Source organism: Microbulbifer rhizosphaerae (genome assembly GCF_014191725.1).
GTDB classification, from domain to species: Bacteria; Pseudomonadota; Gammaproteobacteria; order Pseudomonadales; family Cellvibrionaceae; genus Microbulbifer; species Microbulbifer rhizosphaerae.
In genome coordinates this window covers 1-56750 of sequence record NZ_JACHWZ010000006.1, presented here as the reverse complement: position 1 = coordinate 56750, position 56750 = coordinate 1, and the positions used below count along the sequence as shown (strand labels likewise).

Sequence of the window (56750 nt, the reverse complement as noted above, 5' to 3'; positions counted from 1 at the left end):
GCTGCAGGTGGCCAACTGGGACACCGATCACCGTTTTTGCGGCCGCTGCGGTGTCGTTACCGAATACCACCCCTGCGACCGTGCGCGGGTCTGCCCCCGTTGCCAATTGGCGGTGTACCCCCGAATCTCCCCCTGTGTCATCATGCTGGTTACCCGTGGAGGGGAGTGTCTGCTCGCCCGCCACCGGGGGCACCCCCACGGCCTGCTGACCGCACTGGCGGGTTTTATCGAGCCGGGGGAGAATGCGGAGCAGGCCCTGGCGAGGGAGGTGCGCGAGGAGGTGGGTCTGGAGGTGGGTGCCTGTCACTACATCGGCAGCCAGCCGTGGCCCTTCCCCGGCCAGTTGATGCTGGGGTATATCGCCGAGTGGGCCGGTGGTGAACTGAAACCGGACGGGCTGGAAATTGCTGAGGCGGCGTGGTTTCACCACAGCGAACTGCCCTCAGCCATCCCACCGCCGCAGACCCTTTCCGGGCAGTTGATTCGGCGGTTCGCGGAAGAGGCGGCGTAAGTCCATTAACAAGAGTCCAATAACAATATGTATATCGCGATAACTTTCCTGTTCGCGCTGCTGGCGCTGCTGTTGATTTTTTGGGGCGGCAAGGTACTGTTCGGCGGCAACTGGCTGCTCGGCTTTATTCGCGGCAGTATCGGCATCCTGCTGCTCGGTGGTGCCCTGTTGATCGTGCTGGTGGCGGCGGATATCTACAGCTACAGAAACCTGGCGAAGGAACACAGCGTGGGCACGGTGTCCTTCGAGAAACTCGGCGACCAGCACTTCCGGGCCAAGTTTGCCGACGAGGATGGAATGGCCCAGCACTTCGAGCTGCGCGGCGACCAGTGGCAGCTGGATGCGCGAATGCTAAAGTGGAAAGGCCCGCTGGCGCGCTGGGGCATCCAGCCGGCCTATCGCCTGGACCGTCTCAGTGGCCGCTATCTCACCCTGCAGGACGAGCGTGACAAGCAGCGCTCCGTATATCAGTTGCAGGAGAGCGATTACGGTGTCGACATCTGGCGCACACTGCGGGGCGTCGATAACCAATTGCCGTTTGTGGATGCGGTCTACGGCAGCGCGACTTTTCTGCCCATGGGAGACGGCGCTGTCTACGAGGTGCGGATCAGCCACACCGGCCTGCTGGCGCGACCGCTGAACAAGCAGGCCACTTCGGCACTTGACGAGTGGCAGTGAGTTGGATTTGAACTCCGAAATCAAAGTAATAAATACGAATATGGAGGTTTAGTGGAATTTCTCAGTGAGTATGGCCTGTTCCTGGCCAAGGTGGTGACCATTGTTGCCGCACTGTTGGTGATTATCGGTTTTGCGGTGGCCAATCGGGAGCACCTGAAAGAACGTATGCAGGGGCATATCAGTGTCACTCACCTCAATGACCGCTACGAGGAGATGAAAGAGATACTGCTGGAAGCAGTGTTGGACAAAGGCGAATTCAGCCACCGCAAGAAAGAACTGGCGAAGGAGAAAAAAGCGCGGGAAAAAGCGCTGGCCAAGGCGAGAAAAGAACGGCAAAAAGCAGAAAAGTCCGCAAAGAAAACCGATAGTTCTGCGCTGGAGAGCACCGATACCCCGGTACCGGAGCAGGCGGAAGCGGACGCCGAAGCCGGGGAGCAGCATCCCGCTGCAGTATCTGCGGCGCCTGAGAGAAAAGGTCGCCGGCGTATTTTCGTGATGCACTTCGACGGCGACATCAAGGCCAGTGCGCTGTCCCAGTTGCGCGAGGAAATTACCGCAATCCTGCAGGTGGCGGAGCGCGGCGATGAAGTGGTGGTGTGCCTGGAGAGCCCCGGCGGTATGGTGGCCAACTACGGGCTCGCCGCCAGCCAGCTCGCGCGGGTGCGCGGCGCCGGTGTGCGGCTCACGATTGCCGTGGACAAGGTGGCGGCCAGCGGCGGCTACATGATGGCCTGCGTGGCGGATCGCATACTGGCCGCGCCCTTCGCCATGCTGGGGTCCATCGGTGTGCTGGCGCAATTGCCCAACTTCAACCGCCTGCTCAAGCGCCACGATGTGGACTTCGAGCTGTTCACCGCCGGGGAGTACAAGCGCACCGTGACCATGTTCGGAGAGAACACCCGGGAAGGGCGCGAGAAATTCCAGAGCGACCTCGAGGATATCCACCAGCTGTTCCAGCACTTTATCGCCGAGTACCGGCCGAAACTGGATATCGCCAAGGTAGCCACCGGTGAGGTCTGGTTCGGCCAGCGCGCGCTGGACCTGGGTCTGGTGGATGAACTGAAAACCTCGGATGAATATCTCACCCGCTGCGCGCAGGATTCGGAACTCTACCAGGTGGAGTACAAGGAAAAGCGCAATATCGCCCGCAAGATGGGTCTGGCGGCGCAGGCGGGCGTGGAGTCGGCGCTGATGCGGCTGTTTTCCCGTCTGGCGGCCTGGCGCCACCAGGCGCAATAATTTGTATAGTGGCCGGTAATTGGCGAATCAGACGCGGAAGTGGTGGCTGGCCGGGATCGGAACAAACTTTATGGACAAGACCTTTCGCGCAATCTGGGTTGAAGAGGTGGCTCCCGGCAAGTACGACCAGCGGGTGGTGCGGCGCCGGCTGGACGACCTGCCGGACCACCCGCTGTTGCTGGCGGTCTCCCACTCTTCGCTGAACTACAAGGATGCGCTGTCCGCCTTCGGCAATCGCGCCATCACCCGGGAGTATCCGCACACTCCGGGTATCGACGCGGTGGGAGAGGTGCTGGAGGACAGAAGCGACACCTATGCCCCCGGTGAGCGGCTGTTGGTCACCGGCTACGATCTGGGGATGAACACCCCCGGCGGCCTCGCCGAGCGCATCGCCATCCCCCCGGATTGGGCTCTGCCGCTGCCCGAAGGCCTGACTGCGCGCGAATCGATGATCCTGGGCACCGCCGGCCTCACCGCCGGTCTCTGCGTGGACAAGCTGCTGGAGGCCGGAGCCCGTCCGGAAGACGGCGAGGTACTGGTGACCGGCGCCACCGGCGGCGTGGGCTCTATCGCCGTGGCGTTGCTTGCCAAGCTGGGTTTTCGCGTCGCCGCGGTGACCGGCAAGCTGGAATCCTCGGGATTCCTTACCGGTTTGGGGGCCTGGAAGGTGCTCGATCGCGAGTCCCTGGCGCCCTTCGCCAGCAAGGCCATGGCCAAGCCGCTGTGGGCCTGGGCGGTGGATACCGCGGGTGGTGAGACCCTGTTCAATGTCATCAAATCCCTCGCCTACGGCGGCGGTGTGGCCGCCTGCGGCATGGCCTCCGGTGCTCAGTTCCAGGCCAATGTATTCCCGTTTATCCTGCGTGGTATCAGCCTGCTGGGGGTGGACAGCGTGGAACTGCCACTGGAGAAGAAGGCCGCCACCTGGGAAAAACTGGCGGGCGACTGGAATATCGGTGAGAAGCTGCAGAGCATCGCCGAAGACATCTCCCTGGAACAGGCGCCGGAGTTTCTCGCGCGGCTGCACCGTGGGCACGGTATCGGGCGCTATGTGGTGGATATGGCCCTATGATGGGATCATATCGGGACCCGGGAGCGCCGAGCAGGTCCGTTTTACGGCAACCCCGGGGAACTCTGTTGTCCGCAAAGGTCTTACTTTGGCTGAAGTTTATCTCCGCTAGGTATCGGTAAAACAAAATTGTCCTCAAATAACGAATTGCCCAAACTCCCCTACAAATCCAATGCCCTAGTGCTGTCCGGCGGCGGCGCCCGTGCCGCCTACCAGGCGGGGGTGCTCAAGGCGCTGGCGGAACTGGTACCGGAGAGCGAGCCCCATCCCTTCCAGATTATCTGCGGCACTTCCGCCGGGGCGGTGAATGCGCTGTGGCTCGCCTCTCATCCGGGCAGTTTCAGGGAATCGGTGGATCGCCTCTGCGCGCTGTGGATGGATCTTACCGTAGACAATATCTACCGCAGCAGCTGGCGCAGCCTGCTGGGCAATATGCTTTCCATCACCTGCTCGCTGTTCAACCAGGGGGTGGCGCGGCAGAGACCGCTGGCGCTGCTGGACAATACGCCGCTGCGGGAGCTGGTGGATGAGATCATCTACTTCGACAATATCCAGAAGCATATCGATGCCGGCCACCTGCGCGCCGTGTGCGTCAATGCCCTGTCCTATAGCGAGGGGGAGTCGGTCAGCTTCTTCCAGGGTGCCGAGGAACTGGAGGAGTGGCGCCGGTTCCGGCGCTACGGGCTGCGCACACGCCTGACTGCCGACCACCTGCTGGCGTCGGCGGCGATTCCCACCCTGTTTTCCACGGTCAAAATCGGCGACGACTATTATGGCGATGGCGCTGTGCGCCAACTGGCGCCCATCAGCCCGGCGTTGCACCTGGGAGCCAACCGGGTGTTTGTGGTGGGGGTGTCGGACAATCGCTCCCCGGTGCACTGGGGCAAGAAGCGCCACAAGCCGCCGCGGCATTCTCCCTCCATGGCGCAGATTGCCGGACAGTTGTTCAACGCCGCCTTTATCGACAGCCTCGAGGGGGATATCGAGCACCTGGACCGGGTCAACCATTTGCTCGGTTCGGTGTCGGAATCGAAGCTCGGCGACCTAGCGCCGCTGCGCCCGGTGGAATCGGCGGTGATCGAGCCCTCCCAGAGCCTCGACCGCCTGGCGGGGCGCAAGGTCCGCTACCTGCCTCCGGCGGTACGCTGGCTGTTTCGCTCCACCGGTGCGACCACCTCCGGCGGCGGCGCCTCGGCGGCCAGCTACCTGTTGTTTGAAAAGCCTTTTATCGGCGAGTTGATCGAACTGGGCTACCAGGACGCCATGTGGGAACAGGACAAGTTGCGCGCCTTTCTGCAGCCGGAGACCGAGTCGGTGCAGGAAGAGCGCAAGGGCCTGTTTGGAATTCGAGTAAAACCGGCAACGGAAGCAGAAAATGGCAATACGCAATCGTAATTTCGGGATCTCCCTTTCCATCCTGTTGCTGACCGCGGTCGTTTCCGGCTGCAGTGCACCGGGAAGCCGGCAGGAGCCGTCCCGCCTCCGCACCGCGGAGGAGAGCGAGTATCGCCGCCTGCTGGCTGAGGCACAGCAACTGTCCTTCACCCTGGATTTCAACCAGCTGCGCCGCGCCTTCGTGGCGTCGGCGGAATACAACCCCCATGGGGGCGTAAAACTGGCGGGATTGCCGGAGGCCTACGGCGCGGTGGAGAGTGCCGAGTTCGGGGACTGCCTGGAGTATGTGGACCGGGTGCTGGACAGCAACTACATGAGCCTTGAGGCGCATATGATCGGCGTGGTGTGCAGCGGCCAGGCCGGCGACTTCGAGCGGGAGGACCGCCACCGCTATATGGTGGAGGGCCTCATGTCTTCCATTGAAAGCAGCGGCGACGGTAGGACCCAGGACAGCGCCTACCAGACTATCAGTACGTCGGAGCTGCGCGGCTTTGTGCGCCTCAAGGGATTGCAGGTGCTCGACCAGGATATCGTCTACGACAGAGAGGGTATCTACGACAAGATGCGCGTGCGCGATCCGGAGTCCGGAGAGGAGTATCCGCTGTTTTTCGATGTCAGCCGGCAGTTTGCGCGCGAGATGGATAATCGCAAGGAGTAACCCAGTCTGCCAACCTCGTCAGGAGATTATGAACAGGTTCTGAGAGAGGGATGGCGGCATGGGCGGATGGCCGCCCCGCCGCTCCTACATCAGGAACTGCGAGAGTTTTTCCCAGTCGAAGCGCCGCGTCTTCCGGTCGCTGAACAGAATTTCCACCCGTTCCTCCTCCCACTTGACCACCCGCCCGTAACCGAGCTTGCGGTGGCGGATGCCCTCGCCCAGGGCCGGCTTGCGCATGGCCGCGCGCGGGGCCTCGATCTCCGGGTTGTAATCGCAGGCCTCCAGGTAGCGCAATGCCAGCCGGGTGACCGGCACCGGACTGTGCAGCGCCTGCGGGCGCTCGCGCAAGGCTTTATCTACGAGTCGGCACAGCGGCAGCTGCATTTCCTCGAGGAACAGCGAGGGGCACTGCTGCGCCTCGCTGTTTTCCCCCGGCCGGGGATTTTCCGGGGTCAGAAGGTAGAGTTTTTGGCGCGCGCGGGTCACAGCCACATACATGAGCCGCCGCTCGCTTTCCACCGACGCCGGCGTGGAGAAATCCCGCTGTGGCTGGTAGGGCATATGGTGTCGGGTGAGGGAGGGGATGATCACCTGATCCCACTCCAATCCCTTGGCCTGGTGCATGGTGGTGATCTGCACTGCTTCGGCGGCGGTCTGTTCGCCCTCGCGGTGCTGGCGCTGCAGCTCACGCAAGTGCGCCAGCGCCTCGGTGGGAGGGCGGCGCAACTGATCCAGGTACTGGCAGAAGGCCAGCACGGTCTGTTGTTTTTCCTCCCCCTGCTGGCGGGTAAAGCTGTCGTCGCCGATACCGTCGAGGTAGTCCAGTGCCGTCAACTGCCGGCGCAGCAGCTCGCCCGCCTGGCCGCGCCACTGTTCGATCTCAGTGAGCAGTTCGGCGCGTTGGCACAGGCGCCTGGTCTGCGCTTTGCTCAGAGATTCCGGCAGCAGGCGCAGCAGGTTTTTTCCCCAGTCGCTGTCGCAGCGGGCCAGCTCGGCACACAGGGGCTCCAGCTGCGCCCGGGGGATGCGGATATGCGGTGCGGTCAGCCATTCGTAGAGTCCCCGCTGGCGCCGTTCCGCAGGCAGCTCGGCAAAGCGGCCGGCGGCGATATTCAAACTCCAGAACAGCGGGCGCAACTCCCGGCGGGACAGCACTGTGTTGCGATTGCCGGAACGGTAGGGGATATTGCCGGCGAGCAGCGCCAGCTCGATGGGCGCGGCCACGGACCAGAGGCGCACCAGGATGGCGATTCCCTTCAGCGATTCGCCGCGTTTGCGGCAGCCGCGCAAATGGTCCACCAGCCAGCGGCTCTCGTTGCCGGTGGCCACGGTTTCAATCTCTGTCCGCTGTTCGCCGATGGCGGACACGCAGAAAATATCCGCGCGCTCGCGGTTGTTGCCGATAAAGTGGTTGGCGGCCAGGGAAAGTGCGTGGCCGTAGCGGAAGGTGCGGCTCAGGCGGTAGACGTTGGACGGGGGGAAATCCCCGTCGAAAAATTTCAGCAGAAAGCTGGGTTTGGAGCCGCGCCACTCGTAAATGGTCTGGTCCGGGTCGCCGATGGCGATCACATTGCAGCTCTTGTTACTGGGGCGGCCATAGAGCACGCGCAAAAGGAAGTGCTGTACCTCGTTGATATCCTGGTACTCGTCCACCAGGATATCCTCGTAGTAACTGCCGTACTCCTCGGCGATTTCCGGGCACAGGCTCAGCAGTATCGCCGGGTCGTAGATCAGGTCCGCGTAGGTCACCGCGCCCTGGCTGCGCCGCCACTGTTCGAAGCTGCGGAACACTTTCAGGAAATACATGTACTCGTCGCCGAGTTTCAATTCCTGGAAGGCGCTCAGGTCGCCGGTGAGAATGGACTTGGTGTAGTCGATAAAAAATTCCGCGGCCTCGATTTCCGACTGCTTGCGCGCGCGGATGTCCTCCAACTCGTAGGGGGCCGCGCACTTTTCGATGGCTTTCCAGATCTGCAGTTGCACCGTGGGCTGGGGCAGGGGAGTGAGTCTGGCCGGGGCGATATGGCCATTGGCGATCATGCGCTGGTAGAGGCGGTAGCCGAGGCTGTGGAAGGTGTGCACCGCCGGCGCGGGCGTGCAATCCAGCTGCTGCAGGCGCCGCTCGAAATCCTCCCGCGCGTTGCGGTTGTACATCAGCACCAGCATGCGCTCTGCCGCCACGCCGGCCCGCAGGCGGTTCTTGATATAGTGCAGCAGGGCGGTGGTCTTACCGGAGCCGGCCACGGCGATGATCTTCGCGTGGCCGCCGGGATGGTCGGCGACGGCCTGTTGTTCTTCCGTGAGTGGGTGCTGCATGGGAGCTGCCGGTCAAATACTGGATATTCTGCCAGTACTCGCGGAGCGGATACAAGCGGGGAGTTGGGAAAGAATACCGGAATTTAATGCGAAGGCCCTGATGCCGGGGGCTGTTTGCGGGACCGTATGACTCGCGCCATCCCTGGCGCTCGCCCTGCGGGCGCCTTCGGCGTCCAAATCTGCTCCAGCAGATTTGTGAGACAGGGATGTCGATTACGAGCGTACGGGATGTATTCACGGGGGGGCGCCTAGCCCGTGTCCCGCAAACAGCCCCCGGTAGCAGGGCCGCCACGGGATCGGCTACATGCCACCCCGGCTCCGGATACAAGTGCACGACTCTCAACTTAGTGCCTAGTGATCACTCCCCACCGGCCTCCCCCCTGCGCAGCGCCAGCTCGGCGATATAGGAGGACAAGAATACCCGGCCGCTCAGCTCCTCCAGCAGGCGCGAGCGCCCCAGGCGGTCGAGCACCGGACCCTTTACCTCCGACAGGTGCAGGCGGATATTCCGATCCTTCAGGTCCCGGTTCACCTGCTGCAGCCGTTCCAGCGCGGTGCCGTCGATTCGGTTTACCGAAGACAGGATCAGCACCAGCTCGCGCGCCTGTGAATGCCTTTTCAGCTCGCTCAGCAGGCGGTCTTCCACCGCGCTGATATTGTTGAAAAACAGGCTCTCGTCGATACGCAGGAAGAGTATCTCCGGCGACGTCTCCACCGTGTGGCGCAACACGTTGCGGAAATGCTCGGTGCCCGGCAGCCTCCCCATCACCGCGATGTGCGGGCGGCTGCTGTGCCAGATCAGGGAGGCGAAGGAGAAGCCTACACCCAGGCCGATGCCCGCCTCGATCCCGAATAGCATTACGCCGAGAAAGGTGCCGAGCATCGCCAGGCCGTCGGCGCGATCGTAGCGCCAGATACGTGCGAATCCCCGCATATCGATGGAGCTGGCGGCGGCCACGATGATGGTGGCGGCCAGCACGGCAATCGGCAGGTGGGCAAAGATCCCGGTGAGAAACAGCAGTACCAGCCCGATCATCAGGGCGGTGAGCACGCCCACCATCGGGGATACCGCGCCGGCCTCTTCGCTGATGATGGTGCGCGACAGGCTGCCGGTCACCGGCATGCCGCCGGACAGGGCGCTGGCGATATTGGCGGCGCCCAGCCCCCGCAGTTCCGCGTCCGCATTCAAGCGTTCGCCGCGCCTGGCCGCCATGGCCTGGGCCACGGACAAGCTGCCGATGAAATTGAGCAGGGCGATGATCAGTGCGGGCAGTAACAGCTGGTAGCTGGTATTCCAGTCGAAGGGGGGCGGGCGGATTTGCGGCAGGCCGGGGGGCAGGGGACCCACAACCGGCAGGAATTGCTCCAGGTCCAACACCACCACCAGAGCAGTGGCGGCAAGTACCACCGCCATGGGGACGAGCGAGGCGAGCAGCCGTGCTGTGTTTTTTCCCATTCCAAACCGGCACAACAACAGCGGCAGCCACAGGCGGGCGGCGATCAGCACCAGCAGGGCCGCCAGCCCCGCCCATGTGGAGAGGGGGATGGCGTCCGGCAGGTTGCGCAGGGTGGCGAGGAGTAACTGCAGCGCGGTGACCTCGGTCGCCGGCACGCCGAGCAGGGTGTCTACCTGGCCGACAATGATCAGCACCGCGGTGGCGGCGATAAAGCCGGTGATCACCGGATGGCTGAGCAGGTTTGCGAGAATGCCCAGGCGCAGCATCCCCAGGGCAAAGGAAAACAGTCCGCTGAGCCCAGCGAGCAGTGCGGCGGCGGCGATGTACTCCGGGCTGCCGGGAGCGGCCAGGGGGGTGAGGGCGGAAGCGGTCATCAGCGACAGCACCGCCATCGGCCCCACCGATAGCACCATGCTGGAGCCGAAGAGCGCATAGCCGAGCAGCGGCAGCAGGCTGGCATAGAGACCGATATGCGGCGGCAGTCCGGCGAGCAGCGCATAGGCGAGCGACTGGGGCACCAGCATCATGGTGGTCACCAGCGCGGCGGTGGTGTCTCCCGCCAGCCACTGGCGCTGATAGCCCTTCAACCAGTCCGGGACCAGCCTCTTTAGCCGCATAGTTCCGCGCTTTCCCTCGCTGCTTCGGTCAAGCCGGGTTTCGGGAGTACAGATTCACAAACCTGATCGGTAAATATTAAACCCATCCCGCCGTCCCTCCGGCCTCAATGCCACATCGATGGTTTGGACTTCGAAACTTGAATATCAAGATATCAGAAAGCGGCGATCCGCAGGGTGCGGAGTGCGCGCGAAGGCTGGAGGCGCGCTGCCGTGCTCTGTCTCAGAGCCTGGTTGAAGTTTTCCAAAATTCGAACCTCAGTGCGGCAAAGAGTCCAAGCAGGTTCTCAGCCGTCCGATGTGGCGCGGCGGCTTTCAATTACCCGAAAAATACCCATGCCCGCCACCATGGCGGCGGCGAACACCAGCGCCCTGAATTCACCGGCGCCAGTGGCCACGATACCGGGGCCCGGGCAGAAGCCTGCCAGGCCCCAGCCAATGCCGAATGTCAGACTACCCAGTACCAGCCGACGGTCGATATCCCGACGCTCGGGCAATTTCAGTTCGCCGCCAAAGAGCGATTTGCCGCGTTTTCCGGTCAGATAAAAGGCCGGCATACCAACGCAGATGGCGCCGGCCATCACCAGCCCCAGGGAGGGATCCCAGGCGCCGAACAGGTCGAGGAAGGCCAGCACCTTTTCCGGATTGGCCATTCCGGAGAGTAGCAGGCCGACGCCGAATATCAGCCCGGCGAGGAAAGCGGAAAATAGTGATCTGTTCATTTAGACTCCCAACAGATGGCGCACGACGTAAACCGTGGCAAAGCCGCCGCCCATAAATGCCAGTGTCGCCACCAGCGAGCGGGGGGATAGTCTGGACAGGCCGCAGACCCCGTGGCCGCTGGTGCAGCCCGCGCCATAGCGGGTGCCCACACCCACCAGCAGCCCGGCGGCGATCAGCACCGGGTAGCCCGCCTCGATGCGAATCGGGGGCAAGGCAGTGAACAGTGCCCAGAGCGCGGGTGCGGCGAGCAGACCAAGAATGAACGCCAGCCGCCAACCGGTCTCGCCGGCGGTGCGCGCGAACAGCCCGCCGACGATGCCGGAGATTCCGGCGATACGCCCGTTCAGCGACAGTAGCAGCGCGCTGGCCAAGCCGATCAGGGCCCCGCCCGCCAGTGCGGACAGGGGGGTAAAAGCACTCCAGTCTATGGTCATACAGTTATTCCGAGCAGTAGAGTTGGTAGAGGGTTTGCAGCAACGCCAGCACCCGCTCGTCGGCCACCCGGTAGTACATATGCTTGCCCTCGCGGCGGGTGGCCACCAGCCCCTCCCTGCGCAGCACGCCCAGTTGCTGGGACAGGCTGGGCTGGTAGATGCCCAGCCTGTCCTCCAGGTCGCCGACACAAAGCTCTTCCTGGCTCAACTGACACAGCAGTAGCAGGCGGTCCCGGTTGGCCAGGGACCGCAGCATCAGCGAGGCGTCGCCGGCGGAGGCGCGCATCCTGTCGAGACTGATGTTGGAAGTATCGGTCATGGTTGCCCTGTGTGCTCCATAAAGTTTACAAGAAAATATTATATTGATTTATATAATATTGGCAAGTATATTGTTGGCTGTTGAGATTGGAGATAAGTCTATGTCAGCCGCTAAACCGCTTACCCAGGTCCAGCCGTTCCTTGACCCGGACACCGAAACCTGGAGCTATGTGGTCTACGATCACCCGGGCGGCACTGCCGCGGTGGTGGACCCGGTGTTGGACTTCGACCCCGCGTCCGGTCACACCAACACTGCCGGCGCCAAGCGCGTGGTGGAATTCATCCACGCAGAAAAGCTCTCGGTGGAGTGGATACTGGAGACTCACGCCCACGCGGACCATCTGTCCGCGGCGCCATTTATCCGCAAGCAGCTGGGTGGAAAGATCGCTATCGGTGACAAGATCAGCGAGGTGCAGAAGATTTTCCGCGAGGTGTTCAACCTGGAGAAGCAATTCCTCGTGGATGGTAGTCAGTTCGATCACCTGTTCCACGATGGCGAGGTATTCAATGTCGGCGAGCTGGAAGCCCGGGTCATCTATGTGCCGGGCCATACGCCGGCGGATATGGCCTGGATGATCGGCGACGCCCTGTTTGTAGGCGACACTCTTTTTATGCCGGATGTGGGCAGCGCCCGCTGCGATTTCCCCGGAGGCGACGCGGGCAGCCTGTACCGCTCGGTGCAAAAATTGCTGGCACTGCCGGAGGGTATTCGCATGTTCATGTGCCACGATTACCCGCCCGAGGGCGGCCGCGAGCACCGTTGCGAGACCACGGTGGGCGAGCAGAAACGCAACAATATCCACCTGCACCAGAGTGTGAGCGAAGCCGAGTTTGTGGCCATGCGTACTAAGCGCGACGCCAACCTGCCCATGCCCCGGCTGATTATTCCGTCTATCCAGGTGAATATCCGCGCGGGGCAGATGCCGCCGGCGGAGGATAACGGGGTTATCTACCTCAAGGTGCCGATCAACCATCTTTAAACCCAGGTTTCGGAAGGCAGAATGATTCCTTGGGGCACGAAGCCGATATGGGCGGTGGGGTGGGCTCAATATTTACCGATGAGGTTTTTGAGCCCACCACCGCCCCTGTCGGTGCCCCGGACCGATTCCAGAATTCAGCAGTTGGAGAGAGCGATGGATATCAAACAGTTGGACAGCCAGGTGTCCATATCCGCGGACATCACCTGCGCAGACCTGCAGCAGCTGGCCCACTTCGGCGTACAGGTCGTGGTGTGCAACCGGCTGCAAGGGGAGGTCGATGATCAGGCCTCATTGGCGGAACTTTCCCGGGCTGCGGCGGGGTGCGGTATCGAATTTGTGGCAATCCCCTTTGCGCGCGGCCAGATGCAAGCTGGTCACTGCAAGGAGTTCGCGGAAATCCTGGACAGCGGCAAAAAGGTCCACGCCTTCTGCCGCACCGGCAATCGCGCCTGCAATTTGTGGGCTGCGGCAAAATGCGGGGCGGGAGCAGATGGGAAAACCCTGATGGAAAAAGCCCGCGGAGCGGGGTTTGACGTCAGTGGTACGCTGATTGTTTTCGGCCGCTAGCGGGATGGGCGCAGTGCATCGACTGGCGGGCTACCTGCCCATTCCCGGCTGGCTCAGGCAGTACAACCGCCAGCAATTGGGGCGTGACCTCCTGGCTGCGGTTATCGTCACCATCATGCTGATTCCCCAGTCGCTGGCCTACGCACTGCTCGCAGGCCTGCCTGCCGAGGTTGGTCTCTACGCGAGTATCGCGCCGCTGGTCGCCTACGCCCTGTTTGGCAGCAGTCGCAGCCTGTCGGTGGGCCCCGTGGCGATAACTTCCCTGATGACCGCTGTCGCCCTGAGTCAGGTAGCTGTTCAGGGCACCGGGGAATACCTGTTGGCAGCGTCGGTGCTGGCGCTGCTGTGCGGGCTGTTTCTGGCATTGATGGGATTTCTGCGCCTGGGCTTTTTTGCCAACTTCCTTTCGCACCCGGTGATCTCCGGTTTTATCACCGCTTCCGGACTGCTCATTGCTCTCAGCCAGCTCAAACATATCCTGGGTATTGATGCGGGTGGCGAAAACCTGCTGCAGCTGGGTACATCGCTGCTGAGAAACCTTCCCGGAATGAATACTCATACATTGGCGATCGGCATATTGGTCGTGCTGTTTTTGTTCTGGTCGCGGGGTGGTGCCACAATTTTGTTGACTCGCTTGTCGTTATCTCCCCACAGCGCCGCGCTGTTGGCAAAAGCGGCCCCGGTAGTGGGCGTGCTGGTCACTGTTTTGCTCAGCCTGGTACTGGGTCTGGAGGAGAGAGGTGTGGCGCTTGTGGGTGCCATTCCCCGCGGGCTGCCAGAGCTGCAAATACCCGGTCTTTCCTGGGAACTGGTCCGGGCGCTGATGCTGCCGGCGGTGATGATTTCGGTCATCGGCTATGTGGAATCCGTATCCGTGGGCAAGACTCTGGCTGCCAAGCGCCGCCAGAAAATTGATGTGAACCGCGAACTGGTCGGCCTGGGGGCGGCCAATGTGGCTTCCGGTTTCTCCGGCGCCTTTCCGGTGACCGGAGGGTTCTCCCGCTCGGTGGTCAATTTCGACGCGGGGGCGGAGACGCAGATGGCGAGTGTCTTTACCGCTATCGGTATCGCCCTGGCATCAATGTTCCTCACTCCCTACCTGTACTACCTGCCCAAGGCCACACTGGCGGCCACCATTATCGTCGCGGTCCTGTCGCTGGTGGATTTTTCCATACTGAAAAAGACCTGGAATTTCTCCCGCCGGGACTTTGCCGCTGCGCTTGTCACCATCGTGGTGACTTTATTCGCGGGAGTTGAGGCGGGCGTTGCCTGCGGGGTCGCCGCTTCGATAACGCTGTTCCTGTATCGCACCTCCAGGCCGCATATCGCCGAAGTGGGACTGGTGGAGGGCACCGAACATTTCAGAAACGTCAAGCGCCATAAGGTGCTGACGGTGCCGCAGATACTGACCATCCGCGTGGACGAAAGCCTGCTGTTCTCCAATGCCGGCTATCTCGAGGATCGCATTTATGCCGATTTGGCGGGGAATGCGCAGGTTCGGCATGTGATCCTGATGTGCAGCGCCGTGAACGAAGTGGACTGGAGTGCGCTGGAAGTGCTGGAGTCGGTGAACGAAAGGCTGCAGGAGCTGGGTATCAGGCTGCACCTGTCTGAAGTCAAGGGGCCGGTGATGGATGCGTTGCAGCGCACGGGTTTTCTGGGCCTGCTTTCCGGCAAGGTATTTCTTTCCCAGTACCAGGCGTTTTCGGAAACCAGGGCTTCCCTGCCCGCCGCCAGCAGCTGAGAGTTTCCACTGGCGGGTATTGGGCGCTCAGGTCACTCGAAGTGTTCGAAGGCGTTGACCCTGTCCAGGTAAACGCCGTCGAAACCGGCATCGATGATCCTGTCCAGGTAGGCGTTATCTGTCCCGTAGATAATCTCCTGCCAGCCCTCCTCCCAGTACTCCACATAGAAATGGCCGGAGTTGGCGGGGTCCGCTTCTCCCAGCCACTCCGGCCGGTTGGAGGACCAGCTGTTCTGCCAGTAAAAGCGGTCGGAGTCCGCCTGCCCGATGTTCATATAGGCGATCAGCAGCCGCCGTTCGCCGCCGCTCTTTTCCTTGAGCTGCTCGATCTGTGACCGGGTGTATTCCACCCCGTTGAAAAAGAAATCGATAATGACCAGGTCGTAGTCGGTGTTGCCGATGTCGTTGACCAGCTCCTGGGGCGTCGAATAGGACTGTGTATTGGTCAGGTGGAGGAAATTCTTCGCTTCGGAAAGCTGTTCGATACCGTTGCTGTTTCGATTATTGGGGAGGGAGGGATATACCGGGATATTATCCAGTTCCTCCTGGTCGGCGGCAAAGGAGATATAGCCGAGGTCGGCGTTCTTCTGGTAGGAGTCGTCCACACGGTCTTCGCTGAAGACGTAGTCGGTGATCAGGACGACGGTATCGCTGCTGTCGGTAGCCATGTCGAGGAAGCTTCGTATCCACAGCCTGTCCCTGGCTGGGGTGGGTTCGTTGATGTCCTCGAAGCCGTAGAACAGGGCTTCCTGACCGATACCGTCTATGGCGTTGACATAATCCGTATCGACGGAACCGGTATCCTCCCCGTTATCGCTGATCAGCTCCACGCCATTCCGGGGGATAACGATAAAGTCCCCATCGATCTGCTTGGCATACCGGCTGATGTCCCGAACGAAAAGGCGCATCTCCCGCATGTACTCGACGGTCTCCTTCCCGTCGCTGTCGGAATCGATCTTCGGAAATTCGTCCAGGTTGCAACCAATCAGAAACAAAGGCAGTAAGAAGATTGCGTAGCCGAACCGTTTCACATTACATTCCTCCGGGTAAAACTCGTAGGGACCGACGGTAACAGGGATGGGTGGAACGGGCAACCGAAAAGGGGAAGCGCAAAGTGGCACCGGGAGGCGGGGAGGATTGGCGTTGTTTTGGGTCTGGAAAGGGTCAGCGATCGATATCGATATGGCCCCCCAGGGTCAATTTGCATCGGTTTACGGCTTCTTTGTTCGGTGCCGCCGATTGAAAGAAGAAAGTGTGTTTGCCCGGTCCGATGGGGATGCTCAGGGTCCCCTGGGCAGGGTTCGTATGCTGTTCATAGGGCAGGCACCGGCCCCCCTCCATACGTAGCTGTGAAGCGGGAAGGCGGTAGCCGGTCGCGTCCAGCGAGAAATAATACTCCCGCGGACAGCGCTCGCAGCGCGTGTCGCTTTCGTACTGTGCCTGGATATCGAGGTTCAGCCGACGGCAGGGGCTGCCTGCGGGAATCGTGAATTCGCGGATTGTCGACACATAGTGGAACTTGCCGAAAACGGGCAGGCTGTGGGGGCAGCTAATTGAATCCGCGGCTTCGATGGCAGGGACCTCCGTTTCCGCCTCCGGTGCAGCCTGCAGCATGCGCTGTACCACCAAGCCGTCGCTGGGATCCGGCATGTGACTGGATCGACCGCCCCCGCCGGGATTGAAGGCCGTTTGCCGCCGTGGTGGGCTTTGCCGCCGGGAATGGGCTTGCATGGTATTCTCCAGGTTGGTGGGGCGGACGTAAGACAACGGATAAACATTATGACCTAGCTGTCAGCCGTTTTGACCTGAAAGACGCCATCCGTATCCTTTTCCAGTTCATAGTAGAACCAGCGCTTGGTCTGGCTGGACTTTTCCCGGCGAAATGCAATCACCGCCCGTTGGCCGTCAGTGCGCAGGTTGATGGAGCCGTAGACACCCACATTGCGTTTGAACAGCTCGTCCAGTATCTCGTTGCGCTGGTTCTTTAATTCCTGTTCCCTGGCCGGGTCGTCTTCTCTTTTGATTTTCTCCACCAGCCCGTCCAATTTCCGGCGCAGGGACTGGTCTTCGTGTTCGCGGGTGGAGCGCTGCAGTTCGGTGCTGAGAATCAGCGGGCGCTTGCCCCGCCCTTTTTTGCCCAACAGCCCGAGCAGGTCGGGGCGCGGGTGCACGTGGCTCTCCTCATCGCCGGAAGAGACCACATAGCCGGCGGGCGCCGTGGCCTCGAGAAATTCCTCGGTGACATCGGAAGAGCCGTGGTGGCAGCATTTCATCAGGTCCGCGCCAAAGCGCTCTCTGGCCCGCTCGATCATCGCTCGGGTCTCGGTCAGGGTGGTGGGGGCCGCGCCACCGTTGCCGTAGTGACGCATCAGGAAGTGTTCTGCGGGTACATTGAGATCTCCGCCGAACAGGATGGAGAAGCCTCTGTATTGCAGGCGCAGCAGTACTGAGTGGCCGTTCTTGGTCTTGGCGGTGTTCATCGCGGTTCCGCCCATGGTGGCGGGCAGGGCGCGCAGGCCGGGTCTGCCGTTGGGGGCTCTCTCCACCACCGGGCCCAGCACCTCGATGGTCAGCTCCGGGTTGTCCGAGGGGGCGAATCCGGGCATCCAACTGCGCCCGTCTTCTTTCTCTCCGTGAGCGGTGGACAGCATGGCCACATCGCCAAAGCGCTCGCTCTCCAGTGCAGTCCAGATCAGTTCCGGATACCACTTGCCCCCGCGCACCGCCGGGTCGGTGTATAAGGCGCGGGCGGAGAGTTTAGTGGGGCGGATATCGGTGAGGAAGCCGCCGTCGAGCGGCCCCAGCAGGTCGGGACCGGTGCGTTCCATCAGGCCGTTGTGGTAGACGTTTTCGAAGGAGATCTGCGGGTTTTCAAAAACCTTCTGAAAACCCCGGTAGTGGTCGCTGTCCGGATGGGTGATCACCGCGGCGTGGAAGCGGAATTTGTTCTTGAAATCCCGGAATCGGTACTCCAGGTAGCCCTTCATGTTGTCGCTGATGCCGGCATCGATGATCAGGATTTTTTCCCGCGCGCCGATCAGCGGGGTGGTGAGGATACAGCCGTCTCCCTGACCGACATCGAGAAAAATCATCTCCAGCAGTCGCTCCTGCTGGTAATCCTCTTTTTTGATGGCAAAGATATCTCCGCCCCAGCGCACCCGGGACCACTTTTCGTCGATATCGTCGACTATGCGCAGCCAGTCTCCCCACAGCAGTTGCCGCTTCCTGGTTCTCAGGTTGTCGATATCGTAGAGATAGACAACCGGCCCTTTGGCATAGCGAATCCTGACCACGGCCCCGGACCTTCCTGTTTTACGGTTGACGGTGCTCTCCCGGCGGAGCCGCAGTCCCCAGTCAGGCAGTTGGCCGGTTGTCGCCGGGAGCCTTGGCTTATCCTACTTCGGCGGACCGCGACGGCCGAAAATCAGTGCCAGCACAAAAAGTATGATAAATATAAAGAAGAGGATTTTTGCCGCGTCCGTAGCGACTGTTGCGACACCGCCAAAGCCGAAAAAGGCGGCGATAATCGCAACAACAAAGAAAATGATTGCCCAGCGCAACATGTTTGAACCTCCTGCCCGGCCTTTGTCTACTGGATGATTACCTAGTCCAATAGGTGCTATGCGGGCTAGCGTCTAGGTTAGGGTGCTGGAAGCGGGGCCACCATTATTTCCGCGTCAATGGCTGCTCTAAAGTTGCGCGTCGTCCATGCCCCGGCAACGTAGCGGCAGTTACCGAATCGACAGTAGGGCAAGCAGCTCATACCGATCCTTTCAAAGCACATCGATAGACTGTTTAGTCATTCACAAGTGAGCTAGGGTTAAATACAGTCATAGCGATGACAAGGCCAAGTGCGGCCCGTTCAACCAGGTGCGGCAGCGTAAACGGGATGGCAACTCGAACAGAAATCCCTGCGATACGAGGAGAAAGCCCATGGCTCAGTCTATTGAAAAAGGCGATATCTACTTCTTTTATCGTCCCAAGGTGAATAAAGAGAAGATCACGGGGATCGGCGACATCCAGCGCTTCCATCTCGTTCTGGTACCCGAGGGACAGGAGAAGGCCCGGCTATTCATCGTGGGCAAGAAGCGCCTTCCCGAGATTGCAAAAGGCAAGTCCCGTTCCACTACCCGGGAATGGATGATGAATGAGCTGACGGACAAGCCGGAGAAAATCGGCGAAGAGTTCAAGCCGCTCAAATACACAACCAAAACCCGGGGGAAGCAGGATCAGGGCGAAGCCATCCCGGTCGGCGAAGGCCGCTACGCCCTGTTCGAGCGGGAGGATAGCACCCGGTTGGGCTACAAGCTCAGCCGTCCCTCCAAACCGGGAAAGGCCCAGAAGGAACTGGGTATATTACCGGAGGCAAGCTTCGTGATCTCCGTACGCAATCCCGAAGTCAAAGTGCGTGGTTTTCCCGAGTCAGAACCCGGCTATCCCAAGAAACTGCAGAAAAAGTTCGCCGATGAGCGCTGGATCGATGTGGACGATCCCAAGCTGCTGAATTACGAGAGCGCACAGCTGGTGTTGATCGGAGCTCACGACACCTTGGAGAAGGCCGATGTAAAGATTACCGGCAAGCCGAATCTGTTCAAAAAACTGGGTTTGAAATCCGCTGACTGGCCCACCGATGCCTTGGAAAAGGGAAAATTTGCCAAACCGCAATTCAACGTGGAAGCAAAATCTCCGGAGGGCGATCGCGGCAAGGGTGGTAGGCGGGGTGGCGCCAAGGCGACCAAAACCGGTTCGGCCGCAGGTATCGCCCGCTCCCTCAAAGGGGTGGATTTTCCCAAGGATCATGACGGACTGGTGAAGTACGCCAAGTCCCACGATGCCCCGGACGAGGTGGTCGAGGTGCTGGAAGAGTTGCCGAAGGGCCCGTTCCGCAATATGGCCGAGGTCCAGAGAGCGCTCGGGGAGGTGAGATAATGGCTCAGTTCAGCTGCGACACCTGTGGGGAAACATTCGACCAGAAATCCCGCTACGAGCGCCATAAAATGACCTCCCACCCTCCGCAAGCCCCCACGGCGGCAGACCTGGAGAAAGCTTTGGGATACGTGGATTTTCCCAAGCGGCGCGATGAGCTGGTGGAAGCGGCCGAAGGGGATGAGATCAAGCGTATCCTCAAAGACCTGCCGGACAGGCGATATAGAGACGCCGCCGAGGTGGCCCGGGCCTTCGGCAAAATGCGCAGCCACGAAGAAAAACCCGAATATCAGCCCAGCAAGAAAGGTGGCGCCGAGGCCATGAACGCGCCCTCCGCTGCCAAGATTGCCAGCCTCTTCTCCGGTGTGGATTTTCCCGCGTCAAGCAACGAGTTGAAAAACTATGCCCAGGGCAGGGCCAGCGATGAGGAGATGCGGGTGATCGAGAAGTTCCATGACCACACCTATCGCGATATGTCGGATGTGGCGAAGGAGGTGGGGCGGGTGACCTGATTGGGGCGGAGCGGGATGCTCCGTTACTGAAAATCGTTATTCGCGTTAATCATACCCTTCCTCTCAGCGGAGCGGAATTCCCGATACATATTGGTGGCTAGGTTTTACTGGCCATCGCATAGGATTATTAGGGATGGGGCTGCGGGAAGAATAAAAAAGGGCAAGACCTTCCGGCCTTGCCCTTTCCGTATTTTCACCTCAGGGGTGAAAATTCCCCCAGTGGTAGCTGGGGGAGAATGTCACAATGGATTAGAGTGCGACAATATTTTCCGCCTGCAGGCCTTTGGGGCCCTTGGCTACGGTGAACTCGACTCTCTGGCCTTCGATCAGGGTCTTGAATCCGGTGTCGGCGATTGCACTGAAGTGTGCAAAGACGTCGGGACCTGATTCCTGCTCAAGAAAGCCAAAACCCTTGGATTCGTCGAACCACTTTACGGTTCCTGTAGTTGTATTACTCACAATCATTTCCTAAAAACAATAACAATGTTGTGCCATTGAAAATGGCGGTATAGCGGGAAACAAGCGGGAGTTACTAACTAAAGGACGAGGATTATGGGTATAACTTCGTAACAGGAGAGAATAAACAGGTAGCTTGTGTTCTAGCTGTCCGACAGTGTATAGCTGTTTGGGGGAAAGTCAATCTATTAATGAGCAAGAGATATAGCCCTCGATGGCGGTGACCACCGTGAGGGTTGTGACCATATTCATTGAGTGACTCGAACTCCCCGAGTAGTCTTCCGCTTCTTCTTGGCCAGGGCAGATCTCCTATAGCAAGGTGGCAGAGTGGCCTAACGGAGCGATGGATGTGCCCGACGGAGGTCAGATGTATACAGACTCCTTGGTCGTCCCGATGCCGACGATCCTCGGTGTTTCGGTCAGGATTCAACGGAATGTGCCGTCAGTTGTTTGCAGTTCTCTGGTCATAAACACACTGTTCGGATCTTCGCGGTAATTGACAAAGGGTCCGCAGTATTCAAATCCGAAACTGGCGTAGAGCCTTCTCGCCGGTTCGAAGGCGGCCATTGAGCCTGTTTCCAGGCTCAGGCGCCGGTAGCCGCGACTGCGGGCCTGGTCGAGTATATGTTGCAGCAGTCGCCGTACGACACCTTTTCTCAGATGTGCCGATGCAGTGCGCATGGATTTTATTTCCGCATGCCGGGTATCCAGTGTCTTCAGTGCCCCGCAGCCCATCAACTCGGCGCCATCCCAGGCGCTCCAGAAAGTGATTTCCGGCCGGCGCAACGCTTCCAGATCCAGTGCGTGGATACTTTCCGGGGGGGAGTGCTGGGCCATGCCCCTCAGGTGCTCGCTCAATAGCTCGGCCACTTCCGGGCCGTTCAGGTCATCTACTTTGATTTTCATTCAGGCTGAACTTCTCTATCAAAATGTGCTAGAGGACAGACTCGATATACTCTTTCAACGCGGCGGCATTGTTATAGCGCGTTTCCTTCGAGCTGAACAGGAATACGGCTTTCCGGGACTTTATGTTATCGACCAGTTCATCGACCGCGTCACGGTTATCGTCGAGTTCGGAAAAATATCGCTTCTTGAACTCCGGCCACTTCTCCGGATCGTGTTGGTACCAGCGCCGGAGTTCATCGGAGGGAGCGATATCCTTTAGCCAAAGGTCGACAGCCGCCTTGTCTTTCGACAGGCCCCTGGGCCACAGGCGGTCCACCAGAATTCTCATTCCCTCTCCGGATTCCGGCTTTTCATAGACTCTTTTAATGCTAATGGCCATAGGGACTCTCCTGGTGCGGTGTAAACAGAGTAGTCGTGGCACAAGTCTCTGTAGGATGGGCAGCTTCGCTGCGTTCCGTGACTCGCGCCTTCCCTGGCACTCGCCCGCTTCCCAGGCGCCTTCGTCGTCCAAATCGGCCTTCCTGCCGATTTTTTTGCATTCTACAGTCGCAGTTTGTAGCGGCCAGATGCAAGACGCATTTGCGCTGACGTATTTAGTGCCTGCAGTTGCCGGTCAGGCACAGGCATTTTGATATGCCTGACTTCATTTGCTGCATCGGTCGGAAGAACGCGAGAATTTTGCCATTGAGTCTCTTTCAGGGTTGTAGAGCAAACCAGCTTCTGCATGCAATTCATCTGCTCTCGAAGTAGTTCGCCTTCCGATGCGGCGGTAGACGAATAGCTCGCAAGGCTCTGGAAGGTAGTCCTCCCCATGATAAAAGCATCAAGATCCTGGTATTGGGAGGGTTGCAGAAGCATACGTCCTTGCGAGAAGGATTACGCGCCATAAACAGATCTTCCCTCTCTATCGAAACGGCCGGTCGGGAGGTTTCGCAAAGCGTAGGGGCGAACATGTTGGCTAGGGGGCTATACTCCTTGGACCATTTTCAAGGTTTTTTGGCGCAATCACGGTCGGTGGGATCAAGCGCCGAAAGTGCTATTGCAAACACCTGCAGAGCAGACAGAAGGAGTTGAATCCATGTCAAATCACGATTCAAGCAGCGCTACCCCGGCAGCCCAGAGCCCGTATATCCTGGTTAACCGCTTTGTTCCCAAGGCGGGCATGATGGATCACTTTATTACGCTGCAAATGGCGGAGACGGAGAAAATGCAGGATACTGCAAAGCAGTATGGCTGGCTGGGCAACCAACTGTACCGCGCGCTCGATGACAGTAGTGTTACCGTAGTTACCTTCTTTACCAGCCGCTCCAGCCAGCGGCAGTGGGCGGATTATCCCGGATTTACCGATCACCTGGAGCGCATCAGGCCCCTCCTGCAACAAGTGGACTCTGTGCCCTGCGCCCTGGCCGCCAGCTATGGTGATGAATTACCGGTTTAACCGGAACTGCGGCCAAACTGCCATCAAATAGCTCGACGCGATCTATTTTTTCGGATCTTTCGGCCGCCGTCATTAAACGAAACAACAATACTGTTATCCTTTGGGGAGCGGCTAATACGCTTCACAGGAACCAGTTCTTCATCGGTCCATTTCTCACCGGATTTTTTCCAGAGCATTAGAGTGGCGTAGATAACAGGTTGTTCTTTGTCTCTAGCAAGCTTGTGTGAAAGATTGATTGCCGCACTCTCATCACAGCAATGCATAGTGCCCCAAGCGAAACTCCGTCGGGGTTGTACTGAGGTTCTCGTCTACGCGTAAAATTCCATTTGGTAGTGGTATGTCCGCAAGATGGAGACGCACCTTGTCGTCGGTTTCCAGAACGGTGCTGCGGTAGTAAACGCCGTCGCTATATTGATTGAATTCAAACAGACGCAGAGCTTCCCACTCATCTTTCTTATTTTTGATGACATAGTTCATGGCCACTTCGATCAGCAGCGCTTCGTTGACCTCATAGCCCTGGGATTTAAAGAAGCTGAGAACATAGATGTTAAAAAATTGGAGGGTACCGTCGGCCCGTCTCCATAGCTAATCATGGTTGCGGCGAGTGCATCTTTTTGCGCCTTCCTGAGCGGGTTCCAGAGTACTTCCGGTGCGACGAACAGGGATATCGCTACCGCTCCAAACTCCACCAAGTTATGGCTCGCCCCGCCATCTTTGGCGCGCGGTGGTATGTAGGTACTGCTTTTTTTCAGATTGGTTAATTCAACGAGATGGTGGCGATAGTAATCTGAGAGTTTTATACCATTAATTTGCAGCTCGGGATTCTGCTTGAGTAGGACACTGGCACCGAATAGCGTACGCGAGAGACCTTCCAATTTGGCAGTGACTGAAACCGGATCTCTTACAGGGCGGGCAGCGCCGGGATGGTCCGGAAACAACATTGGGTCATCAATATTCTCGATATGGCTAAAAGCGCCTTCCAGTAAGTATAGCGCAGCATCTTCCCAGTGCTTTCTGGTCAAGCCCGTGTGGGGGCTGAGTTCGTAGTTCGGTTGGTCGATTATGAATATACTGTCTTGAGGAGGGGTTTGGGCCTTTGCCAAACTCACTAAGGCCACTAGCACAAGGGCGCTCAATGTGTGAAAGCTGAACTTTAGAATCCTATTCATCTACTTTTCCAAGATGGCTGAGCTACATGGTTCAACTTGGTTATTCCTTTACCAAACGATACATTTCCGAGGCCGCGAGGAGGAAAGCGCCGACACCAAAGTTGGCGGAGGAGTCTGCATCTACCACTTGGCCGGGAATAGCCCTTTCGCCAATTGGCTGAACGTAGCCAAGTTTTCCGTTTTCCTGGAGTGCTGTTTCGGTAAGGTACCCCCAGGACTTCGACACAACAGGCAGATAAGTTTTTTTATCGAGATAGCCGTTATTTATGCCCCATAAGTATCCGTAGGTAAAAAATGCAGTGCCGCTGGTTTCATGGCCGGGTGCGTGTTCCGGATCAAGCAGGCTGCGCGTCCAGTAGCCGCCAGGTTGCTGTGCGCCGGACAGGGTAGCGGCCATTTTTTGATAAATGGCAATATATTCGTCGCGGTGTTTGTTGTCTTTGGGTAAGTCGGCCAGGACTTTTGCCAGGCCGGCAAATACCCAGCCGTCTCCCCGAGCCCAAAAGTCTTTGCGGCCGTTTAAACTTTTATGCGCGGGGTAAACATATTTAGCATCGCGAAAAAACAGACCGGTTTCTTCGTCGTACATAATGCTTTTGGCGTAGGTGAAGTATTCGTGTAATTTTTCCAGGTAGATTTCGTCGCCGGTCACTTGATACAGCTTTGTCATTACTGGCATTACCATGTAGAGGCCGTCGGCCCACCACCAGTAGTCAACCGCATCGGTGGCCATTTGATATTCCATGACTTCCAATGCGCGGGCGATTTTCTGTCTGTCGCCGGTAATTTGATAAAGATCAATATAGGTTTGAAAACAAATTTGCCAGTCGCCGAATAAAACATGTTCATCGGTTTCGCCGTAGCTGTATTTCCACTCCGCGCGGCTATTCGATTTGGCTCCCGTCCACTGATTGCGCTCACCCCAACGCAGGGAATAGTCAAGATAGGCTTGATTGCCGCTGACAAAGTATGCCTCCATGTTGCCGGTGTGGTAGGCCGCGTGCTCCCAGAATGCCCAACCCGGTTCCGGATTTTGGGTCTGCCAGTAATCGTTGACGCGGGTCAGCTGTTCCAACACTTCCGTTGGGGCGGGCATGGGTTGCACAGATTGATGGCTTCGCGTTGCACAACTGCTGGTGATAAAGAGAAGGGGAAGCACAGCGAACAGGTTGCGAAGGGTATTTCTATTCATGTTATTTCAGCTCTGGTGATGCCGATTTTTATGGATAAACGTTTAACCGCTAACATTAAATCATATAAATAATATTGTAAAGTCTGACAGCAGTATAAGGGACTGGCCTAAATATTGACATAAGATGAGGAGCTTTTGACACTATGAGCAGTTTTTTTAGAACTATTTTGCTAAACAGAAATGCGGTTACAAGCGCCAGAACCAGGAAAGGTGGCGGATAGCGCATCGGTATGAAGATGCATGTTGGGAGGCGGGGGATGCTTTACCTTGTCGGAGGTCATTGGCACATAAGTGCGACTACTTCGCGCCACTATCAGGCTGAAACAGGCCAAATGTATTGCCCTCGGGATCTATAAAGTAACCCTGCCAGCAGACACCCGGAACTGCAAATTTCTCCAGAGCCAACTGGCGGCCATTTTCGATTATTTTCTCTGCCACGGCATCGAAGTCATCGACCTCAACGGAACAAACATAGGCGTTCATGCCTTGTCCTGATGAAGGGATTGGCGCGGGGCGTTTGAGCAGGCCTCTGCGTATTCCGTCCGTTTCGATGGACCAATACGGAATGGGTAATTCTACCTGCTTCGTAAAACCCCAGCCAAAAACCTCCTGGTAAAATTGCACTGCAGAGGCTGGGGCGTCAGCTCGAATCTCGAAACACGCTATTCCATTCATCCTGTTCTCCGGGGCGCCAGCGCTGGTCCCGGTTCGGAGAAGCGCCAAAATATAGTATGTTATTGGCTCCGGAGCGGGCCATGGCGATGTCCAGCAAGCCATCCTCATCAAGGTCCGCGACCGCGAAACCGTACGCGACGCCCTCGCCATCGCCGAATGGTACCGGCGTAAAAGCTTCCGGACCGTCGTTGAAGTATACGATCGGTCGCGATTCGACATATCCCACGATCACATCCGTACGGTCGTTTTGATCCAGATCGGCTATGGCTATCGCGTAGGGCGTCGCCTGAGAGGCTCCGAGCCGCTCTGCCGGGGAGTAGGTCTCGTCAGCCCGGCCCCAGAGGATGGCCGGACCGGTACGTTCATCAATCACGACCAGGTCCAGCAGCTGATCCCCGTCAAGGTCCGCTGCCTTGGCACTCCGAATCTCAGCATCGGGCGGGCCAAACGGGCGACGTTCCTCAAAACCACCCTGCGCGTCGTTGAGATAGATATAGCTTTGTCCTCCGTCCCGATGGGGCACGGCCAAATCGAGAGCGCCATCGTTGTTGAAGTCAGCAGGTGTGATCGTCATTGCGCACCACCAGATCGAGATCTTCATCGCTATCCATATCGACAAGCACACCGGAGTACGAACGATCCGGTTGCTCACTGACCGGATACGCTGGTTGAAACGACCCGCTGCCATCGCCCAAGAGGACAAGGTTCCCAAGTGGCCAATGACGCCCCTTAACCAGAACGATGTCCTGGTGCCCATCGGCGTTCACATCTCCGACACTGACGTTGGCCGAGGTCGCAGCGGAGTCCTCCAGGGCGACCTGTCGCTCGAAGCTCCTCGCTCCAGGTTCCCGATGCGAGTCTGGGGAACATGCGAGAAGAAGCGCACTGGTGCACAGGCAGGTCCGGAGCATATGTGTATTCAGAGAACTATATGGCATTACGTTGTTATCCCTTTCAGATGGCGCGTATGTATTGCCGACAAAGCTTTTGCGCGGGCGGAGCAGGGTATTTGGCGTGCTGTCTGACAACATTCAAACTCGCCTGCCGTGTGGCCGCAGCGAAGCGGGGGTGGGTCGAAGAGCGGCGCATTGGTGGATCTCGCTTTCATAGAACTTGAGACTGATACGCGACGGATGAACTGCAACGTTCCTGCGAGAACATCCGTAGCGCAAACCGTCCGGCGTCGGTGTCCCGCAGGCGCAAGACCTCTTCGCGCATTTCGGCGGGTACAGTGTCTAGTGCGGGATGGACAGCACGGTATTCGGCAGGAAACAGCACCGGCGCCGCGAGTGCCGCAAAAGTCAGGTCGGCGGCGGTAAAGCGATCGCCAGCCAGAAACCAGCGCCCGTTACTCAGGCGTTCGTTCACTTGGCGAAAAACGCCCCGCACACGCTCAAGTGAGTGCTGCGCGCTTTCCGGCGTGATCTTATACGCCGTGCGGACCAGGCGGCGCGCGAGCGGAGTGATCACTGGAAGCAAGCACGCCTCAAGCCGCGGTACGCCCTGCGACCATGCCGAGCGAACCAGCTTCGCTTGCGGGAGCAACTGGGCGTAGGCCCAATGCCGCGTATGCGGGCCAAGCTCCATGTCGAAATACTCCTCAAGCCTTTCAACGTCGCGCCGCAGCGCGGCATCGCGCGGGTACAGCAGGTCGCCGCCGCAGATCGCATCCGCATGCACGAGGATATCGGTGGAATCAATGAAACGGTTGCTTTCATGTACCAGCACCGGTACGGTGCCGCCGTCGTTGCGTTTCGTCGCAAGTCGGTGAAGCAGGGGCGCGTGCGGCTCTTTCCTGTACGGCAGCGCGACCCGGTCGAGCGCCCATCGCGCCTTCTCGCAGTAGTGGCTGAGTGGGATGGTAATGAGGATGGCGGGAGCGGTGTCGCTGCTGATCATGGGTTCGGACCGGTTTATCAATCAGAAACTCCAACGCCGCCCGGCGCACGTCTTTTGTGCACGGAGTTCATCAAAGGCTTGCAGAGCTTCATCGGCTACGTGTCCTTCACCTATTTTACATACTGATCCTTTCATTGTCGCAGAGAAGCCTTCTCTGAACGCCGCTTCGATAACCCCACCGGGCATGTTTACCGAAACTTGTGAACCACATAAACCAAGCCCGAAAGAAACGGCTACTGCAGCTGTACTGCTGCTACCTGAAGCGAGCGTATATCCCGCTCCACGCTCCCAAATATCAATCTGAATCTTGTTTCTATCAATAACCTTCATAAACTGCACGTTTTTCCGATTATCAAAACTTTTCATTGTTCTCAATAACAGGGCCATATTCTATAGCCAATGCGGGCGCTAGCTCATCCACAAGGATCACGCACTGAGGATTTCCCACGCTGTCCCGATAAAACTCGAAAAATTTTCCAGGGATGTTTATAGTTTCAGCTCTAGGACTTTGAAACTTCTCAATTCCGTGACTAAATCTTACTTCGCCCATTTCGATTGAGAATAGGTGGCCGAGTTCGTGAATAGTCGCGCGGACATCTCCATCTTTAGTTTCTACTGAAAATTCTCCGAAATACTTACGCACGAAGTGCGCAGTATTGTATGTCCCGCGGAGGCGTGAAGCGACGGAGTAAACTAGAAAATAAATGCCAAATTCCATCTGGGTAACCAAAGGATCAATCATCCTACGCGATACTACTAAGATGAGAACTACTCTATCCGCGCAGTTTGTAGAACCGGACATACCAGTCACGTGCACCGCTTACTGAAACAGAGTCCATATGGCGATGGAAAGTTGGGGCAAACTTTCGATGATTCGTTCCACTGTCATCGGTAACCGTAATTAAACCACCGCCGCAGTCGTATCCGCTACAGCTTCCGCCTTCCGATGGCATGCTCCTTGGTGAAAACCATTTGATGGCACCGTTCGTGGTGTCGTGCCCCATATCAACGGCAAGGACTTCTTGGGCAATCTGGCGAGTGTCATCAGTGGCGGCCTGGCCGTGGGCGTCAGAAAAATGGTCCCGCGCCGCAGTTGCATCTCGGGTGTTGAGGCGCACCAATTGGTTGCGAACCGCCCAGGCAATAGCGCGTTGTTCAGCTTCGTTGCCGACGCCCATTTCGGAGCGGATGATTCGGGCCACGGTTTCGACGTTTGCGCTACTGTAGTGATTGCTGCGGTAATTGCTGAAGGCACCGGCACGAGTCGATATCTGAACATTGGGAGAAACCAGGCCGCTACCGGTCGCGTAAAGGTTTTCACTTTTCCGTGTGGTGGAATTGTAGCGGTACGCATAAAGAACGCTATCCAGGCGATGGCGATATGATCCGTCATCCACCATATAAGTGCCTACATGGGAATAGCCCCGCTTTCCGTCCCAGTTTCTTGTATAGCTATCTCTTGGAAATGATGATTGGGGAGGATAGGTCGCCAGGTTGAGTGAGTTCCCACTACTGTCTTCGAGGTCGGACCGAAACCCGCGAACTTCACAGTTAAAGCGGACCCCGAAATCGACCGCATCTCCCGGTGCATTGATGCTGGCCGGGTTGACGGTATGGTCGTCAATAATCGTGTCGGGCGCATCGCTGCTGGTGCAGCGGCGTCGCTGAATAAATGGTTGTGGACCGCTGGCACCGGTGCTTTGTTGCACTACGTGAGTCAGCTCATGGGCGAGTAGGTGTCTTCCATCGCTCGTTTCCGGAGAATATTGTCCAGCTCCAAACACGACATCCCGCCCTGAGGTAAAGGCGCGGGCGTGCAGGGAGTGTGCAACATTTCCAGCGTTGGAATCCGTATGAACCCGAACTTGACTGAAATCGCGACCAAACCGTGGTTCAAAAAAGCCTCGTACCGAATCGGATAACGGGCGACCCCGTCCCTTTATGTTGTTAATTTGTGCGGTAACGTTGCTGGAGACAGTGGTCGTCGCTGTCGAGTTCTTTTTCTTCAGTTGCAGCGTTTCGCCCTCCGTTTCCGGAGTTTGACGCTGTATCACATTGCCTTCATCTTCATTCGGCTGCTGTTGCAGCTCGTCCGAGCATTCAGCGCACAGCCTTTGCACCGTCGATGGTTCCGCCTTGCGTTGAATGTCCGGTGTCTCCTCCTCTTGTTGAGGTTCCGGCATTCGCATTACCCTGTCGGCAACGTGATCGGCTTCCTGTTCGTAGCTGTCGTTTGCGCCACCGACAAAGAGCTTGGCCTGCACAAGGGCGCCTGCGGCCGGATCGAAAGTTGCGGATTGATTAACACCTGGGAGTTCCGCAATTTGCCCGCTTTCCTTCTCCGGCAGTCGCCTGCCCTGATCGCCACTATCGATTAAGCTCCGCTTGTCCATAGCGATGTGCGACCAAAGTCTATTTGGCCTGGAAAGATTGGGGGCGTTTCCTTTGTGTTCGGCCTTTCGGTGGTTCGCCGGAGCTTTACTTCGCGGCTTGCGTTGAATTGTGGAAGGTTGCATTCGGCGCCTCCTCCTTGCTCACAAAGTTGTGCGCCACAAATCTGCGCAAAATGCTACGCCGGGGTTGAAAAGCGTCGTCTTTATACTCACGTAAATCCCGGAGACGACACTTGGCAATCTTGTGAATCACATCCTCTGGCAGGGCTTTGTTGTAGGGAACCTGACGGCCGGGGTCTCCAGGCTTATAGCTAATAGATATTTTTGGCAAGAATGCTTTGGTAGCCCCAGCCCGTCAAGCCTAAAGATAAAGTAGTACGTTTCGACCTCTTCCTGTTCTGCCTCATCATTCGCTCCGGCTGGAGTGACCGGGCCCGTCGACCCAGTAGCGCCGGCATACCTCAATAAAATCCTGGGCTACCGGGCTCAAATCCCGGTCCTTGCGATAAAACAAACCCACCTGGCGTTCGATACGGGCAAAGTCGAATTCATTCAGCGCGCGGAAATGCTGGATGTGCGACAACTGCCGTGTCACTTCCGTGCTGATGTAGCCCACGGCCAGTCCCCGGTCGATAAGATTCAGGCGCACGTTCAGGCTGCTGATCTGCCAGATCATCCGGAAGTTATCGCGCAGCTTTTCCTGGTAGGGCCTTTGGTCCGGCTCGTCCAGCGAAGACACCACAAGGGGGATACGTTGCAGCTCCTTGGCGGTCATCTCGGCGCGGTGGAGCGGGTGCTTCGGGCTGATCATCAGCAGTCGGTGTTCGTTGTACAGCGGGGCGCTACTGAAGCGGTCCATCCGTGTCTGGAAGGGTCCGAGCCCCAGTTCAACCTCGCCGCTCATCACCGCCTGCACGATGGCACGCGAGGGTTGTTCGACCAGCCGCAGCCGGGCCTCCGGCCAGCGGCCGATAAAGGTGTGGATCAGGTTCGCACCGGCGAATCGGTTGTTGGTGCTGTCGATGGCCACGCTCAATTGCTGGTCCAGGCCGCGCGCCAGCCGCGACAGGTCCGCCAGCACCGCCTGCTCCTGCTGCAACTGGTCGTCCACGTAGCGGTAGAGGCGGCGGCCGGCCTGGGTCAGGCGCACCGGCCGGTCGCGGATCAACAGCGGCTGGTTTAGCTTCACTTCCAGTTGCTTGACGGCCTGGCTGACCGCCGACTGGGTGAGGTGGAGTTCCTGGGCCGCGGCGCGAAAGCCACCGGAACGGGCCACAGAGTGAAAGATACGCATTTCACTGCTTTCCAGGCGCATGATAAGCCCTGCTAATCGTTCGTTTATAAAGTTTAATTAGATTAACAGCGACCCTCGCATTTTAATAGCGCCATCACAAACACAGTGTGAGGAGATTGTCATGACCGAGGAAATCAACGCAGGTTTGGAAGGCGTTGTCGTAGGTGAGACGGAACTGTCCAACGTGGAAGGCGATATCGGCCGCCTGACCTATCGCGGCGAACCCATCGAGGCTCTGGTTGGGCGGGACTTTCCCGCCGTGATCAACTGGCTGATGACCGGTGAGTGGCTGGATGCGGAGCAGTGCCGGGAACTGGACCGCTGGCTGGCTGACGAATCCGAGCTGAGCGCAGTCGAGGCCGGGGTGCTGGAACAACTGCCCCGCGACATCCACCCGATGGCGGTGCTGCAGGCCCTGGCGCCCATCGCCGACCTGACCCCGGCCCAACAACCGCCGGCCTGGCTGGACGGGCAGTGGGTGCCCGGTATGGTCCTGGCCGCCCGCATCAATGCCGCCGTCCGGATCTGGCACAACTTGAGCCAGAATGGCGACGTCTTCGCCGTACCCGCCGGCCTGGGTTTCCTGGAAAAACTGCTCTACGGCATCAATGGCGCCGCGCCCGGCGAACAGGCCCTGCAGGCCATCAACACCACCCAGATCCTGCAACTGGACCACAGCTTCAACGCCGGTACCTTCGCCGGACGGGTTATCGCCAGCACCGGCGCCAGCCTGTCCGCCAGCGTCGCCGGCAGCCTGGGCGCCCTGTCCGGCCCGCTCCACGGCGGTGCCGACGAAGCGGCGGTGATGATGGCGCGCCGGATCGGCAGCCCCGAGAAAGCCGATGAATGGGTGCGCGACGCCCTGGCCAACAAGGTCAAGATCATGGGCATGGGGCACCGCGAATACAAACGCCTCGACCCCCGCGCCGCCATCCTCAAACCCATGGCCCGCCAGTTCTGCGAAGGCACCGAATGGCAGACACTGATGGAAACCCTGGTAGCGGTTGAGGACACCTGCCAGGATGTCTTCAGTGCCAAGGGGAAGGAAATCCATGCGAACCTGGAGTTCTACAAAGGCGCCGTCTACTTGGCGCTGGGCATTCCGGAGCGATACTTCACCTCCCTGTTTGCCTGCAGCCGCGTGTTCGGCTGGATCTCACACTTCCACGAGTTCAACAGGGACCCGCGGCTGATCCGCCCCCGCGCGCTCTACGTCGGCCGTTGAGAGGGTTGTGCCGGCGCAATGCCGGCACTCCGATGGAATTTCGCCGGCGTGTCCCGCCGGCGTTATCAATCCCTATTCTGATGCCGTCCTCGCAGGCCGAGTTGGATTACTTTTCCACCGGAAAGGTTTCTGGCCCGCGAAATACTCGAGCTTCTCTCTAATTCTAACGCCAGGCTAAACAGAGCTGTTTTCGGCGCTCTTATCAGAGATTTTCACTGAATATTTTCTGATTAAATATGCAACCCCAATTGCCACTAATATGCCGAAAGAGTCTGCGGTTAGATCTGCCAGGTCGAAAGTTCGAAATGGTATGAACACTTGACTGATTTCTTCACCCAGAACAAATAGCGCAACCAGAGCTCCACCATAATAGATATTTAGCCAGCCAACAGTAAATGAGCGAAATCGGGTGGCGACAACGACAGTCAAAGTAAGTGTGCCAAAGAGGAAAAAATGTCCGATCTTGTCTCCATAGGGAATTGACCTAACGAAATCGAAAAACAGGCTGTCACTGCCACTATTGGCAAGGTAAATAATCCATAAAATAAATAGGAAAAAACTCGTAGCTATCGCAGTTGTTAATTTAGTCATAACTTTTTGCAAAATCCGGAAAATTCTTTGAGTCTTATCCCGCCCTGCGGTGTACACCGACTTACCGCGGGGCCGGGCGTGGAGCGGCGGCAGGCGGCCGCCCCGTTCGCCGTTTCTAAAGGGTTTTCATCCGGCAGGGTCCGACGCGGACTTGCCTGTGCTGCGTACCGAGAAGGCGTACCAGTCCAGTCTTCGGGTCACCAGCATGACTGCCGCCAGGGCCGCGAACAACAGCAAAGCGCCCAACAACAATGCATAGTCTTCCGCCATCAGGATGCCGTAGATCAGCCCGAGCACCAGCAGCAGGCTGCCGGCAAATCCCCAGCCGGCCCGGGCCGATCGCAGCACCGCCATCAGGTAGACGCCGATCAGGCCGCAGCAGGCCAATGCCGCCGACAGGTAGGCCAATACGAAGTCGATATGCTCGCTGAGGGCCACCAGCAGCAGGTAAAACATGGCCAGTGCCAGCCCAACCAGCAGGTACTGCATGGCGTGCAGCGGATAGCGACGCAGCACCTCGAACAGGAAGAAGGCGGCGAAGGTGAGGCCGACAATCAGAAAGCTGTATTTCAGGGCTCTTTCGCTGGATAACAGGCCGGTGACCGGCTGCACCAGCCGCACCCCCATGGCCTGGCCGGCGTCGTCGCAGACCCGGCCGTTGCGGGCGCAATGGATGGCGCTGGCGGCGGCAAGGCTGTTGGTGCGCCACTGGCTGGTAAAGCCTTCGGCACTGATCTCCCGGTCCACCGGCAGCACCAGTCCTTCAAAGCTGGGATGGGGCCAGTCGGCGCGCAGTCCCAGGCGGGTCTCCTTGGCCAGGGGCAACAGCGCCAGGGAGTCGGTGCCGTTCAAATTGAGCCGCACCTTGACGGTAAAGGCGCCGGTCAGGTCCGCCGGCAACTGCACCGCTATCACGGAGTCTCCCAGCGCCTGCGGTAGTTGTTCGGTTTCCACCAGCGGCAGGGGCGTGTCGTTGACCAGAATCTGGGGCCGTTCCACCAGGCCTCGCAGGTCACTGATGCGCATGATCAGCAGGGGCGGCCGGGACGATACCACCTGTTCCGGCTCGTCCACCGCCTGCCAATTGGCGGGAAACACGGCTTCCAGAGTGAGCAGGCTGCGGTAGACCGGGGTGCCGTAGATGCCCCGGTAGCGCATTTCGGTCTGCAACTGGCCCTCCACGCTGAGCGTGTCGGGAATCTGGCTTTCCAGCACCGAGCGCTGTTCCACCGTCGCGCAGCGCTCCTGGCGCCGGCAGTCTCCGCGCTCCACCAATTGTTCGCGCACCCGGGGCACCACCACCAGGGGGCCACTGAGGGTCTGTACGCCGCTGACCTGCCGGGCGATCTGGTATTTCACCTGCCGGGCCTCGTTGCTGCGCTCGGCAACCTTGCCCTGGATCATCAACAGGGGCACCACCAGCAATAGCATTAGCCCGGCGATGGTGAGTAGTTTAAAAAACAGTGTCTGACGCATGGGGTTCCTCTCCCTTCTTCTAACGGGTTGTTCGCGAGGTCCCAGCATGGCGGGTCGGTTTGGGGGTTTTATGGGGATTGTGTGGGGAAGTGGTGGATAGTCGGGGAAACTATTAACTCAAGTTTCGGGGTTCAGTTCGAGGAGCTGGAGCGGGGTGGGCCTTTCTGGGACACGGGCTAGGCGCCCCCCCTAAATACGTCCCGCGAGGTCCCTCTCGCAGACAAAACGGCAGGACAGCCGTTTTGGACGCCGAAGGCGCCCGAAGGGCGAGGGCCATGGATGGCCCGAGTCACAGTCCCAGAAAGGCCCACCCCGCTCCAGCTTGTGCCACCGGCAGGCATCTCGAACTCCGAAACTTGAGTTGAATATTAACCCGCCGGCAGAACCAGACTGGCGCACACACCGTCACCGGTGTTTCTCACTGTCAGGTGCCCCCCATGGAGAGTGGCGATTTCCCGCACCATGGCCAGGCCCAGGCCGGAGCTTTTTTCCCGGCCCGGGGCGGGCAGGGAATAGAAGCGTTCACTGACCCGCGCCAGGGCGTAGTTGGGAATAGTCGGGCCCCGGTTGGTTACCGCCAGGCGTTGTTCCCCGCCGGCATCAGTGACGGTGACACTCAAGGTAGAGCCCGGTTCGGCAAAACGCAGGGCATTGTCGAGCAGGTTGAACAGGGCCAATTGCAGGGTTTCCGGTTCCACCCACAGGGTTTCCTCCTGCGGCCCCTGTACGCTGAGGTTTTTTTCAGCGAGCAGTGGATAGCGGCTTTGCTGCCAGTCCGCCAGCAGGGGGGCCAAGGCCAGCCGCCTGCGGGCGGGCAGGCTTTCCAGCTTTTCCAGCCGGGCCATGGCCAGCAGCCGGTCGAGCAGTTCACTCAGGCGCTGGCTTTCATGGATCACGTTATCGGTGAGGCGGTGCAGGGCAGGGTCCGTCACTTCCTCGGCGAGGATTTCCCCCGCACCACGAATCGCCGCCAGCGGGCTCTTCATTTCGTGGGTGAGCAGGCTGACGTTATCTTCCAGCCGCGCCCGCTCTTCCAGGCGACGGCGCATAGCGGTGACCGCTTCGGCCAGATCGCTGATTTCATCGCGGCCCCGCAAGCGCGGCGGCGCCGGTCGCTCGCCCTCCGCCACGGCCTGGGCATAGTGACGCAGCTGTTGCAGGCGACGGGTCAGCCACCAGGCCAGCAACATCCCCACCAGCAAACAGGCGCCCAGCACCAGCCCCCCATAAAGGGTCAGTTGTCGCTCCGCCCGGTCCACAAAGGGCTGGATGGAGCGCCCCGGTTTACCCAGGCTGACCACTCCGATCAGGCTTCCTTCATGTCGGATCGGGGCGGCCACGTACATCACCGAGGTGCCGGGATCACCCGGATCGGTGCGGGTGGTCCGCGCGCCGTAGCGGCCCTGCAGGGTCAGGTATACGTCGTTCCAGCGGGAAAAGTCCATGCCCTCGTCCCGCCCTCGGGAGTCGAACAACACCGTGCCGGTGGGGCCGGTGACATAGACGTGGGTATGGATGGCCGCCTTTTTCAGGCCCCAGATATCCGCATCCAGGTCGCGGCCGGCGTAACGGTTCAGGGCGGCGCGCAGCTCGGATGTGATCACCACCTGGCCTTGTCGGGTATCGCTGGCGATGATTTCTGCCAGCAGGTTGGCGGCATCCACCAGGGTTTCCTCGGCGGATTGGCGCACCAGCGGCTTGGCCTGGCCGAACACCAGATCCAGCACCAGCCAGCCCAACAGGCCGAGAATAAAAAAGTAGAACAGCAGCAACCGCCGGCCCAGTTTCATGGGGACTCCGTTTCCAGGTAGTAACCCAGGCCCCGGCGCGTGGCGATCAGGCTGTCACCACCCAGGGGGCGCAACTTGGCGCGCAGGGTTTTGATGTGGCTATCCACGCTGCGCTCGAAGCTGTCTTCGTCGTTGTCGCAGACATCCAGCAACTGCGCCCGGCTGAACACCTGCCCGGGACGCTGCACCAGCGCCGCCAGGATGCGGAACTCGGAGCGGGTCAATGCCAACGGCTGGCCGCGGAACAATATCCGCGCTCCGGTCTCGTCCAGCTCCCACGTTTTTTTGCCAGTGGGTGCTGACGGCGCGCCCTGCAGTCGCTTGAGAATGGCCCGGATCCGCGCCACCACCTCGCGGGGACTGAACGGCTTGGTGACATAGTCGTCACCGCCCAGTTCCAGCCCGAGAATGCGGTCCACCTCGTCCTGGCGCGCGGTCAGGAACAGCACCGGTACCTCGCTGAAACGGCGCAATTCCTTGAGCACCTCGAAGCCGTTCACATCCGGCAATCCCACATCCAGGACCACCAGCGAAAAATTCTCCTGTCGCAGGGCGGCCAGCGCCTGCTCGGCCAGTGTCACATGGGCGACTCCAAAGTGCTCGCGTTCCAGGGCAAACATCAAGGGCTCGGCGATACGGGGTTCGTCGTCTACGATCAGGATTTCAGGCACGGGCTGTATCTCGTCTGCAGGGGATAAAGCGCTGGTAGAGTGCGCCGCGCGCACCGGAAGGCTGAGAACCACCCGTACGGGTTTTCTCGTGTACTGCTCAAGCTTCCAAGGCTTTTTTATCCGGCGGTTTGGCTCGCCAATCAACTGGCGCACCACATTACGACGCCAGTCGGTGCCTGGCAAGATACGCGCAGCGTATCCTCCGGTCTTCGATGCCAGGAGACGCGCAATCCCGCTTGCGAAAGCACCGGGCGCCGCCCCGTGAAAGTCAGCTGTGTTGTTTGTAAAGGTTTCGGGCAGCGAACTAGAATCAAGCGATGCTCACATGATGGAGCCGTCAGTTTCAGAGGCCCGGCGTTACGACGCAGGGGGTCTGGATTGTCCGTCAGATCAAGGAAGACAAGTCTCATGCCCGAAAGTGGAATCTGCACCATTACCGTAGATGGCAAGCAACTGCTCGGAGTGCCAGGGCTGCCCCTCGTCGAGTTCCTCGCCGGCAATGGGATCGACCTGCCGCACATCTGCTACCACAAGACTCTCGGTGCCTTGCAAACCTGCGATACCTGCTGGGTCGAAGTGAACGGCGAGCTGCGTCGCGGTTGTACCCTTAAGGCTGAGGACGGTCTGGTGGTCGATTTGGACGGTGACAACGCGTCCAATGCCCGTCGAGAGGGGATCGACCGGATTGTGGCCCGCCACGAACTCTACTGTTCGGTGTGCGAGAACAATAATGGAGATTGCCGCGTCCACAACGTGGTCCGGCAAATGGATGTTCCCTACCAGCGTTATCCCTTTCGACCAAAACCCTACGCAATTGACGACAGCCATCCGATGTACCGTTATGACCCCGACCAGTGCATCCTCTGTGGCCGTTGTGTCGAGGCCTGCCAGAACGTGCAGGTCACCGAAACCCTCAGTATCGATTGGAAACGGGAAGATCCGAGGGTGCTCTGGGACGGTGGTGAGAAAGCCGGCGAGTCCAGCTGCGTGTCCTGTGGTCACTGCGTAACGGTTTGCCCCTGTAACGCGCTGATCGAGAAATCCATGCTCGGAGAAGCCGGGCCGCTGACCGCGATGCCCCGGTCGCTCAAGCGCCCCGCGATTGAATTTGTGAAGGAGATCGAGCATACCGTGGGATTCCACCCGATCTTTGCGTTGTCCGAGATGGACGAGGCCTGGCGCCAGTCCGAAATCAAGAAAACCAAGACTGTATGTACATTCTGTGGTGTGGGCTGCGCCTTCGAACTGTGGACCCGCGGGCGCAAGATTCTGAAAGTGCAGCCGGTGGAGGAGGCACCGGTGAACGGTATTTCCACTTGCATCAAAGGCAAATTCGGCTGGGATTTCGTCAACTCCGACGACCGCCTCACGACGCCCCTGATTCGGGAAAACGGTCGTTTCCGGGAGGCCGGGTGGGATGAGGCCTACGCCCTGATCGCCCGGCGTTTTACGGAGATCAGGGATCAGCATGGCCCCGATGCCATGATGTTCGTCGCTTCCAGCAAATGCACCAATGAAGAATCCTATCTGATGCAGAAGCTGGCGCGGGCCGTAATCGGTACCAACAATATCGACAACTGCTCCCGCTATTGTCAGGCCCCGGCCACTCAGGGACTCTGGCGGACCATGGGTTACGGTGGCGATGGCGGTTCGATTTCCGACCTGGAACAGGCGGAGGTGATCCTGTTTCTCGGCTCCAATACCGCCGAAAGCCATCCGGTCCTTGCCACCCGCCTTAAACAGGCCCATAAACACCGGGGCCAAAAACATATCGTCTTTGACCTGCGCCGCCATGAAATGGCGGAACGTGCCGATATTTTTCTGCGCCCCAAGCCCGGCACTGACCTGATCTGGTTGAGTGCCGTGAGCAAGTACATCCTCGACCATGGCCTGGAAGATGAAGCGTTTCTGAAAGAAAAGGTCAAACATCTCGAAGAGTACCGCAAGAGCCTGGAGCCGTTCACCATGGAATATGCGGAGGAGATGACCGGAATCGCCGCGAGCCGGTTGGAGGAGGTGGCGAGGACGCTTGCCGCTGCCGAGACTCTCTGCGCGGTCTGGGCCATGGGCGTCACCCAGCATGTCGCCGGTTCGGACACCTCCACCGCCATCGCCAACCTTCTGCTGGTGACGGGCAATTCCGCCCGTCGGGGGACCGGGGCCTATCCGATGCGGGGCCACAACAATGTTCAGGGGTGCAGTGATTTCGGGTCTATGCCCGATCGCTTCCCGGGTTATGAATTTGTCAGTGACGACGAGGTCAGGGCCCGCTACGAGGATAGTTGGGGTGTCAAGTTATCGACGAATTCGGGCTACAACAACCACACCCTGGTGGAGGGTATCCACGATGGCAAAATCAAGTCCCTGTACATCATGGGGGAGGAGATGGCCATCATGGATGCCGATGCCCACTATGTGCAGAGCGCATTCGACAAGCTTGAGTTTGTAGTCGTCCAGGATATTTTCTTCAGCCGCACCTGTGAGCATGCCGATGTGATCCTTCCCGCGGCCCCCAGTCTTGAAAAAGAAGGAACTTTCGTCAATACCGAAAGGCGCCTGCAGCGGCTCTATCAGGTGATGGAACCTCTCGGCAACAGCAAGCCGGACTGGCTGATCCAGACTGAAATAGCCCGGGCTCTGGGGGCCGACTGGGACTATCCGAGTCCCAGGGAAATCATGGAGGAGGCAGCCTCGCTGGCGCCCATGTTCGCCGGGGTGACCTACGAGAGATTGGAAGGCTACAAGTCGCTGCAATGGCCGATTGCCGCCGACGGCACAGATACGCCTCATCTGTACCTCGACGGCTTTGCCTTCCCCGACGGCAAGGCCAAGTTATATCCACTCGAGTTCACGCCTCCCAGTGAGCAGACCGATGAGGAGTTTGATCTCCATGTCAACAACGGCCGTCTGCTGGAAACCTTTCACGAAGGCAACCTGACCCACCGTTCCGCCGCCCTCCGCAGCCAGGTCCCGATGAATTTTGTCGAAGTTTCCCCGCAGTTGGCCCGGAAGCGCGGCATTCAAAGCGGCAGTCTGGTGAAGTTGATTTCACGGCATGGAGAAATCCAGGTCAGGGTATTGGTTACCGACCGGGTGGAGGGAAAGGAACTGTACATACCGGAAAATGCGACCGACAATATCCGAGCCATCAATTTATTAACCTCGGACGAGGCCGACAAAGACAGCGATACTCCCGCCTACAAGGAAATCGCAGCGAAAATGGAGGTATTGGAAGTGGACGGTGAATCGCCCCTTCCCCGGCAAAATTTCCGTTTCTGGAAGCCTACCCCCATCGAAGGGGTCCGTACCGAACTGAAGTGGCAGCGTCCGGATTATGTGCAGCCACCGAAACCTGCCCCTCACCCGGAGAAATTCTGATGGCCGAAGCAATTCATTACGAAGTTCCACCGCCCCGTGAGGGAAACACCGCCCGTCAGGAGCTGGATTGTTTGGTGGAGAATCTTCACGACCAGGGAATTCTGCGTTTTCTTAACGACTTTTTATCGACTTCACCCGAAGTTTCTCAGATCCTGATGAAAGGCCTGAACACGGAGGAAAGCCGTAATGCCGTGCAGAACCTGTTATTGATCGCTATCGCCCTGGGGCGGATTCCGCCAGAACGTTTTGCGGTATTGACCAGGGCCTTCACCGAGGGTCTGAACAAGATGGAAGAGGCCGCCGGTGACGGCAAAGCGCAGGATGCGCCCGGCCTGATGGGGTTCTACCGTCTGCTTCATGACCGCGATTTGTGGCAAGGGCTGCGCCCGATCATTGCCGGCGTAAAAGGCTTTTCGGGGCCTCTCCGCGAGCCCCCGGAAAAGCCGGTGATCAAGCGCCACGACGAGTCCGGCAATGGAAAAAAGCCTGCATGAATAATCAGTCCTGGCCCTCCATCATGAAATTGCGCTCCTGATCCCTCTTGCGTGCGCTTTACGTCGGTGGTTGAGGTGATTGTGTCGGCGGGGTGCCGACGCTCCCGTCGGTCTCCCCAAACGAATCGTCAGATGGAGATGCTCTTCGTTTGCGCCAGTAAATAACCGCCGTGGCGGCGCAGCTACTGCCTAAACCTCCGGCAAGTATCCAGGTCGTCAGCCCGGTCGCGGCACATAGCGGACACATCGTCAAGCTCCTCAATATTCATCGTGCTTGCGCCACCATTGGTAGGGTGGGGTTTGCGGAACCTCTTCCGGGCTGTCCTCCCAGAGTTCCTGGCGGCCCATTGGCGTGAGATCGAGATAAGAAAAATTGGAACCCAGGTATTCCGCGCCGCGCAGGGAGGTGTGATAGCTGCGGTAAATAGTGTCGTTATCGCGGATAAATACGCCTACACCAAACATTTCGCCGTTCTCGCGGGTCGCACCAAAATCCCTGTTGAAATCGCTACCCTCGGAGGAATACCACGGAAACTGCCAACCCATACGTTCCTTGAATGCGGCGAGCTTTGGATATGGGGCGAGGGAAACCAGAGCCAATGAGGTATCGCGCGCGTGGATATGGGCGATATGCCCCATGTTATCGACCATCATCGAGCAGCCGGTGCAGGGCGATTCGGCAAACATAAAATGGTAGACAATCAGCTGCTTGCGCCCTTCAAATAAGTCCAGCAAGCTGACTTTGCCCTCGGGGCCGGTAAAACTGTAAGTCTTGCTGATCTCTGTCATCGGCAAGCGGCGGCGTTCGGCGTTTAATGCATCCCGGAGCCGGGTGTGCTCCTTTTCCTTGATTCGAAAAGCATCCAGTGCGCTTTGCCATTCCTGTTCATTAACTATCCGGTTCATATCGATCTCCGTTTGTAGTGTTGGAGGGCAGTATGGTTCTTCGCGCCCTTGCGCGCGATGCGGTCAAATGACGTGGAGAGGGTGGTTTTGTGCCATATCCGCGCGTATGATCTTTCGAAGTGAAAGACACAGAGAGGCATGCGACGGTGAAGAATGTCTACATCCTGATTTATGAAGATGTTGTGCTCTCCTCGGCGGCAGCGCCCCTGGATATATTCATGCGCACCAACGACATCCTCACGCAGATGGGGCGGGCGGCGGCTTTTGAGATCTCCCTGGTTGCCCAGCAGGCCAGCGAGATTCAGCTCGGCAGTCCCGCGTCATTCGCTTGCCAGCGCAGCCTGGAAGAGGTGCCGCCAAGGTCCGATGGGCATAATCAGAACCTGATTCTCGTTCCCGCTTTCGGGGGCGAATGGGATCTGTTACGGAGAAAAAGCAGCGCGGCGATTGCATGGCTAAAACGGCACTATGAGGCGGGAACGGAAGTCGCGAGCTTGTGCAAGGGCAGCTACTTCCTGGCGGAGACCGGATTGCTCGAAGGTAAAGCCTGCACTTCGCACTGGGCCGTTATCGACGATATGCGCCAGCGCTTCCCGAAAGTGGATCTGCAACCGGATTCCGTACTCACCGATCAAAACGGTATCTATACCGGTGGCGGTGCATTTTCGTCGTTGAATTTGATTTTGTATCTCGTTGAGAAATTCTGCGGGCACGATGTGGGAGTGCAGGTCGCCAAGAACTTCTCCATCCATCGCGATCATATGAGCCAAGCGCATTTTTCCGTATTCAGTGGCCTGAACCGACACGGTGACAAGGCAATCCTGAATGCACAGCATTTTATTGAAGAACACTACGGAGAGGATATCAGCATCGAGCAGGTTGCCTCGCATGTGAATATGAGCAAACGCAATTTTATCCGCCGCTTCAAGCAGGCGGTTCAGGTTACGCCGATTGAATATATTCAGCGTGTGAAGATCGAAGCCGCCAAGAAAGCGCTGGAAAGCGGCAAGAAAAATATCCAGGCCTTGACCTACGAAGTTGGCTACAACGATAGTAAAACCTTTCGTAGCACTTTTAAACGCCTTACCGGAGTTACACCGCAGGACTATCGCAACAAGTACGGACGTTTGTAAGGGCTGTAGGGGAGGGCAGGTGAAGCCAGTGATCTATAAGTTGCGAGGTTGAAATACAAAATCCTGTGGAATTTATAGCCCGCACATAGCGGGCATAGTGCTCAAGAATCTCTCAACAACGACTTCGTCACTCCGAAGTGATCATCGCTTCGAGGGCAGAGAGGCGCCAGGCCGGGCCTCGAACTTCGGCACGGTTTGGTTTTCCAGCCGCTCGCCTTGCTTATCCCATACCACGATCTCCACCGGGAACGCCTCGCTCCGGGTCATGGCATCGACCTTGGCGATGATCATCTCGCCGGCGCCGTCCACTTTCGGGTTCCACACGAACACACCGACATTGCCGTACCACACCGCGGGCACATCGGCCTCCAGGCGCAGGTCGGGACAGATCACATAGCCTCGGTCCTCCAATACACGCAGAGCGCCCACCGGCGCGGCCTTGATCACCGGGGGCGTATTTTCTTTGCTGTACGCAGGGCAGATCCGGGCTGCGCGCTTGATGGCGTATTCGTACACTTCGCGGTCCGATTGCGCCAGAGCGGTGGCACTCAGGCCCAAAGCCAGCGCGGCGACGCCGAAGATGATCTTGAGGATATGGGGCATGGGGTTGACTCCTGTTCCATAGAGATTAAGACGTGGCCAAGGATAGCGGTTCTTGGAGAGAGATTTTTTAGACGGCCACTGGACGGCCGTTCATGGAATACCGACGGTATCGCAGATATGGTGTGACTCCGTTGTGTTTTGCCGGGGCGCTGAAACAGAAGGGCTAGTGCCTGATTGGACGGCCAGATTAGGCGATGCCATGTTTACGTTCCCATGGCTCAACGTCTCCCGGGTACACTTCCATCAGCGGGTGGGCTTCGGGGAATTCCGTCTTACGCCACATTTGGAACGTCTCGGGGCTTCGGGTGCGAAGCTTCTCCATTAGATGATTCCATTCGTACTCCAGTTGTCCGGATGTAACCGGAAGGGTGAGGTGCTTGCGAACGATCCGGAACTTGCTCCTATCGAAATGATAGCCGCGCGCCATCGCCTCTGAACAAATCCCGCTCAAATAGAGCGACATTGCTGTGAGTGGTGCACGGTGGTTTCTGAATCGGTCGAGTTGCGGGTGGTTGCGATATCCCCGAGTTTCGCCTCTGAGAACGGCTTGTGCCAAGAGGGCTTCCCGCCACAGCGCTACCAGTCCCTGGCGGTCCAGATATTTCGGGTGCAATGACCACAGTCGCATAGCGGTTAGCTGTTGGTCTCATCCATGGCTCCCGAACGCAGCGAGTAGGAACTCGAATGGAAGCGTTGGTTGGGGTACTTGTTCGGATTGCTGTTCATATGGAACCTCAACAAGGTTTCTTCATATAGCTCGGGGGCTGAGCCACATCCCGTAGATCCGCTGTCTCCCGAGCTGTTCGTTGTACTCCTGCCGCTGCCAATCTTGAAGCCGGAACGGTTTTCGTCCGCCGGCATGCCATGCCGCCGGACGTCCATGCAGCAGTTTTGGCAATCGTTTGGGAAAATAACTCCGCTCCCATTTCAAAAGCATAAACAGCGGTAGCTGCTTATGCTCCTGATGTTTACTTGCGATAGCTGTCCAAAACCATGCCCGCTTCGCCAATGCCATCTGCGACAAAGCGCGCGAGATTACGTGCCCCATTCTCCTGGAAATGTGTGCCGTCGATCGAGCCGTCAGCACGCACAAAAAAGAAGTCCTCTGGCGTCGGTGACGGACAAATCGCCGTTAAGTGGTCCACTGTTTTTCGATTCAAATCGATCAGGGGTATACCTTCGGCAGATGCAAGCTCCCGCATTGCTTGCGCCCACCGGCCGGTGCCGTTTCCACCAGTACAATACGCGGAATTTCTGGGTGTTGGCGTAACGAAGCCCAGATTGATTCCTCGCGCACGGGCACCGCTTATGTATTGCGACAAGTAGGATTTAAAATCGGTATCCGGATCCAAATAGTAGGGAATAGTTTGTCCATTGATGGTATAGGTTGCGGTTCTGTGGCCGTCATTGGTGCCAAACTGTACCAGCAAATAATCGCCTGCATTGGCCTCTGCCCAAATGGCATCGAGGCGTCCCTCGTCAATAAAACGACGTGCGGTACGCCCTCCAACTGCGTGGTTATAAACATTGACATTGGCGTTATACTGCTCCGGCAACATTTGACCCCAGCCTGCCATATCATTAGGGCTTGAGGTGTCGGTATAACTTGAAACGATGGAATCACCTGCCAGGAAAACATTTACCGGGGTTGAGGTATCAACTTTCAGGTGTTGGGCCAAAGGAATATTCAGGTCGCGGAGACCTTGCACCACGAGACCAGCAATATCATAGGCTCCACTTGTGTCGAAATGGGTATGGTCGTTACAGAAGAACGCGCCGACCGCTCCGCCAGTGCTTTCCGATACATCACCACCACCCGGAATCGGGCAGAAACCCCGCTCGTTATACAGCTGAATACTGCGTTGGTGTAGATCGATGACGGGTACACCAAGACTTGCACCTAAATTAATGGTTTCTGATAAAAATCCGCGTGTTGCCACAGCGGTACTGCCAGAACAACGGATCGCTGATACAGGTGTGATAAATATCGGCGTTGCGCCTCTTGCTCGAGCCGCTTCGGCCATCATTTGATAAGCCTCCATGAAGGCATTGGAACCGACGTGTCGCGGACAGGTGCTGGAACCATCATTAATACCAAACTGAATGAATAAATAGTCACCGTTTTTCATGCCGGACAGCGTGGTTTGCCAGCGGTTTTGCAAGATCGGATTCCCACTGGAGTCGGTATTTAAAATACACTCCCCATCACTGCCAAAACTGGATTGCACGTCGTAAAGCCAGGTGCGAACACTACGCCCACCGACTGCCAGGTTTTGCACGCTGACATTGCCGTTAAAGTAACTTGCAAAGTCGCGGCCCCACCCGTGTGGACAGGATGACCCACCATTCGTCACGGTAGAGTCGCCAGCCATCCAGAGGGTAATGGCGTCGCTGCTTCCACACTCATTGGCACTGATGCCGCTGTTCCCGGTGATGCTCAAGGAGTCAATATTACCCAGACCATCGGCAGTGGTGGCTTGCAGGCGGATCGTGTGCGTGCCCTGCTCAAGCCACAGTTCAATCGTCTCGCTGTTCGCCCAGGTTGTCCAGCCATTGGTCACCGCAAACGCCACACCGTAAAACTGCGTCTGGCCGTCAATCAGTACATCGCCAGGGCGTCCATTTGCGCCGCCATTGGCATAGCGCCACTGCAAACTGTAGGTGCCCGCCTGGCTGACCTCGATTTGCCAGTTGACCCCAGTGCCTGTGGCGTTGTCGGTGTTGGCAAAACCCGTGCCGGTAAAGCCGTCATTGTTATTGTCGACCGAGCCGTCAACACGGCAGAAGCCGGTGGTGTTTTCCTCAATGACGATTTCCGTAGCCTGGCTGCTCTCGACTGTCAGCGAAAAGTCTTGCGTGCTTTGAGCGCCGCAGCTGTTGGTGTAGGTCGCCGTCGCGGTGCAGGAAGAGTTGGGGGATACCGTCTGCTCCCGCGAAGAACCTGAGGTGCCGCAGCCGTTCCAACTCCAGGAGCCCGAAGTCGGATGCGGGCCGAGCTCCACGGTGCTGCCGGCTGAGAGGGTCAAACTGGAGGTTTCTTGCCAGTTGCCGCCATCCACACTCGCGTAAGGTGTTATCGCCGTTGGAGCGCATCCGCCGCTTGAGGATGAACTGCTTGACGAGGAGCTGGAACTAGACGAACTGGAACTCGACGAACTGGAATCCGTTCCCCCGTCACCCCTTACCGTCACGCTCGCCGCCGGTACGTTGCCCGGTGTCGCGGTGAATCCAAAGGAAGTCGAACCACCCGGTGCGATCTCGGCGTTCCAGCCTGCCGCCCCAATCGCAAAGTGTTCACCGTCGCTGGATTGCACCTCGCCGTTCCAGATGCTGCCGATTTCAACGGGCATGTCGAACTCGGCCGTCCAGTTCGATAGCGTGGTGGTGCCATCGTTGGTAACAGTGACCTCGGCCTGAAAACCCGAGCCCCAATCGTTGGTGATGGTCATGGAACCCTGGGCACCGTATACCGTCTGCCACGCAAGGCATAGAAGTACTGCAGCCAAGCTGCGCTTGATGTTTATCATGATAAACTCTCCACTAGTGGGCCATGTGCCCGGTTCGCTTTCGCCTAAGTTCACGTTATGGATTGCGCAAGTAATCAGTAATGCCAATATTTTGTTGGCGAACTTCACTAACGATCATTTGCGAAAACAGTTCCGCTCCCATTTCATTAGAGTGAGTCCTATCGTTATCGACAAAATAGGCCTGTGCCGCGGAGCGGCCGATACGTTCCGCCCATTCACTGGAAAGCTTCATCAGGTCGATCAAGGGGACGTTTTGTGCGTTTGCCACGCCGATAAGTTCGTTGCGGATGTTCAGGTCACCCCAGATATGCTGCGCGGATAATGGGTCGCCAGTGTTGCGTATCATCGGGGTTATCAGTATCGGATTTGCGCCTTTGCTGCGAATGGCGGTCACCATATTCGTGATCCTCGACCGATAGAGCGATGCGGAAGTGGTTTTATCGTTATGGCCCAGTTGGATCATCACCCAATCACCGGATTTCAACCGGGCATTAATCCTGTTCCACAAGCCGCCCCCGTCGGTCCTGAATGCCGCGGTGCCTTCACCGGAATCCGCGTAATTGGAAATGGATATGTCATTTCCAAAATAAGCCGGGATAAACTGGCCCCATCCGGTATATCGGGATTCGGCCGGCGCCCACAGTTGGGGTAGCTGATCGGCGACGGTCGAATCCCCGGCAATAAATAACGTTCTCGGGCTGGTCACCGGGCTGGCGCTTAATGCAGTCAAGGCTCCGGTACCCTTGGTAATGCGCAGATTCAATCCCGATGTACCATGGTCCGACTGGTAGGGTTCGCCTTCTGGATCACGGACATCCACCAGAAAATCCACGCAACGGTCGGCGGAAGCGCTTTGTTGGGGGGAAGTAAACATTCGCCGCCTGGATTCGGCGAAGACTTCGAGGTCACCACTGTATCCGGCATCAAACCTCATGGCCACACGGTAGCTGCCTACACCGCCGCCCAGGAGGCATACAGCCGGATCGCCGCTGCAGGATAACAGCGAATCACCATCTCCATTCATATCGCTACATGAATCCGGGACAGCATTACACGCCCCGGGATTTAAGCCACTACCGACAATCGACAGGGAATCGACGTTGGGCAAACCATCCGCGGTTTGCGGCACCAGACGTATGGTGTTCTCACCTACCTGCAGCTCAACGGTAATGCTTTCATTGGCCCAGCTTGTCCACGAATCGGTTGAATTAAAATTGACGGTGCCTGCTACGGAACCATTTACCTCGATGCTGGCCGGGCGATTACTGGCAGACGCAAATCGAACATCCAACGTCGCGCTGGTCGCGTGGTCCGCATCCACACTGTAATCCACGCTCGCACCGAGTGAATTGTCGGCATTGGCAAATCCACTGCCGGTAAAACCGGCATGGTTGTTGTCTATCGTGCCGTCCACACCGCAGAAGCCGGTAGTATTTTCCTCTATTAGGGTTTCCGTGCTTCCGCCGCTCTCCACTGTCACGGGGAAATTCAGAGTGCTTTGGGCGCCACAGCTGTTGATATAGGTTGCCGTCGCCGTGCACGAGGAGACCAGGGACACAGTTTGCTCCCGCAGGGAACCGGACGTGCCGCAGCCGCTCCAGCTCCAGGAGCCGGAAACCGGGTGAGGACCGAATTGCAAGGTACTGCCGGCGGAGATGGTAACCTCGGCAGTCTGCTGCCAATCGCCGCCGTCCACACGGAGATATGGTGTGATCGCCGTCGGGGTACACCCGCCGCTCGACGAACTACCGCTGGAAGTGGACGACGAACTGGAAGACGTGCTGCTCGATGATGAATTGGAGCCGGCTCCACCGTCGCCGCTGACGGTTACACTTGCTGCCGAGAGGTTGCCCGGTGTCGCGGTGAACCCAAAGATAGTGGAATCGCCCGGCGCGATGTCGGCATTCCAGCCCGTTGGCCCAATCACGAAGTGTCCGCCGCTGCTGGATTGCAGCTCGCCGTTCCAGATGCTGCCGATTTCAACGGCCATGTCGAACTCGGCTGTCCAGTTGGATAGGGTGGTAGTACCGTCGTTGGTGACGGTCACCTCGGCCTGGAATCCCGAGCCCCAGTCATTGACGATTGTCATGGAACCCTGCGCAGCGAAAGCCGGTGAAAATACGAGGTACAACAGTACCGGCAACAGGTATGTTTTTGTGCTGGTCATTTGATAATCCCTCGCTTCAGAGCGGCTCGAGCAGTGTGCAGAGGCACCTTCTGAACCCGCCGTAACTTGTTAACTTCCGTATTGATACTGCGGCCGTTGTCTCCGCATGGAGGCGCGTTGGCCGATAAATGCCTCTGAAAAACACCGCGCTGGGGTCCGGCAGTACCCGGCATCCCAATCCACTACTCTTACGTTCTGGTGGCCGCGTTCAATCAACCGCCGCCACCATTCGCTACCCTGTAAAACCGTTTCCAGGAAATCCTCTTTTAGATTTCTCTGTCAGCGCCTTAGCCACCCAGTGAGGTCCGGAACAGGACCGCTTGCAGCACAGAGATAATGCCCGTAAGACACAGGTGAGAGGGGAAAAAGAAAAGCAAGATGGGAAATAGTGATCGCTGAATTGTGACGGATATCACTTTCCGAGTGCGGCTGTGAAATGTGGATATTTGGCAGCAGTTCCATCCTGCGGAGGCCGCCACCTGACTTCTCTGTCATCGCTCTCAATCATCTCTTTTTATATTCTCACCCTGGAGGTAGGGCAAAGCTGTTATTTATAATATAAATTGAATGGTATTGTCTGCGATAGGGGCATAATGCTGTCGTCCAACTTTGATCCGGAACAAATATTTTTACCAGGTTTAGAGGCAGATGACACAATCTTTTACTTATTGGAGCTGACTGCGGGGCAAAGCTTACCTTCAGACCGGGGAAGAACCGCGCAGGTGTCGCAAGATTCATTGTTTCGGGGCGCCAGTGGAAAAATCAAGTCATCGCCTGGGGGGCACAGAGGTAGGAACCGAATGGCACTACGCTAAGTGATCTTATTGCTATCCTTTACATTGATCAGTCGAAATCCATTGGCCTTCAAAACATTACTGTTGACAACGGCGCCGAGTTTCATCAGTACAAAGTTATTGAGTCTCATTTCTCTGTTAAGTTTTACTTCGCCAACCCCTACCACTCATGGGAGCGAGGAAGCAATGAAAACGCTAATGGCTTGATCCGTCTGTACATCCTAAAGGGCGATTCGATGGAAAATCTAACCCAGAAGCAGTGCGACCATATCATTTATTCGTTAGATTTTATCAGCCTCGAACGTTGTTAATTCTGCAGCGAATATGCATTCCTTTTTACTATACAACCAGTAAGAAAGTCCGACACTAAGCATTGTCAACAAAGAACCACCAATTACTGTTAAATATAACGGTTTCTGATTACAGTTTTCGCCACCGCAACCGCCATATAGGAGAATAAAGGCGGTAGCAAGACAAGAAAAAGTGTGCACCATCAAGACAGACATGAAAAAATCTTTCTGAAGCCTAATTTTCTCATGGATTATATTAAAAAATGTAAATGCGACCGGCCATAGAACGGTCATTATCAATGCAGGAATTTCCTTCTCGAATACAAATTCGATTATACGCTGTGATTGCTGGCCATTAAAAATGTAATAGATGTCACCCAAAAGCAAGTACGATACATTTCGAAATAATAAGATCATAGCCAATATTATAAGAATAACTCGAAGATAGATTGGCTTTAAAATAGTTTTCAAAATCGCTTCAATATCCATGCTTGATCTCCTTGATTAAAATCTAACACCTCAAACACCGAACGCAGCTTAGCTGCGTCCGAGTGATTTGACTTGTTGCATGATACACTATGCAGTCACTAACTCTGATTCAGGGGCATCTTTTGCCATATCAAAGTTCCACTCTTTTCGAGCGGCATTGATAATTACACCAATTACAAATCGAATTGCTACATACTCTGCTGATTCTGGAATGTAAGGAATGTCGATTTTTTCATTAGCAAGGATCGAAAGCCTATTGATTAGTCGTGTAGCTTCACTTTCATCGATTCTCTTATCCAAACTTCTGGCTAAATCATAAATTTCGTTAGGAATATTGTCGTAGAGAAATGTGTCTACCTTTAATACGACTTTGATTAGAATTTTTTCTTCTGTAGTTTCTCCAATAAGAGGGGCATTTACTTTGTCATTTAGTCGAATAGCTAATTCTCTTATTTCTTCCTCTGTCATTTTTTGCCGCTTTTCAGGTGGCGCGAAGTAATCGTCTAGAAGTTGTTTGAATTGAGTTTCAGTTAGTTCGTTTATTGTTGCGATAATATATTCCTTTGGTAGGTTGGTTGAAAAATCATAACGAGGCTATAGAAAAACTCCGGCCTTTTGTTCTGGTTATATTTCGTCCAGAAGATCGCGCTCCTACGTAAATTTTGGACCTGTTTTGTATGGCAAAAAGCATTTCAGAGCGCTCTCCGCAAGAAAAATTTTCCACTTCAAGAAGTGCTCGAGTTTTTCTACAGCCTGAACGCCCGGCTCACCAGCGCCCGAACCGGAGCGGTTTTTGTGTTAAAGTGTAGAACAGCGAAACCACAAAAACCGCGTAGGTTTGAGCGTCTGCGTGGAGCCGTTTGTTAGCTGATTATATTGAGCTCAAAATGGAGTAACCGATTTTACTGTGCAGCTCTGCCCATAATTAGATATCCCTATCACTTGTTTGCAAAACCTCCAAGATCCGGTTGTAATATCTCTAATGCCTACAATAGTTGTGCAATCTCTGGATCTAGAGTTTTGATATTTAATTTTTTGTAAGCCCAAAATTCTCGAAGCAGAACACTGTTGAATAGCTTTCTGCGCTAGAGCTGACTTCTGAGGGTCATTTAAATACTGATTGATAATCCCTCCAATAGTAGCTGCATTCGAGTGACTAACTCTAGGAGATGTACGACTATGAGTCGCAGCAAAGGTGCAACCATCCATATTTGCGGTAAACATAAAATTAGCGTCTGATCCTAACTGTAGTGAAGTTGCAAAATCTGGTTTATATGGTAGCCAATAGGCTTTCAGTTTTTCAGTGTCCGACGTACTTTTTAATTCGCAGGGAGTGTTGTCTATCACTGACTCAACTGAATTGGATGTGTAATCGCTGGTATTAATATCGAAATGTACAGTCTGTGTATCAAAAGTCGCGTCAGGAAAGATTGAAATCAACAGGGGATGAAACTGAAGAAAATTCAACGGATGATTTCTAAAAGTTTGTGTCATATTCGGCATAATTTATTCCTTTTAATCGCATTCAAACAGAACAGTTAGCTAACATTTATAATATATAGTGATCGCAGAGGCCAATATCTCTTGCCTCATATCTCAATTGGTAATTTTAGGCAAGAATGCTTCGGAAGCCCCATCCCGTCAAGCCTGAAGGTTAAGTGGTACGTTTGTTCACTTTTGTGAATGCCCAGCTCTAGGGCATCCACCAAGTAAAAAGCTTTTCGCGCCACCTCTATTGCATCGTATCGCCATTTGCACAAAGTGCTGGTTATACATACAGCTCCATGAGCCAGAAGAACATGACTGTGCCACGCAAAGATCTTATCTGCCTAGACATCACACCCTACTACCACTGTGTCTCCCGCTATGTGCGCCGTGCCTTCCTGTGTGGGCGGGGGGAGCGTACAAGACAGAGCTTCGAGCATCGCCGCCAGTGGATTGAGGACCGGTTGCTGGCACTGGCCCAGGTGTTCGCCCTGGATGTCTGTGGATATGCGGTGATGAGCAACCACTACCATGTTGTGCTGCATGTCGATCGACAGCGGGCAGCAGGCTGGGATTTGCGCGAGCTGACTGAGCGCTGGCACCAGCTGTGCAAGGGTTCTGCGCTCTCCCAACGCTTTGTTCGCGATGAAGCCCTGGATTCCGCAGAATTAGCCCAGCTTGCGGAAGTTGCGGAGACCTGGTGCTCGAGGCTTGCGGATGTCAGCTGGTTTATGCGTATGCTGAACGAGTCCATCGCCCGGGAGGCCAACCGGGAGGACCAGTGCACCGGCCGTTTCTGGGAAGGCCGCTTCAAGTCCCAGGCGTTGCTGGACGAGCGGGCGCTGGTGGCTTGTCTGGCCTACGTGGACCTGAACCCGATTCGTGCGCAAATGGCGGAGACTCCGGAAGAATCCGCGCATACCTCGGTCAAGCGGCGCATCACAGCCGCCAAGCAAGGTGAGCAACCGCAGTCACTCTTCCCTTTCGCCGGTAATCCGCGAGAGCCCATGCCCGCGGGCATTTCCCTGCGGCTCGAGGACTACCTGGCGCTGGTAGACTGGACCGGACACGCTCTTCGCGAGGACAAACGTGGAACCAGAACTCAAGAAGCAGAACTCAAGCAGAACTCAAGAACTCAAGGAAAGAACTCAAGGACACCCACAAAAGGAACTCAAGGAGGAACTCAAGAGGGGAACTCAAGAGGGGAACTCAAGAGGGAACTCAAGGACACCCACAAAACAAAAAGACTTTCGCGCCACTGCTATTGCATCGTATCGTCATTTGCGCAAAATACTGGTTATGCATCCAGTTCAGCGAGCCAGCAGAACATGACCATGCCACGCAAAGCTCTTATCTGCCCAGACACCACACCCTACTACCACTGTGTCTCCCGCTGTGTGCGACGTGCCTTCCTGTGTGGCCGGGATGAGCGTACAGGACAGAGCTTCGAGCATCGCCGCCAGTGGATTGAGGACCGGTTGCTGGCACTGGCCCAGGTGTTCGCCCTGGATGTCTGTGGATATGCGGTGATGAGCAACCACTACCATGTTGTGCTGCATATCGATCGACAGCGGGCAGCAGGCTGGGATTTGCGCGAGCTGACTGAGCGCTGGCACCAGCTGTGTAAGGGTTCTGCGCTCTCCCAACGCTTTGTTCGCGGTGAAGCTCTGGATTCCGCAGAGCTGGCCCGGCTTGCGGAAGTTGCGGAGACCTGGCGCTCGAGGCTTGCGGATGTCAGCTGGTTTATGCGCATGCGGAATGAATCCATCGCCCGGGAGGCCAACCGGGAGGACCAGTGCACCGGCCGTTTCTGGGAAGGCCGCTTCAAGTCCCAGGCGTTGCTGGACGAGCGGGCGCTGGTGGCTTGTCTGGCCTATGTGGACCTGAACCCGATTCGTGCGCAAATGGCGGAAACTCCGGAAGAATCCGCGCATACCTCGGTCAAGCGGCGCATCGCAGCCGCCAAGCAAGGTGAGCAACCCCTGTCACTCTTCCCCTTCGCCGGTAATCCGCGAGAGCCCATGCCCGCGGGCATTCCCCTGCGGCTCGAGGACTACCTGACGCTGGTGGACTGGACCGGACGCGCTCTTCGCGAAGACAAACGTGGAGCCATTTCCGACCGTCTACCGCCCATCCTGGAGCGGTTGAAAATCGACCCGAGAAACTGGCTCTACCTGAGCCGGAATTTCGAAAGCCGCTTTAGGTCTCTGGTTGGCTCCGCCCAATCGATACGCACCGCCTGCGAACAGCTCGGTAAACGCTGGGCGCAGGGAGTTCGCGAGTGTGAGCGATTTTTCTCTCCGTCGCCCACGTCCTGATTCTTTGCCTTCCTCTTAAAAAGTACCGTCGCAGCTCAACTGCGGGGAGCTTTGACCTGAAGCGGCTGATTGGGGCTCGCTTCAACCCTATATTGCCAATAACCGTTCTGCTAACGTTCGAAAGATTTTTCAATACTAAACATCATCGGAATACCTTCCGATTTTTCTATTTATGGCTGTCCTTTTTTAGCCGGTCCTTTTTTAGCCGTCTCGAAATCAAAACCCCAGTCTTTCATTAGTGCTGAATTGAGTTTCTGTATAATTGGACTATCTTCTGCTATCAATATCTTCATGCTAATGCTTGGAATAAATAATTGTTACTCTTTCACGGGAGATTCGGTGTTCTAACGGTCGCCATCACACGCAGCGGAAGAAGCGGAGAGGCTATACCTATGTTGCGTAAATTTCCCTCATTTAGTTACCAATAACACTATAAGTACAGGGGTTTCATTTAGGCGCTGTCGAAGAACTTCACCGACGGTGAACTCTTGCGACAGGATAAGTTGATTTTTTCATAAAAATTTATCCAAAGATAAGAAATCGTTCTCTATTTCCGGTAAAATTGGAGGTGCAAACCAATGACCAATGACCAATGACCGCAAACGGAGACCGCTTGCCGTGAAGGGACGAAGTTACTTTCATTTATCCTCGCGGAATAATGTTGCCATAACCAGCGTAAAGGGCATCCAAGCCTGGTTATGTTCTATTTGATTCGCTGAATATCGGCAGTAGTTCCTTCCACTTTTATCTTATACCCGCCACCTGCGTTATAGATGAAAACGTCCGGTCGATATGAATAGGTATAATCGTACTGATAGGTGGATTGTTGCCAAACTTGGCCATTTGTTAGCGCGTATACTGTCTCGCCGTTCCAACCGTTGAATTCACCATCTATTTGTGACTCGATTACATTTGAGATAGGGTGAATAAGTACGATTTCTCGCTGACCAACGATCTGTAAATAGAACTTTCCATTTGCTTGTAAGATCTTGACCTTCGGGCAGTAAGCGTAGTAGTACCAATATTTGTATTGGCCTTGAATCCAATATGATCCATCCATGAGTTTGAACAGAACCTCATCATCAAAACCTTCGAAATCCCCATCAATCTGCGTGGTTTTGACTATTTCATAGTTGCTCATACTTACTCCCTTAAGAGACATAATATCGCTAGCAGACGACCATTTGGGACATGGCAGAAAACGGGCCGTGGTGCCTAGCTTAGTTAGGTATTGATGATATTGTGAGATATTAAATATTCAATCCCTTTCTCTGTAACTCCGAAACGCCCCAAAACATCCTTATCAATTAGGCCATCTCCTTGCGCTGTTAATAAATACCTATCGAGTGTCAACCTATGCATGCCTGTTTGGGCTACAATCGATCTTAAAAATATTCTTTCGTCGGGATTTCTTTCAAATGCCTTCGCTATGGCCTGCATAACTTCCTTTACGCCGTCAGCCACTCTGTCAGGCTTAGCCCCTTGAAATGGTTTAAAGGGATTTTCTCCGATAGGAGGTTTTTCAAATAGCGGCGAATCGAGAAGTGTTCTCAGTAGCTCATCAAGGCTATATTCAACATCTTCGTCTTTAGAGAAATCTATGTAAAGTTTTGAACTAAGAAATGTTGGGAGCTTTATTTCTGAATTCTCTCTTATTATTGGTATAATTTTATTGTTATCTATCTGTTTCATTAGTGAGGACGTCATAATCATCTTTTCATAGCCGACACCGCCCTCTCCAGCATTGGCTTTATTAACCCAATCATTGCATAAATTTTGACACTTCCGCGACTAGGCCGCAGATTTCATGGCATCGAGATAATGCAACAACTCCGATTTGACAGCACTGT

General features: G+C 56.8%; 54 protein-coding genes and 1 pseudogene (1 of these 55 running past the window's edge). 18 read left to right on the top strand and 37 right to left on the bottom strand.

All coding sequences use genetic code 11. The annotated features are described in order from the left end of the window. From nudC to FHS09_RS07650, 6 genes are all read left to right on the top strand, one after another. On the top strand, nt 1-511 hold the 3' portion of the coding sequence (gene nudC, locus FHS09_RS07675) for an NAD(+) diphosphatase (RefSeq protein ID WP_183458427.1). Its footprint begins 287 nt before the window's first position; only the last 511 of its 798 coding nucleotides appear in the window; the start codon falls outside the window, past its left edge; the stop codon is at nt 509-511. Nucleotides 512-538: 27 nt separating this feature from the next. Then, nucleotides 539-1189 carry a cation/multidrug efflux pump gene (locus FHS09_RS07670; RefSeq protein WP_183458425.1) on the top strand — a complete coding sequence of 217 codons (651 nt, stop codon included), beginning with the start codon at nt 539-541 and terminating at the stop codon, nt 1187-1189. Nucleotides 1190-1240: 51 nt separating this feature from the next. Further along, nucleotides 1241-2428, top strand: coding sequence for a protease SohB (gene sohB, locus FHS09_RS07665; RefSeq protein ID WP_183458423.1), 1188 nt, complete (start codon nt 1241-1243; stop codon nt 2426-2428). A 70-nt stretch (nt 2429-2498) separates the two neighbouring features. Then, nucleotides 2499-3500 (top strand): YhdH/YhfP family quinone oxidoreductase, encoded by a 1002-nt coding sequence (locus FHS09_RS07660; protein WP_183458421.1) that lies wholly within the window; start codon nt 2499-2501, stop codon nt 3498-3500. Nucleotides 3501-3626: 126 nt separating this feature from the next. Next, nucleotides 3627-4892, top strand: coding sequence for a patatin-like phospholipase family protein (locus FHS09_RS07655; RefSeq protein WP_246394664.1), 1266 nt, complete (start codon nt 3627-3629; stop codon nt 4890-4892). Next, nucleotides 4873-5550, top strand: a complete 678-nt coding sequence (locus tag FHS09_RS07650) for a DUF4919 domain-containing protein (RefSeq protein WP_183458419.1) — start codon at nt 4873-4875, stop codon at nt 5548-5550. The genes FHS09_RS07655 and FHS09_RS07650 overlap by 20 nt, the downstream gene beginning before the upstream one ends. 84 nt (nt 5551-5634) lie before the next feature. Here the strand turns inward: FHS09_RS07650 and FHS09_RS07645 are convergent, their stop codons facing one another. From FHS09_RS07645 to FHS09_RS07625, 5 genes are all read right to left on the bottom strand, one after another. Further along, nucleotides 5635-7866, bottom strand: coding sequence for an ATP-dependent helicase (locus FHS09_RS07645; protein ID WP_183458417.1), 2232 nt, complete (start codon nt 7864-7866; stop codon nt 5635-5637). A 358-nt stretch (nt 7867-8224) separates the two neighbouring features. Further along, a complete protein-coding gene (locus FHS09_RS07640) occupies nt 8225-9940 on the bottom strand; it encodes a SulP family inorganic anion transporter (protein ID WP_183458415.1) in 1716 nt (571 codons plus the stop codon). Between the two features lie 284 nt (nt 9941-10224). Continuing rightward, on the bottom strand, nt 10225-10659 hold the full coding sequence (locus tag FHS09_RS07635; protein WP_183458413.1) for a DUF6691 family protein: 435 nt from the start codon (nt 10657-10659) through the stop codon (nt 10225-10227). Continuing rightward, nucleotides 10660-11094 carry a YeeE/YedE family protein gene (locus FHS09_RS07630; protein ID WP_183458411.1) on the bottom strand — a complete coding sequence of 145 codons (435 nt, stop codon included), beginning with the start codon at nt 11092-11094 and terminating at the stop codon, nt 10660-10662. It lies immediately after the preceding gene. Between the two features lie 4 nt (nt 11095-11098). After that, nucleotides 11099-11413 carry an ArsR/SmtB family transcription factor gene (locus FHS09_RS07625; protein ID WP_183458409.1) on the bottom strand — a complete coding sequence of 105 codons (315 nt, stop codon included), beginning with the start codon at nt 11411-11413 and terminating at the stop codon, nt 11099-11101. Nucleotides 11414-11513: 100 nt separating this feature from the next. On the opposite strand from FHS09_RS07625, the gene FHS09_RS07620 reads away from it, so the two are divergent. The 3 genes from FHS09_RS07620 to FHS09_RS07610 all read left to right on the top strand — a co-directional run bounded on the left by FHS09_RS07620 (nt 11514) and on the right by FHS09_RS07610 (nt 14703). Beyond that, nucleotides 11514-12392 (top strand): MBL fold metallo-hydrolase, encoded by an 879-nt coding sequence (locus FHS09_RS07620; protein WP_183458407.1) that lies wholly within the window; start codon nt 11514-11516, stop codon nt 12390-12392. A 153-nt stretch (nt 12393-12545) separates the two neighbouring features. Next, a complete protein-coding gene (locus FHS09_RS07615; protein WP_183458405.1) occupies nt 12546-12959 on the top strand; it encodes a protein tyrosine phosphatase family protein in 414 nt (137 codons plus the stop codon). A gap of 4 nt (nt 12960-12963) precedes the next feature. Further along, the gene (locus tag FHS09_RS07610) at nt 12964-14703 is read left to right on the top strand and encodes a SulP family inorganic anion transporter (RefSeq protein ID WP_183458403.1); all 1740 of its coding nucleotides are present in this window, start codon (nt 12964-12966) and stop codon (nt 14701-14703) included. A 32-nt stretch (nt 14704-14735) separates the two neighbouring features. Here the strand turns inward: FHS09_RS07610 and FHS09_RS23225 are convergent, their stop codons facing one another. From FHS09_RS23225 to FHS09_RS07590, 4 genes are all read right to left on the bottom strand, one after another. Then, nucleotides 14736-15734, bottom strand: a complete 999-nt coding sequence (locus tag FHS09_RS23225; RefSeq protein ID WP_183458401.1) for an endo alpha-1,4 polygalactosaminidase — start codon at nt 15732-15734, stop codon at nt 14736-14738. Nucleotides 15735-15867: 133 nt separating this feature from the next. After that, nucleotides 15868-16353, bottom strand: coding sequence for a hypothetical protein (locus tag FHS09_RS07600; RefSeq protein ID WP_183458399.1), 486 nt, complete (start codon nt 16351-16353; stop codon nt 15868-15870). Nucleotides 16354-16487: 134 nt separating this feature from the next. Next, entirely contained in the window at nt 16488-17996 is a 1509-nt protein-coding gene (locus tag FHS09_RS07595) for a ComEC/Rec2 family competence protein (RefSeq protein ID WP_183458397.1), read from the bottom strand. Nucleotides 17997-18098: 102 nt separating this feature from the next. Further along, nucleotides 18099-18266 carry a DUF1328 domain-containing protein gene (locus FHS09_RS07590; protein ID WP_183458395.1) on the bottom strand — a complete coding sequence of 56 codons (168 nt, stop codon included), beginning with the start codon at nt 18264-18266 and terminating at the stop codon, nt 18099-18101. Between the two features lie 370 nt (nt 18267-18636). Here FHS09_RS07590 and FHS09_RS07585 point away from each other — a divergent pair, with 370 nt between their 5' ends. Together FHS09_RS07585 and FHS09_RS07580 are read left to right on the top strand one after the other, a co-directional pair. Continuing rightward, nucleotides 18637-19632 (top strand): DUF2795 domain-containing protein, encoded by a 996-nt coding sequence (locus tag FHS09_RS07585; protein ID WP_183458393.1) that lies wholly within the window; start codon nt 18637-18639, stop codon nt 19630-19632. After that, nucleotides 19632-20141, top strand: coding sequence for a DUF2795 domain-containing protein (locus FHS09_RS07580; protein ID WP_183458391.1), 510 nt, complete (start codon nt 19632-19634; stop codon nt 20139-20141). Before FHS09_RS07585 ends, FHS09_RS07580 begins: the two co-directional genes overlap by 1 nt. 249 nt (nt 20142-20390) lie before the next feature. On the opposite strand, the gene FHS09_RS07575 is transcribed toward FHS09_RS07580, so the two are convergent. The 3 genes from FHS09_RS07575 to FHS09_RS07565 form a co-directional block, all read right to left on the bottom strand. Further along, nucleotides 20391-20606, bottom strand: a complete 216-nt coding sequence (locus tag FHS09_RS07575) for a cold-shock protein (RefSeq protein ID WP_183458389.1) — start codon at nt 20604-20606, stop codon at nt 20391-20393. Between the two features lie 417 nt (nt 20607-21023). Further along, complete coding sequence (locus FHS09_RS07570; protein WP_183458387.1) at nt 21024-21503, bottom strand: GNAT family N-acetyltransferase; 480 nt, start codon at nt 21501-21503, stop codon at nt 21024-21026. Between the two features lie 28 nt (nt 21504-21531). Continuing rightward, entirely contained in the window at nt 21532-21882 is a 351-nt protein-coding gene (locus tag FHS09_RS07565) for a DUF488 domain-containing protein (protein WP_183458385.1), read from the bottom strand. A gap of 699 nt (nt 21883-22581) precedes the next feature. On the opposite strand from FHS09_RS07565, the gene FHS09_RS07560 reads away from it, so the two are divergent. Then, entirely contained in the window at nt 22582-22941 is a 360-nt protein-coding gene (locus FHS09_RS07560; RefSeq protein ID WP_183458383.1) for an antibiotic biosynthesis monooxygenase, read from the top strand. A 249-nt stretch (nt 22942-23190) separates the two neighbouring features. Here FHS09_RS07560 and FHS09_RS07555 read toward each other — a convergent pair whose 3' ends face one another. The 11 genes from FHS09_RS07555 to FHS09_RS07505 all read right to left on the bottom strand — a co-directional run bounded on the left by FHS09_RS07555 (nt 23191) and on the right by FHS09_RS07505 (nt 31563). Then, nucleotides 23191-23418: a hypothetical protein gene (locus tag FHS09_RS07555; RefSeq protein WP_183458381.1), complete on the bottom strand. Its 228-nt coding sequence runs from the start codon at nt 23416-23418 to the stop codon at nt 23191-23193. Nucleotides 23419-23429: 11 nt separating this feature from the next. Continuing rightward, the gene (locus FHS09_RS07550) at nt 23430-24110 is read right to left on the bottom strand and encodes a DUF2264 domain-containing protein (protein WP_183458379.1); all 681 of its coding nucleotides are present in this window, start codon (nt 24108-24110) and stop codon (nt 23430-23432) included. Between the two features lie 40 nt (nt 24111-24150). Further along, nucleotides 24151-25302, bottom strand: coding sequence for a glycoside hydrolase family 88/105 protein (locus FHS09_RS07545; RefSeq protein ID WP_183458377.1), 1152 nt, complete (start codon nt 25300-25302; stop codon nt 24151-24153). Between the two features lie 297 nt (nt 25303-25599). Then, nucleotides 25600-25977 carry a VOC family protein gene (locus FHS09_RS07540; protein WP_183458375.1) on the bottom strand — a complete coding sequence of 126 codons (378 nt, stop codon included), beginning with the start codon at nt 25975-25977 and terminating at the stop codon, nt 25600-25602. Continuing rightward, complete coding sequence (locus FHS09_RS07535) at nt 25943-26578, bottom strand: FG-GAP repeat domain-containing protein (protein WP_183458373.1); 636 nt, start codon at nt 26576-26578, stop codon at nt 25943-25945. Before FHS09_RS07535 ends, FHS09_RS07540 begins: the two co-directional genes overlap by 35 nt. After that, complete coding sequence (locus FHS09_RS23375) at nt 26532-26888, bottom strand: FG-GAP repeat domain-containing protein (RefSeq protein ID WP_425487767.1); 357 nt, start codon at nt 26886-26888, stop codon at nt 26532-26534. The genes FHS09_RS07535 and FHS09_RS23375 overlap by 47 nt, the downstream gene beginning before the upstream one ends. Nucleotides 26889-27081: 193 nt before the next feature. Beyond that, nucleotides 27082-27876, bottom strand: a complete 795-nt coding sequence (locus tag FHS09_RS07525) for a glutathione S-transferase family protein (protein ID WP_183458369.1) — start codon at nt 27874-27876, stop codon at nt 27082-27084. Between the two features lie 21 nt (nt 27877-27897). Next, nucleotides 27898-28242 carry a hypothetical protein gene (locus tag FHS09_RS07520; protein WP_183458367.1) on the bottom strand — a complete coding sequence of 115 codons (345 nt, stop codon included), beginning with the start codon at nt 28240-28242 and terminating at the stop codon, nt 27898-27900. Continuing rightward, complete coding sequence (locus FHS09_RS07515; protein ID WP_183458365.1) at nt 28229-28618, bottom strand: hypothetical protein; 390 nt, start codon at nt 28616-28618, stop codon at nt 28229-28231. Before FHS09_RS07515 ends, FHS09_RS07520 begins: the two co-directional genes overlap by 14 nt. A gap of 31 nt (nt 28619-28649) precedes the next feature. Next, the gene (locus tag FHS09_RS07510; protein ID WP_183458363.1) at nt 28650-30392 is read right to left on the bottom strand and encodes an eCIS core domain-containing protein; all 1743 of its coding nucleotides are present in this window, start codon (nt 30390-30392) and stop codon (nt 28650-28652) included. Nucleotides 30393-30675: 283 nt separating this feature from the next. After that, complete coding sequence (locus tag FHS09_RS07505; protein ID WP_183458361.1) at nt 30676-31563, bottom strand: LysR family transcriptional regulator; 888 nt, start codon at nt 31561-31563, stop codon at nt 30676-30678. Between the two features lie 121 nt (nt 31564-31684). Here FHS09_RS07505 and FHS09_RS07500 point away from each other — a divergent pair, with 121 nt between their 5' ends. Beyond that, the gene (locus FHS09_RS07500) at nt 31685-32788 is read left to right on the top strand and encodes a citrate/2-methylcitrate synthase (RefSeq protein ID WP_183458359.1); all 1104 of its coding nucleotides are present in this window, start codon (nt 31685-31687) and stop codon (nt 32786-32788) included. Between the two features lie 174 nt (nt 32789-32962). On the opposite strand, the gene FHS09_RS07495 is transcribed toward FHS09_RS07500, so the two are convergent. The 4 genes from FHS09_RS07495 to creB all read right to left on the bottom strand — a co-directional run bounded on the left by FHS09_RS07495 (nt 32963) and on the right by creB (nt 37316). After that, complete coding sequence (locus FHS09_RS07495) at nt 32963-33379, bottom strand: VanZ family protein (protein ID WP_183458357.1); 417 nt, start codon at nt 33377-33379, stop codon at nt 32963-32965. 126 nt (nt 33380-33505) lie between these two features. Further along, the gene (gene creD, locus FHS09_RS07490) at nt 33506-34855 is read right to left on the bottom strand and encodes a cell envelope integrity protein CreD (RefSeq protein WP_183458355.1); all 1350 of its coding nucleotides are present in this window, start codon (nt 34853-34855) and stop codon (nt 33506-33508) included. A gap of 368 nt (nt 34856-35223) precedes the next feature. Beyond that, nucleotides 35224-36645 carry a two-component system sensor histidine kinase CreC gene (gene creC / locus FHS09_RS07485; protein ID WP_183458353.1) on the bottom strand — a complete coding sequence of 474 codons (1422 nt, stop codon included), beginning with the start codon at nt 36643-36645 and terminating at the stop codon, nt 35224-35226. Next, nucleotides 36642-37316 (bottom strand): two-component system response regulator CreB, encoded by a 675-nt coding sequence (gene creB, locus FHS09_RS07480; RefSeq protein WP_183458351.1) that lies wholly within the window; start codon nt 37314-37316, stop codon nt 36642-36644. The genes creC and creB overlap by 4 nt, the downstream gene beginning before the upstream one ends. A gap of 408 nt (nt 37317-37724) precedes the next feature. Between creB and fdhF the strand changes: the two genes are divergently transcribed. Together fdhF and FHS09_RS07470 are read left to right on the top strand one after the other, a co-directional pair. Beyond that, nucleotides 37725-40694, top strand: a complete 2970-nt coding sequence (fdhF, locus tag FHS09_RS07475; protein WP_183458349.1) for a formate dehydrogenase subunit alpha — start codon at nt 37725-37727, stop codon at nt 40692-40694. After that, on the top strand, nt 40694-41188 hold the full coding sequence (locus tag FHS09_RS07470; RefSeq protein WP_183458347.1) for a helical membrane plugin domain-containing protein: 495 nt from the start codon (nt 40694-40696) through the stop codon (nt 41186-41188). The genes fdhF and FHS09_RS07470 overlap by 1 nt, the downstream gene beginning before the upstream one ends. 258 nt (nt 41189-41446) lie before the next feature. Here FHS09_RS07470 and FHS09_RS07465 read toward each other — a convergent pair whose 3' ends face one another. Then, nucleotides 41447-42094, bottom strand: a complete 648-nt coding sequence (locus FHS09_RS07465) for a DUF899 domain-containing protein (protein ID WP_221191861.1) — start codon at nt 42092-42094, stop codon at nt 41447-41449. Nucleotides 42095-42240: 146 nt separating this feature from the next. Here FHS09_RS07465 and FHS09_RS23220 point away from each other — a divergent pair, with 146 nt between their 5' ends. After that, nucleotides 42241-43227 carry an AraC family transcriptional regulator gene (locus FHS09_RS23220; protein ID WP_183458345.1) on the top strand — a complete coding sequence of 329 codons (987 nt, stop codon included), beginning with the start codon at nt 42241-42243 and terminating at the stop codon, nt 43225-43227. Between the two features lie 141 nt (nt 43228-43368). On the opposite strand, the gene FHS09_RS07455 is transcribed toward FHS09_RS23220, so the two are convergent. The 4 genes from FHS09_RS07455 to FHS09_RS07440 all read right to left on the bottom strand — a co-directional run bounded on the left by FHS09_RS07455 (nt 43369) and on the right by FHS09_RS07440 (nt 49524). Then, entirely contained in the window at nt 43369-43830 is a 462-nt protein-coding gene (locus FHS09_RS07455; protein ID WP_183458343.1) for a hypothetical protein, read from the bottom strand. Nucleotides 43831-44017: 187 nt separating this feature from the next. Continuing rightward, on the bottom strand, nt 44018-44458 hold the full coding sequence (locus FHS09_RS07450; protein ID WP_183458341.1) for a pyrimidine dimer DNA glycosylase/endonuclease V: 441 nt from the start codon (nt 44456-44458) through the stop codon (nt 44018-44020). Nucleotides 44459-44798: 340 nt separating this feature from the next. After that, nucleotides 44799-47357: a GDSL-type esterase/lipase family protein gene (locus FHS09_RS07445; protein WP_246394663.1), complete on the bottom strand. Its 2559-nt coding sequence runs from the start codon at nt 47355-47357 to the stop codon at nt 44799-44801. A 55-nt stretch (nt 47358-47412) separates the two neighbouring features. Then, nucleotides 47413-49524: a cellulose binding domain-containing protein gene (locus FHS09_RS07440; RefSeq protein ID WP_183458339.1), complete on the bottom strand. Its 2112-nt coding sequence runs from the start codon at nt 49522-49524 to the stop codon at nt 47413-47415. An 862-nt stretch (nt 49525-50386) separates the two neighbouring features. Here FHS09_RS07440 and FHS09_RS22770 point away from each other — a divergent pair. Beyond that, nucleotides 50387-50629: pseudogene (locus tag FHS09_RS22770) on the top strand (IS30 family transposase); the annotation flags it as partial. On the opposite strand, the gene FHS09_RS07430 reads toward FHS09_RS22770, so the two are convergent. The 3 genes from FHS09_RS07430 to FHS09_RS07420 all read right to left on the bottom strand — a co-directional run bounded on the left by FHS09_RS07430 (nt 50600) and on the right by FHS09_RS07420 (nt 52600). Further along, nucleotides 50600-51097 (bottom strand): hypothetical protein, encoded by a 498-nt coding sequence (locus FHS09_RS07430; RefSeq protein ID WP_183458337.1) that lies wholly within the window; start codon nt 51095-51097, stop codon nt 50600-50602. The pseudogene FHS09_RS22770 and the gene FHS09_RS07430 overlap by 30 nt on opposite strands. A gap of 87 nt (nt 51098-51184) precedes the next feature. Then, the gene (locus FHS09_RS07425) at nt 51185-51565 is read right to left on the bottom strand and encodes a hypothetical protein (RefSeq protein ID WP_221191860.1); all 381 of its coding nucleotides are present in this window, start codon (nt 51563-51565) and stop codon (nt 51185-51187) included. A gap of 414 nt (nt 51566-51979) precedes the next feature. Beyond that, the gene (locus FHS09_RS07420) at nt 51980-52600 is read right to left on the bottom strand and encodes a hypothetical protein (protein WP_183458335.1); all 621 of its coding nucleotides are present in this window, start codon (nt 52598-52600) and stop codon (nt 51980-51982) included. A gap of 302 nt (nt 52601-52902) precedes the next feature. Here FHS09_RS07420 and FHS09_RS22765 point away from each other — a divergent pair, with 302 nt between their 5' ends. Beyond that, nucleotides 52903-54900 carry a hypothetical protein gene (locus FHS09_RS22765; RefSeq protein WP_246394662.1) on the top strand — a complete coding sequence of 666 codons (1998 nt, stop codon included), beginning with the start codon at nt 52903-52905 and terminating at the stop codon, nt 54898-54900. A gap of 703 nt (nt 54901-55603) precedes the next feature. Here FHS09_RS22765 and FHS09_RS07410 read toward each other — a convergent pair. Next, a complete protein-coding gene (locus FHS09_RS07410) occupies nt 55604-56041 on the bottom strand; it encodes a hypothetical protein (protein ID WP_183458333.1) in 438 nt (145 codons plus the stop codon). Between the two features lie 83 nt (nt 56042-56124). Next, nucleotides 56125-56592 (bottom strand): helix-turn-helix domain-containing protein, encoded by a 468-nt coding sequence (locus FHS09_RS07405; protein ID WP_183458331.1) that lies wholly within the window; start codon nt 56590-56592, stop codon nt 56125-56127. Nucleotides 56593-56750 lie beyond the last annotated feature (158 nt).

Excerpts from the sequence above, each read along its gene's own strand:
- FHS09_RS07520 (WP_183458367.1), bottom strand. The coding sequence starts at position 28,242 with ATGAAAAGTTTTGATAATCGGAAAAACGTGCAGTTTATGAAGGTTATT.
- FHS09_RS07630 (WP_183458411.1), bottom strand. The coding sequence starts at position 11,094 with ATGACCATAGACTGGAGTGCTTTTACCCCCCTGTCCGCACTGGCGGGC.
- FHS09_RS07410 (WP_183458333.1), bottom strand. The coding sequence starts at position 56,041 with ATGAGCAACTATGAAATAGTCAAAACCACGCAGATTGATGGGGATTTC.
- FHS09_RS07590 (WP_183458395.1), bottom strand. The coding sequence starts at position 18,266 with ATGTTGCGCTGGGCAATCATTTTCTTTGTTGTTGCGATTATCGCCGCC.
- FHS09_RS07635 (WP_183458413.1), bottom strand. The coding sequence starts at position 10,659 with ATGAACAGATCACTATTTTCCGCTTTCCTCGCCGGGCTGATATTCGGC.
- FHS09_RS07560 (WP_183458383.1), top strand. The coding sequence starts at position 22,582 with ATGTCAAATCACGATTCAAGCAGCGCTACCCCGGCAGCCCAGAGCCCG.
- FHS09_RS23375 (WP_425487767.1), bottom strand. The coding sequence starts at position 26,888 with ATGCTCCGGACCTGCCTGTGCACCAGTGCGCTTCTTCTCGCATGTTCC.
- FHS09_RS07505 (WP_183458361.1), bottom strand. The coding sequence starts at position 31,563 with ATGCGTATCTTTCACTCTGTGGCCCGTTCCGGTGGCTTTCGCGCCGCG.
- FHS09_RS07570 (WP_183458387.1), bottom strand. The coding sequence starts at position 21,503 with ATGAAAATCAAAGTAGATGACCTGAACGGCCCGGAAGTGGCCGAGCTA.
- FHS09_RS07625 (WP_183458409.1), bottom strand. The coding sequence starts at position 11,413 with ATGACCGATACTTCCAACATCAGTCTCGACAGGATGCGCGCCTCCGCC.
- FHS09_RS07610 (WP_183458403.1), top strand. The coding sequence starts at position 12,964 with ATGGGCGCAGTGCATCGACTGGCGGGCTACCTGCCCATTCCCGGCTGG.
- FHS09_RS07615 (WP_183458405.1), top strand. The coding sequence starts at position 12,546 with ATGGATATCAAACAGTTGGACAGCCAGGTGTCCATATCCGCGGACATC.
- FHS09_RS07535 (WP_183458373.1), bottom strand. The coding sequence starts at position 26,578 with ATGAAGATCTCGATCTGGTGGTGCGCAATGACGATCACACCTGCTGAC.
- FHS09_RS07670 (WP_183458425.1), top strand. The coding sequence starts at position 539 with ATGTATATCGCGATAACTTTCCTGTTCGCGCTGCTGGCGCTGCTGTTG.
- FHS09_RS07405 (WP_183458331.1), bottom strand. The coding sequence starts at position 56,592 with ATGAAACAGATAGATAACAATAAAATTATACCAATAATAAGAGAGAAT.
- FHS09_RS07500 (WP_183458359.1), top strand. The coding sequence starts at position 31,685 with ATGACCGAGGAAATCAACGCAGGTTTGGAAGGCGTTGTCGTAGGTGAG.
- creD (WP_183458355.1), bottom strand. The coding sequence starts at position 34,855 with ATGCGTCAGACACTGTTTTTTAAACTACTCACCATCGCCGGGCTAATG.
- FHS09_RS07420 (WP_183458335.1), bottom strand. The coding sequence starts at position 52,600 with ATGCCGAATATGACACAAACTTTTAGAAATCATCCGTTGAATTTTCTT.
- FHS09_RS07660 (WP_183458421.1), top strand. The coding sequence starts at position 2,499 with ATGGACAAGACCTTTCGCGCAATCTGGGTTGAAGAGGTGGCTCCCGGC.
- FHS09_RS07550 (WP_183458379.1), bottom strand. The coding sequence starts at position 24,110 with ATGAATAGGATTCTAAAGTTCAGCTTTCACACATTGAGCGCCCTTGTG.
- FHS09_RS07465 (WP_221191861.1), bottom strand. The coding sequence starts at position 42,094 with ATGAACCGGATAGTTAATGAACAGGAATGGCAAAGCGCACTGGATGCT.
- FHS09_RS07470 (WP_183458347.1), top strand. The coding sequence starts at position 40,694 with ATGGCCGAAGCAATTCATTACGAAGTTCCACCGCCCCGTGAGGGAAAC.
- FHS09_RS07430 (WP_183458337.1), bottom strand. The coding sequence starts at position 51,097 with ATGGATATTGAAGCGATTTTGAAAACTATTTTAAAGCCAATCTATCTT.
- FHS09_RS07455 (WP_183458343.1), bottom strand. The coding sequence starts at position 43,830 with ATGCCCCATATCCTCAAGATCATCTTCGGCGTCGCCGCGCTGGCTTTG.
- FHS09_RS07450 (WP_183458341.1), bottom strand. The coding sequence starts at position 44,458 with ATGCGACTGTGGTCATTGCACCCGAAATATCTGGACCGCCAGGGACTG.
- FHS09_RS07440 (WP_183458339.1), bottom strand. The coding sequence starts at position 49,524 with ATGACCAGCACAAAAACATACCTGTTGCCGGTACTGTTGTACCTCGTA.
- FHS09_RS07640 (WP_183458415.1), bottom strand. The coding sequence starts at position 9,940 with ATGCGGCTAAAGAGGCTGGTCCCGGACTGGTTGAAGGGCTATCAGCGC.
- FHS09_RS07620 (WP_183458407.1), top strand. The coding sequence starts at position 11,514 with ATGTCAGCCGCTAAACCGCTTACCCAGGTCCAGCCGTTCCTTGACCCG.
- FHS09_RS07495 (WP_183458357.1), bottom strand. The coding sequence starts at position 33,379 with ATGACTAAATTAACAACTGCGATAGCTACGAGTTTTTTCCTATTTATT.
- FHS09_RS07515 (WP_183458365.1), bottom strand. The coding sequence starts at position 28,618 with ATGATTGATCCTTTGGTTACCCAGATGGAATTTGGCATTTATTTTCTA.
- FHS09_RS07575 (WP_183458389.1), bottom strand. The coding sequence starts at position 20,606 with ATGATTGTGAGTAATACAACTACAGGAACCGTAAAGTGGTTCGACGAA.
- FHS09_RS07650 (WP_183458419.1), top strand. The coding sequence starts at position 4,873 with ATGGCAATACGCAATCGTAATTTCGGGATCTCCCTTTCCATCCTGTTG.
- FHS09_RS07580 (WP_183458391.1), top strand. The coding sequence starts at position 19,632 with ATGGCTCAGTTCAGCTGCGACACCTGTGGGGAAACATTCGACCAGAAA.
- FHS09_RS07555 (WP_183458381.1), bottom strand. The coding sequence starts at position 23,418 with ATGAACTATGTCATCAAAAATAAGAAAGATGAGTGGGAAGCTCTGCGT.
- FHS09_RS07585 (WP_183458393.1), top strand. The coding sequence starts at position 18,637 with ATGGCTCAGTCTATTGAAAAAGGCGATATCTACTTCTTTTATCGTCCC.
- FHS09_RS07525 (WP_183458369.1), bottom strand. The coding sequence starts at position 27,876 with ATGATCAGCAGCGACACCGCTCCCGCCATCCTCATTACCATCCCACTC.
- FHS09_RS07445 (WP_246394663.1), bottom strand. The coding sequence starts at position 47,357 with ATGATAAACATCAAGCGCAGCTTGGCTGCAGTACTTCTATGCCTTGCG.
- FHS09_RS07425 (WP_221191860.1), bottom strand. The coding sequence starts at position 51,565 with ATGACAGAGGAAGAAATAAGAGAATTAGCTATTCGACTAAATGACAAA.
- FHS09_RS07545 (WP_183458377.1), bottom strand. The coding sequence starts at position 25,302 with ATGAATAGAAATACCCTTCGCAACCTGTTCGCTGTGCTTCCCCTTCTC.
- fdhF (WP_183458349.1), top strand. The coding sequence starts at position 37,725 with ATGCCCGAAAGTGGAATCTGCACCATTACCGTAGATGGCAAGCAACTG.
- FHS09_RS07510 (WP_183458363.1), bottom strand. The coding sequence starts at position 30,392 with ATGCAACCTTCCACAATTCAACGCAAGCCGCGAAGTAAAGCTCCGGCG.
- FHS09_RS07565 (WP_183458385.1), bottom strand. The coding sequence starts at position 21,882 with ATGGCCATTAGCATTAAAAGAGTCTATGAAAAGCCGGAATCCGGAGAG.
- FHS09_RS07645 (WP_183458417.1), bottom strand. The coding sequence starts at position 7,866 with ATGCAGCACCCACTCACGGAAGAACAACAGGCCGTCGCCGACCATCCC.
- FHS09_RS07600 (WP_183458399.1), bottom strand. The coding sequence starts at position 16,353 with ATGCCGGATCCCAGCGACGGCTTGGTGGTACAGCGCATGCTGCAGGCT.
- FHS09_RS07540 (WP_183458375.1), bottom strand. The coding sequence starts at position 25,977 with ATGAATGGAATAGCGTGTTTCGAGATTCGAGCTGACGCCCCAGCCTCT.
- creC (WP_183458353.1), bottom strand. The coding sequence starts at position 36,645 with ATGAAACTGGGCCGGCGGTTGCTGCTGTTCTACTTTTTTATTCTCGGC.